The 55554-nt window shown below is 67.9% G+C and carries 56 protein-coding genes (2 of these 56 only partly in view); 15 read left to right on the forward strand and 41 right to left on the reverse strand.

Features of this window, described 5'->3' with window-relative positions; translation table 11 throughout:
• The 39 genes from BHU06_RS16065 to BHU06_RS16255 form a co-directional block, all read right to left on the reverse strand.
• Window positions 1–868: the 5' portion of a glycosyltransferase family 4 protein gene (locus BHU06_RS16065; RefSeq protein ID WP_070400216.1), read on the reverse strand. It extends 389 nt beyond the left edge of the window; only the first 868 of its 1257 coding nucleotides appear in the window; the start codon lies at window positions 866–868; its stop codon lies off the left edge, out of view.
• The gene (locus tag BHU06_RS16070) at window positions 865–3336 is read right to left on the reverse strand and encodes a hypothetical protein (RefSeq protein ID WP_175442872.1); all 2472 of its coding nucleotides are present in this window, start codon (window positions 3334–3336) and stop codon (window positions 865–867) included. Before BHU06_RS16070 ends, BHU06_RS16065 begins: the two co-directional genes overlap by 4 nt.
• A 12-nt stretch (window positions 3337–3348) precedes the next feature.
• A complete protein-coding gene (locus BHU06_RS16075) occupies window positions 3349–4803 on the reverse strand; it encodes a hypothetical protein (protein WP_070400218.1) in 1455 nt (484 codons plus the stop codon).
• Between the two features lie 88 nt (window positions 4804–4891).
• The gene (locus BHU06_RS16080) at window positions 4892–5941 is read right to left on the reverse strand and encodes a glycosyltransferase (RefSeq protein WP_070400219.1); all 1050 of its coding nucleotides are present in this window, start codon (window positions 5939–5941) and stop codon (window positions 4892–4894) included.
• The gene (locus BHU06_RS16085; protein ID WP_070400220.1) at window positions 5938–6660 is read right to left on the reverse strand and encodes a bifunctional 2-polyprenyl-6-hydroxyphenol methylase/3-demethylubiquinol 3-O-methyltransferase UbiG; all 723 of its coding nucleotides are present in this window, start codon (window positions 6658–6660) and stop codon (window positions 5938–5940) included. The genes BHU06_RS16080 and BHU06_RS16085 overlap by 4 nt, the downstream gene beginning before the upstream one ends.
• Window positions 6657–7601 (reverse strand): glycosyltransferase, encoded by a 945-nt coding sequence (locus BHU06_RS16090; RefSeq protein WP_175442873.1) that lies wholly within the window; start codon window positions 7599–7601, stop codon window positions 6657–6659. The genes BHU06_RS16085 and BHU06_RS16090 overlap by 4 nt, the downstream gene beginning before the upstream one ends.
• Entirely contained in the window at window positions 7598–9553 is a 1956-nt protein-coding gene (locus BHU06_RS22870) for a hypothetical protein (RefSeq protein WP_070400222.1), read from the reverse strand. Before BHU06_RS22870 ends, BHU06_RS16090 begins: the two co-directional genes overlap by 4 nt.
• Entirely contained in the window at window positions 9550–10548 is a 999-nt protein-coding gene (locus tag BHU06_RS16100; protein ID WP_070400223.1) for a lysylphosphatidylglycerol synthase transmembrane domain-containing protein, read from the reverse strand. The genes BHU06_RS22870 and BHU06_RS16100 overlap by 4 nt, the downstream gene beginning before the upstream one ends.
• A gap of 26 nt (window positions 10549–10574) precedes the next feature.
• Window positions 10575–11753, reverse strand: coding sequence for a glycosyltransferase family 4 protein (locus BHU06_RS16105; RefSeq protein ID WP_083293275.1), 1179 nt, complete (start codon window positions 11751–11753; stop codon window positions 10575–10577).
• Window positions 11750–12412: an acetyltransferase gene (locus BHU06_RS16110; protein ID WP_083293276.1), complete on the reverse strand. Its 663-nt coding sequence runs from the start codon at window positions 12410–12412 to the stop codon at window positions 11750–11752. Before BHU06_RS16110 ends, BHU06_RS16105 begins: the two co-directional genes overlap by 4 nt.
• A complete protein-coding gene (locus BHU06_RS16115) occupies window positions 12402–13361 on the reverse strand; it encodes an NAD(P)-dependent oxidoreductase (protein WP_070400225.1) in 960 nt (319 codons plus the stop codon). The genes BHU06_RS16110 and BHU06_RS16115 overlap by 11 nt, the downstream gene beginning before the upstream one ends.
• Before the next feature lie 10 nt (window positions 13362–13371).
• The gene (locus tag BHU06_RS16120) at window positions 13372–14832 is read right to left on the reverse strand and encodes an oligosaccharide flippase family protein (RefSeq protein WP_070400226.1); all 1461 of its coding nucleotides are present in this window, start codon (window positions 14830–14832) and stop codon (window positions 13372–13374) included.
• Between the two features lie 10 nt (window positions 14833–14842).
• Window positions 14843–16201 carry a glycosyltransferase family 4 protein gene (locus BHU06_RS16125; protein WP_139147090.1) on the reverse strand — a complete coding sequence of 453 codons (1359 nt, stop codon included), beginning with the start codon at window positions 16199–16201 and terminating at the stop codon, window positions 14843–14845.
• On the reverse strand, window positions 16198–16815 hold the full coding sequence (locus BHU06_RS23150) for a DapH/DapD/GlmU-related protein (RefSeq protein ID WP_070400228.1): 618 nt from the start codon (window positions 16813–16815) through the stop codon (window positions 16198–16200). The genes BHU06_RS16125 and BHU06_RS23150 overlap by 4 nt, the downstream gene beginning before the upstream one ends.
• A complete protein-coding gene (locus BHU06_RS16135; RefSeq protein ID WP_070400229.1) occupies window positions 16806–17864 on the reverse strand; it encodes a hypothetical protein in 1059 nt (352 codons plus the stop codon). The genes BHU06_RS23150 and BHU06_RS16135 overlap by 10 nt, the downstream gene beginning before the upstream one ends.
• 14 nt (window positions 17865–17878) lie before the next feature.
• Window positions 17879–18595 (reverse strand): hypothetical protein, encoded by a 717-nt coding sequence (locus BHU06_RS16140; RefSeq protein ID WP_070400230.1) that lies wholly within the window; start codon window positions 18593–18595, stop codon window positions 17879–17881.
• Window positions 18588–19499, reverse strand: a complete 912-nt coding sequence (locus BHU06_RS16145) for a hypothetical protein (protein ID WP_070400231.1) — start codon at window positions 19497–19499, stop codon at window positions 18588–18590. Before BHU06_RS16145 ends, BHU06_RS16140 begins: the two co-directional genes overlap by 8 nt.
• A gap of 22 nt (window positions 19500–19521) precedes the next feature.
• Window positions 19522–20571, reverse strand: a complete 1050-nt coding sequence (locus tag BHU06_RS16150) for an FkbM family methyltransferase (protein ID WP_070400232.1) — start codon at window positions 20569–20571, stop codon at window positions 19522–19524.
• The gene (locus BHU06_RS16155) at window positions 20568–21383 is read right to left on the reverse strand and encodes a phytanoyl-CoA dioxygenase family protein (protein WP_070400233.1); all 816 of its coding nucleotides are present in this window, start codon (window positions 21381–21383) and stop codon (window positions 20568–20570) included. The genes BHU06_RS16150 and BHU06_RS16155 overlap by 4 nt, the downstream gene beginning before the upstream one ends.
• 45 nt (window positions 21384–21428) lie before the next feature.
• Entirely contained in the window at window positions 21429–22055 is a 627-nt protein-coding gene (locus tag BHU06_RS16160) for a class I SAM-dependent methyltransferase (RefSeq protein WP_139147091.1), read from the reverse strand.
• Window positions 22056–22715 carry an acetyltransferase gene (locus tag BHU06_RS16165; protein WP_070400234.1) on the reverse strand — a complete coding sequence of 220 codons (660 nt, stop codon included), beginning with the start codon at window positions 22713–22715 and terminating at the stop codon, window positions 22056–22058.
• Window positions 22712–23779 carry a GNAT family N-acetyltransferase gene (locus tag BHU06_RS16170; protein WP_070400235.1) on the reverse strand — a complete coding sequence of 356 codons (1068 nt, stop codon included), beginning with the start codon at window positions 23777–23779 and terminating at the stop codon, window positions 22712–22714. The genes BHU06_RS16165 and BHU06_RS16170 overlap by 4 nt, the downstream gene beginning before the upstream one ends.
• A complete protein-coding gene (asnB, locus tag BHU06_RS16175) occupies window positions 23776–25656 on the reverse strand; it encodes an asparagine synthase (glutamine-hydrolyzing) (protein ID WP_070400236.1) in 1881 nt (626 codons plus the stop codon). Before asnB ends, BHU06_RS16170 begins: the two co-directional genes overlap by 4 nt.
• On the reverse strand, window positions 25656–26843 hold the full coding sequence (locus tag BHU06_RS16180) for a DegT/DnrJ/EryC1/StrS aminotransferase family protein (protein WP_070400237.1): 1188 nt from the start codon (window positions 26841–26843) through the stop codon (window positions 25656–25658). The genes asnB and BHU06_RS16180 overlap by 1 nt, the downstream gene beginning before the upstream one ends.
• 16 nt (window positions 26844–26859) lie before the next feature.
• Window positions 26860–27861, reverse strand: a complete 1002-nt coding sequence (locus tag BHU06_RS16185; RefSeq protein ID WP_070400238.1) for an NAD-dependent epimerase/dehydratase family protein — start codon at window positions 27859–27861, stop codon at window positions 26860–26862.
• Window positions 27862–27878: 17 nt separating this feature from the next.
• A complete protein-coding gene (locus tag BHU06_RS16190) occupies window positions 27879–28991 on the reverse strand; it encodes a DegT/DnrJ/EryC1/StrS aminotransferase family protein (protein ID WP_204744975.1) in 1113 nt (370 codons plus the stop codon).
• A gap of 2 nt (window positions 28992–28993) precedes the next feature.
• Window positions 28994–29572 carry an acyltransferase gene (locus tag BHU06_RS16195; protein WP_204744976.1) on the reverse strand — a complete coding sequence of 193 codons (579 nt, stop codon included), beginning with the start codon at window positions 29570–29572 and terminating at the stop codon, window positions 28994–28996.
• A 5-nt stretch (window positions 29573–29577) separates the two neighbouring features.
• A complete protein-coding gene (locus tag BHU06_RS16200) occupies window positions 29578–30528 on the reverse strand; it encodes a Gfo/Idh/MocA family protein (RefSeq protein WP_070400241.1) in 951 nt (316 codons plus the stop codon).
• A 28-nt stretch (window positions 30529–30556) separates the two neighbouring features.
• Entirely contained in the window at window positions 30557–31855 is a 1299-nt protein-coding gene (locus BHU06_RS16205; protein WP_070400242.1) for a nucleotide sugar dehydrogenase, read from the reverse strand.
• Window positions 31852–32424, reverse strand: a complete 573-nt coding sequence (gene rfbC / locus BHU06_RS16210; RefSeq protein ID WP_070400243.1) for a dTDP-4-dehydrorhamnose 3,5-epimerase — start codon at window positions 32422–32424, stop codon at window positions 31852–31854. The genes BHU06_RS16205 and rfbC overlap by 4 nt, the downstream gene beginning before the upstream one ends.
• Window positions 32421–33326: a glucose-1-phosphate thymidylyltransferase RfbA gene (gene rfbA / locus BHU06_RS16215; RefSeq protein ID WP_070400244.1), complete on the reverse strand. Its 906-nt coding sequence runs from the start codon at window positions 33324–33326 to the stop codon at window positions 32421–32423. The genes rfbC and rfbA overlap by 4 nt, the downstream gene beginning before the upstream one ends.
• Window positions 33323–34225, reverse strand: a complete 903-nt coding sequence (rfbD, locus tag BHU06_RS16220; protein ID WP_070400245.1) for a dTDP-4-dehydrorhamnose reductase — start codon at window positions 34223–34225, stop codon at window positions 33323–33325. Before rfbD ends, rfbA begins: the two co-directional genes overlap by 4 nt.
• Window positions 34222–35286, reverse strand: a complete 1065-nt coding sequence (gene rfbB, locus BHU06_RS16225) for a dTDP-glucose 4,6-dehydratase (protein WP_070400246.1) — start codon at window positions 35284–35286, stop codon at window positions 34222–34224. Before rfbB ends, rfbD begins: the two co-directional genes overlap by 4 nt.
• Before the next feature lie 54 nt (window positions 35287–35340).
• Window positions 35341–35547, reverse strand: a complete 207-nt coding sequence (locus BHU06_RS16230) for a zinc-finger domain-containing protein (protein WP_070400247.1) — start codon at window positions 35545–35547, stop codon at window positions 35341–35343.
• A 12-nt stretch (window positions 35548–35559) separates the two neighbouring features.
• On the reverse strand, window positions 35560–36498 hold the full coding sequence (locus tag BHU06_RS16235; RefSeq protein ID WP_070400248.1) for a branched-chain amino acid transaminase: 939 nt from the start codon (window positions 36496–36498) through the stop codon (window positions 35560–35562).
• A gap of 44 nt (window positions 36499–36542) precedes the next feature.
• Window positions 36543–36971 carry a glycerate kinase gene (locus BHU06_RS16240; RefSeq protein WP_070400249.1) on the reverse strand — a complete coding sequence of 143 codons (429 nt, stop codon included), beginning with the start codon at window positions 36969–36971 and terminating at the stop codon, window positions 36543–36545.
• Window positions 36972–37017: 46 nt separating this feature from the next.
• On the reverse strand, window positions 37018–38397 hold the full coding sequence (gene radA / locus BHU06_RS16245) for a DNA repair protein RadA (RefSeq protein ID WP_070400250.1): 1380 nt from the start codon (window positions 38395–38397) through the stop codon (window positions 37018–37020).
• A 10-nt stretch (window positions 38398–38407) separates the two neighbouring features.
• Window positions 38408–39454: a nitronate monooxygenase family protein gene (locus BHU06_RS16250; RefSeq protein ID WP_070400251.1), complete on the reverse strand. Its 1047-nt coding sequence runs from the start codon at window positions 39452–39454 to the stop codon at window positions 38408–38410.
• Between the two features lie 54 nt (window positions 39455–39508).
• Window positions 39509–40429, reverse strand: a complete 921-nt coding sequence (locus BHU06_RS16255; RefSeq protein ID WP_070400252.1) for a LysR family transcriptional regulator — start codon at window positions 40427–40429, stop codon at window positions 39509–39511.
• 72 nt (window positions 40430–40501) lie between these two features.
• On the opposite strand from BHU06_RS16255, the gene BHU06_RS16260 reads away from it, so the two are divergent.
• From BHU06_RS16260 to BHU06_RS16330, 15 genes are all read left to right on the forward strand, one after another.
• On the forward strand, window positions 40502–42157 hold the full coding sequence (locus tag BHU06_RS16260) for an FAD-dependent oxidoreductase (RefSeq protein ID WP_070400253.1): 1656 nt from the start codon (window positions 40502–40504) through the stop codon (window positions 42155–42157).
• Window positions 42158–42184: 27 nt separating this feature from the next.
• Window positions 42185–43168 (forward strand): tripartite tricarboxylate transporter substrate binding protein, encoded by a 984-nt coding sequence (locus BHU06_RS16265; RefSeq protein ID WP_070400254.1) that lies wholly within the window; start codon window positions 42185–42187, stop codon window positions 43166–43168.
• 81 nt (window positions 43169–43249) lie between these two features.
• Window positions 43250–43732 (forward strand): homoprotocatechuate degradation operon regulator HpaR, encoded by a 483-nt coding sequence (gene hpaR, locus BHU06_RS16270; protein WP_070400255.1) that lies wholly within the window; start codon window positions 43250–43252, stop codon window positions 43730–43732.
• Window positions 43729–44466, forward strand: a complete 738-nt coding sequence (locus BHU06_RS16275; RefSeq protein WP_254668188.1) for a fumarylacetoacetate hydrolase family protein — start codon at window positions 43729–43731, stop codon at window positions 44464–44466. The genes hpaR and BHU06_RS16275 overlap by 4 nt, the downstream gene beginning before the upstream one ends.
• Complete coding sequence (locus BHU06_RS16280) at window positions 44463–45236, forward strand: fumarylacetoacetate hydrolase family protein (RefSeq protein ID WP_070400256.1); 774 nt, start codon at window positions 44463–44465, stop codon at window positions 45234–45236. Before BHU06_RS16275 ends, BHU06_RS16280 begins: the two co-directional genes overlap by 4 nt.
• Before the next feature lie 10 nt (window positions 45237–45246).
• Window positions 45247–46716, forward strand: coding sequence for a 5-carboxymethyl-2-hydroxymuconate semialdehyde dehydrogenase (hpaE, locus tag BHU06_RS16285; RefSeq protein WP_070400257.1), 1470 nt, complete (start codon window positions 45247–45249; stop codon window positions 46714–46716).
• A gap of 48 nt (window positions 46717–46764) precedes the next feature.
• Window positions 46765–47691, forward strand: a complete 927-nt coding sequence (gene hpaD / locus BHU06_RS16290; protein ID WP_070400258.1) for a 3,4-dihydroxyphenylacetate 2,3-dioxygenase — start codon at window positions 46765–46767, stop codon at window positions 47689–47691.
• A gap of 11 nt (window positions 47692–47702) precedes the next feature.
• Entirely contained in the window at window positions 47703–48158 is a 456-nt protein-coding gene (locus BHU06_RS16295) for a 5-carboxymethyl-2-hydroxymuconate Delta-isomerase (protein ID WP_070400259.1), read from the forward strand.
• A 2-nt stretch (window positions 48159–48160) separates the two neighbouring features.
• Complete coding sequence (gene hpaH, locus BHU06_RS16300; protein ID WP_070400260.1) at window positions 48161–48985, forward strand: 2-oxo-hept-4-ene-1,7-dioate hydratase; 825 nt, start codon at window positions 48161–48163, stop codon at window positions 48983–48985.
• 10 nt (window positions 48986–48995) lie between these two features.
• Entirely contained in the window at window positions 48996–49823 is an 828-nt protein-coding gene (locus BHU06_RS16305) for an aldolase/citrate lyase family protein (protein ID WP_070400261.1), read from the forward strand.
• Window positions 49824–49860: 37 nt separating this feature from the next.
• Entirely contained in the window at window positions 49861–50655 is a 795-nt protein-coding gene (locus BHU06_RS16310; RefSeq protein ID WP_070400262.1) for a class II aldolase/adducin family protein, read from the forward strand.
• Window positions 50652–51671, forward strand: a complete 1020-nt coding sequence (locus BHU06_RS16315; RefSeq protein WP_254668189.1) for a 2-dehydropantoate 2-reductase — start codon at window positions 50652–50654, stop codon at window positions 51669–51671. The genes BHU06_RS16310 and BHU06_RS16315 overlap by 4 nt, the downstream gene beginning before the upstream one ends.
• 60 nt (window positions 51672–51731) lie before the next feature.
• Window positions 51732–52556 carry a LuxR family transcriptional regulator gene (locus tag BHU06_RS16320; protein ID WP_070400263.1) on the forward strand — a complete coding sequence of 275 codons (825 nt, stop codon included), beginning with the start codon at window positions 51732–51734 and terminating at the stop codon, window positions 52554–52556.
• A gap of 130 nt (window positions 52557–52686) precedes the next feature.
• Window positions 52687–53778, forward strand: a complete 1092-nt coding sequence (locus BHU06_RS16325) for an aromatic ring-hydroxylating dioxygenase subunit alpha (RefSeq protein WP_070400264.1) — start codon at window positions 52687–52689, stop codon at window positions 53776–53778.
• Between the two features lie 23 nt (window positions 53779–53801).
• Complete coding sequence (locus tag BHU06_RS16330) at window positions 53802–54821, forward strand: TRAP transporter substrate-binding protein (protein ID WP_070400265.1); 1020 nt, start codon at window positions 53802–53804, stop codon at window positions 54819–54821.
• Window positions 54822–54843: 22 nt separating this feature from the next.
• Here the strand turns inward: BHU06_RS16330 and BHU06_RS16335 are convergent, their stop codons facing one another.
• Both BHU06_RS16335 and BHU06_RS16340 read right to left on the reverse strand, forming a co-directional pair.
• Window positions 54844–55464 carry a MarC family protein gene (locus tag BHU06_RS16335; RefSeq protein ID WP_070400266.1) on the reverse strand — a complete coding sequence of 207 codons (621 nt, stop codon included), beginning with the start codon at window positions 55462–55464 and terminating at the stop codon, window positions 54844–54846.
• Window positions 55465–55501: 37 nt separating this feature from the next.
• Window positions 55502–55554 carry the final stretch of a MaoC family dehydratase gene (locus tag BHU06_RS16340; RefSeq protein WP_239478233.1) on the reverse strand. Its footprint extends 496 nt past the window's final position, so the window shows 53 of its 549 coding nt (coding positions 497–549); its start codon lies beyond the right edge, outside the window — the gene reads right to left on this strand; it ends in the stop codon at window positions 55502–55504.

Consider the following 55554-nt stretch of genomic DNA (forward strand, 5'->3'; position numbering starts at 1 on the left):
CTGGCGCGAAGCGCCCCGGCAGCACCAGGTTGCGCAGGCCGTGTTCATGCATCTGTTGCGCCAGCCAATCGGACAGGCTGCCGCTGCCGATCAGGTAGAGGCGCACCGGGGAGCCGGCGGCCTGCAGCCGGCGTGCCGCGTCCACGACGGTATCCAGCGCCTGCGCGGTGCCCAGGTTGCCGGCGAAGGCGATGGAGAAGCCCTGGGCCATTTCGCTGGCCAGCTGGCGCGCCGCTTCGCTGGCCTGGGCCTCGAGGCCTTCCCCGGTCCAGGCGTTCGGGTAGTAGTGGATGCGTGCAGGCTCTGGCGCGATGGCAGCGATCGGTTCGCGGAATGCTTCCGAGGGGATGAGGATGCTGTCGGTGTGCCGGTAAATGAAGCGCACGACCTGGCGTATGGCCGACAGCACGCGCTGATTGCGAATGAAGCCCGTGGCGGACAGGCTTTCGGGCCAGAGATCCTGCACCCACACCGCCAGTGGCGCCCGCTTCAGCCAGGCGATGGCTATGGCCGGCAGGGCCTGCAGCAGCGGCGAGGGCGCATACACCAGCACCGCGTCGAACGACCGGCCACGCAAGGCCCAGGGGCCCAACAGGCCGGCCGAGAGAATGAATGACAGGTAGTTCAGGGCCAGACGCGCGGCGCCTCTTCCGCGTGGCGCCAGCGGCACGCGCAGTATCTCGACATCACCCCACTTTTCGCGTGTCAGCCGGGTGGCCCGATAGCCCGCGAAGACGCGGCCCTCGGGGTAGTTGGGCTGGCCCGTCAAGACGGTCACCTTCACACCCCGTTGGGCCAGCGACTGCGCCAGCGCATTGATGCCAAACACCTCGGGCCAAGCGTACTGGCTGAAGATAAGCAACCTCATGCCTGTGTCGCCATTGGCTTCTTTGGGTCCACAACAGGGTGTTTCAGGCGCGAGATCAGCAAGCCCCAAATAAAGAACGTGATGATGCCGGGATACGGCTGGCGCATGCCAACCTTTAGCATGTTCTCGAAAAGCAAAAGGTAAAGAGCCGCCATCGCGGTGCCCAGCAGCACGGGGGAGTCCCACACCGCGCTCCGTTGTCGCCATAACCAGCCGAGTGTCCCGAGCAGCAGCACAATCAAGGGCAACATGGCGATGAAGCCGAAGTTGTACAGCGCGTCGAGCCAGTAGTTGTGCGCGCTCGGGTGTAGCACACGGTCGGGCGGCGTCGCATGCCCCAGCAGAAACGCCCTCGGTGTTTCAACGATGCCCGCCGCATAGAAACGCCAGTGCGTCATGCGGGTTGCGCCAGCCGCGGGCGATGTCGTCTCCGCTCTTTCAAGGTACGGCGCCAATTTGTTGTGCCATTGCAGGGTATCCCGAGGTCCGTTTTCGTCGCTCAACGACCGCGACAGCACGCCCGTTTCGGACAAAGCGATGTAAGCCACTGCGACCACTGCGGCAAGGCCCATGGCTACGCCAGCGCGGCGGCCGATGCGAACCCGCCGTAGGTGCGTTAACGCAAAACACAACAGGCAAACCGCGGTGCCTAGCACCGCGCCCCAGGAAAGCGAAGCCACGACATAGACCATCGCTACGGGCAGCAAGATCGCCAACCCGACGCGGTACTTGAGGCTGGCACCCCACAAAGACTGGCTTGTCATCATCAACAGCGCGATGATGACCATGGGGACGTACTGGAGGTGCTGGTAAATGCTGAAGAAAAACACCTTCGGGTGCAGCAGCGTGTAGCCCTGAAGCCAGGTGGCAAGCAGTTGGGCGGGGAGGATCAGCAGCAACACCCACAGCGCGGTGCGTTCAAACACGGTGGCCGGTGTACAGGCGCCAAACATCTGACCGAGGACCAGGCCAAACATCGGCAGGAGAAACTGGGCCAGCAGAATCAGCTTGGCCCCCTGTTGCGCGGGATTGCCTTGCGCGACCGTGAGTGAGGTGGTCACGAAAAGCAGTGCCGTAAAGAACAGCACGGCCATGCTGGTGCGTGCGGCGGTGTACTTGCCCAGCAGCGCGATACCCGAAAACAGGGCCAGGATCGACAAGGGCAGCGGCAGTTTGAGGATGCTTCCGCCGGCATCGAACACGAACGCCGGGTCCCGGAACAAGCCGCCTTTGATCTGAACGAAGACGGGGACGAGCAGCAGGAACGCAATACACCATGGGACGATGCGCGATTGCGTCAAGGAGGCGCTTCGCTGCCGCAAGCCCACGCCAGCAAGGAACGCCAGGCTGAGGCATCCGCTCAATCCATACAAGCCCGCGAGCGCACCGGGTCCCAGGACGTAGAAGAGGAACGGGACGCAAGTGGCGATCAGTACATTGGCCAGCAGGTCGGGGCCGAAGACGTCATCGCCGCCAGCTTGCTGGATGAGGCGGGTCCGAATGGCCGCTGCCACGCTCATGAGTGCCCCACCCGCGATCGATAGGCCCACGGTGATCCAGAACAGGGGCGCACGGCCCATGCCGTTCAACCACGCCGGTTGCATCCACGCGACTGCGCTCAAACCCAAGCCCGCCAGCAGCATGGTGGTCGGAACCAGCAGCAGCCACTTGGGCAGCTTGTTGCTGCCATAGCGATGGGCCAGGGTGGGTGCCAAGGCCTGCCCGTAGATGGTCGGAATCAGGCCACCGATGGCGAAGGCGGTGAAGAGGTCGCCCGCCGCCGCCTTGCCGGCGAGCAACACGATCGAGATACGAAAGACATAGACGCTGGTGCCGATGATGGCCGTGGAGCCAAAGTGGGGCAGCAGAGTCTTCAGCGAGAAGCGCTCCCCGTCTTTGCTGAGGGAGAGCTGCGCCTGGCGTGTCGCGAGGAGCGGAGCAAGGGCCCAAGGCAATGCGCAGAGCGCGAGGCTCCAGTCAAGAACGAGTGGCAGCAGGCACAGCATGAACGCGCCGGACTCCGCCATGATGGTTTGGCCGGGGATGGCGAACCGATGCTTCTGCTCGTGGCGTGCCAGGCCGATCTCGCCGAACCACTCCGATGCCCGCCGAAGGATGAGCACGACGGCCAGTGCAGCGCTTGCATCGCCGACCCCAACGCTGAGCACATAGGCTGTGGCGGACAGAGGCACAAGCAGCCACAGACGCGTTCTTAGCAAGCGCGTCGCTGCCGATCCGGAACCATCGGCAAGAATCAGGTTGCGCGCGTTGGCGGAAAACGCATAGAAGAGCGCAAGCGTGGCGCCTTGGACAAGGCCGATGTTGGCAGCGATCTCCGAGTGGCCGGCGACGCCGAACACCAGGAGCAGTGCCGTCATCGAAAACGAATTCAGCAAGGCGGCCATCGGAAAGATGAGCAGCGCACGTCGCGGTGCGTTGCCAGCGGTGGGTTTACCAGCAGACTCCATCGTGTTGATTGGTTAGCGAGAGACGTGAGGCGGTTGCATCCAACGCCGCGCCATCCAGTCCGCCACGGCAATAAGCAGCACGTTCAGCAATACCGTGCCAAAGAGCAGGTGGGATTGACTTGGAACATAGCCAAAACTCGCGTACCGAAAGGCCACGACCTGGGCCAGCAAGGAGCACAGCACCCAGTTTTGACCAGCCAACCGATACGACAGGAACTCGAACAGCGCAGCCACCAGTCCGAGCAGAAAAAGCCCGGCGAACAAGAAGGCCATCGAGCCGGGGTAGTAAAAGAACGCGATGACGCCGGGAAGGGATACGAAATGGTGCTTGGTCTTGTCGATCACCGGCTCGTTATAGGGTGAATCGATGAAGTAGCGGTCGAAGAGACTGAGCTGGCCCTCTTGAAATTTTTCTTGCCATGCTTCCTTCCATAGGGACCAGCCCAGTCGCTGGGAAGAGGACACGGCCATCACGCCCTCAATGCCAACCCACCGATCAATGAACAGAGGCCCTGTCATCTTCTTCGCGCTTTCGGCAAAGTCCTTGGTGTCGTAGGCGAGCGTGGGCGTTGAGGACTTCGCCGTGGGAAGCTCGTAAATTCCCCCCAACACGCTGCTGGCGCGCAGGTAGTTGACGCTGAGCACGGACGCCGCAAACAAGGCCGCGAATGTGATCGACGCCACGGCCACGGTGCGCAGCGGCAGGCGCAGGTTCATGCCCAGCACGGTGCGCAGGCCGCCGAGCCCTAGGGCGGCGGAATTGAGGACCATGCCGCGGCTGAGCAGAGAGACATTGGACGTAAAGCACTCCATCAAAGGCGGGAAGATCGCCACCATGGACACGTTTCGCTGAAGTTCAATCTCAAACCGGATGATCAGCGCCGCCATCGAGGACAAGCCGAATTGCAGCAACCACTTGTAGATGCCGTTTAAACCAAACGGCAGCACCGTTTGCGTCACCATACCCCTCTGGTAGATGCCCAGCACGATGTTGCTGACACCGACGCCGAGCACCAGTAGCACGAACAGCGCAATGCAAGTCTTTCGGTAGGCCCGGTAGAGTTCGAACAGCCCCTGACCAGTGCATGAAAGTGGTGTCGCGGGGTAATGAAAGAACCGCTGCCTGACGAAGCTGGCCAACAGCAGACCACCAAAACCCCACGAGGCCACCGTCAGGGCATGATCAAATGCGGCGCCCGAACCGTCAAAGGCGCCGACCGATTCATGAAACTGACCCGCGGTGAAAGCCACGCGCAGCGACAGCTTCAGCCAAAAGCCCAGCCACAGGAAAATGCCGATGAAGGTGTCGAAATAGATGGCCTGGCGACGAAACCCGATGAATAGCAGCGCGTTTGCTGTCAGCGTGAACACCGCGTAGACGATCCAGTGGCCCTCGTAGTGGGTACCTGCCACAAGAGCCAGCCCCAGGCAGGCCAGGGCGAACAACGAGGCAAAAATTCGGATCATGGGTATTCAGGCTCCCGACACGGTGCAGCGCAAATGCGCTCCCTGGCGCTGTCTTCGGCCGTGATGAGAACGGATTTTACGTGGGGGGTCACTTGCTGGCGGACTGCGGCGGCGTGGTTGCGCCTATGACCTCGCTCAAGAAGGCCGCGCCGGACAACACGGGCCGCGGCGCCTGGTTCTGCCGCAAAAAGCGGCTCACGGCGCGCGCGATGGACAAAGGTGAGTTGGGGTCGAACGACTCGGCGGGTGTGACTACGTCGCGCACGTAGTCTTTCTCGGATGCGAGGATGGGCAGACCCCGTTGCGCCGCTTCAATGAGCGGAAGCCCGAACGATTCCAGCGTCGATGGGTAGATCAATGCGCGCGATCGCTGGTAACAACGCGCCATGTCGGTGGGGGCCACTGTGCCGAGGTTGGTGATCCTCAGGCCATGGCGCTCTTGCGCTTGTTGCAGATGGTGGAGCAGCGCCGTGTGTTTTTTGGGGTCCAGCGTCAGGCACAGAGAGGGGAACGCGCCCTGTGTTCCAAGCAAGGTCCACGCATCAATTAACTGACGGTGGTTCTTGTGAGGCTCGCCAGAGGCCACATAGATGAAGTCAAATTCAGGCGGCTCGACCCGGCCGGGGTCGGGCGTCGATGGGGTTTCGGTCGGGATGAACGGGAACACGCGAGCCACAACGCCGGTTTCACGCTGGAGTTCATCCGCCATGGACGCGGTCTGCACGTAGACCTGCATCGCTGCTGTGTCCAGGCGCTGAGAAAACCAGTATCTCTCCAGCCTGATGCGCCAGCGATCCCGCCAAGCAAATGCGCGCAAGTCCCGTTGTCCAAAGAGGTAGCGGTTCTGCAGAAACACGACCACCCGCCCCTTATTGCGAAACAAGGGGGGCAGGTTGCCAAAACACAGCACCGTGTCGCCGGGCTGACTGAGCCGCCGGACGCGCCTTTCGGCGTTCCATCGCCCCAGCAAAGTGGGCCGAAAGCGCTCGAGGACTAGATTCGGCGGCAGGCTCGAGGTGTCTAGCCGCGCATCAAGCAACGCAATGCTGTCCTGCGCGGCGGCGGCGTTCAGCACGGACAGCAGCAAGGTGCGTCCGCCGCCATGATGAACGTTGGGCGCGTGAACGATCAGCGTCACGCGGTCTCCTTGGGCCTGGCAAGGACCAGCAGGGTTTCCCCCCCCATCAGGCGCGCGCCCAGGTCGTGATTGACGGCGTAGACCGCCCGACGCAGCAGGCCCGCGAGCCGGGTTTTGAACGATCGGCGGGGGGCATTGAGCGAAGCGCCGGTGTAGCGGGCCTCCACGACTTCGTAGCCGCATTCCTCGAGCATGGCCAGGGCCAGCCCGCGCGTGAAGTAGTGCAGGTGACCGACTTTGCGGCGCACGTGCAACAGGGGGCGCTCGCGCAGCACGCTGATGGCCGAGAGGTCAAGCGGGATGTGGAACACGGTCCACGCAGTTCGCTCGCGCAGGCCCGCGAGAAAGGCGAAGGGATCTCCCAGGTGCTCGAGCACGTCGAGCATCAACGTCAGTTCGGGCGTAGGGCCGTCGCTGGACAGGTAATCACCCAGGGTGAAGCGGATACCATCGGCTCGGCGCTGCTCCCACAGCGCGGGCAAACCGGGGGCGATGTCGAAACCCTGCAGATCGGCCTGCGGCAGTTGGGCACGCAGCGCAGACAGCACGCCGCCCGCGCCGCAGCCCACCTCGACCACGCTGGCCGGCGCCAGGCCGTGGCGCGCCAGCAAGGCGAGGACCTGCTGGGCCTTCCAGGGCGAATCGGCGCTGTCCCAGTCGGGGTTCTGCTGCGCGTAGTCGCCTTCGGTGTAGCGGCGGGTGACGGGGTCGTGGCTCATGGGTTTCGGGCGGAGAGGCCGGAGCGCAGGACCCACAACAATCGGTGACCTGCGCGATTGAACAAGGCATTGCTTAGCAGGCGCAGCGCCCGCACGGACAGCACGCGCGACCAGGACTGGGACCATGCCGCACGCACGGAGCGGGCCGCCGCGCCCCAGCGGCCCGCTCGCAAATGCAGTTGCGCGCTGATGAGGTGCGCATGGGCCAGCGCTTGCGCTCCCTGGGCCACGATGTCTGGCGCCACGCCCGGCGTGCGCAGCAGGCTCTCGATGATGGTGACGGGCTCGGCGGCGCGTTGTGGCGTGGTGGGCGCGAACGACTGGGAATGGTCATGCACCCGGAAGCCAGCCAGCGGCCGCTCGACGTGAACGAAGCGCCCCCGCAGCCCCAGGCGCAGCCAGAAATCGTAGTCGGGCATCTGCCGCAGGGCGGGATTCCACGGGCCGGTCGCCTCATAGGCATCCCGGCGGAAGAAGGCGCCCGGTCCGGGCGGGCATACCACGTCGACGAACATGGCACGGTAGTCGTAGGGAGGTGCCTTCACCTGCCGCACGGGGCGCGACTGCGGGTCGAGCAGGTGGTAGTCGCAGTAGGTCGCCACGGCCTGCGGGTCGGCCTGCAAGGCGGCCACCGCGGCGCTCACCGCGCCCGGGGCCAGCGTGTCGTCGGCGCTCAGGTAGCCGAGGATGGAGCCTTTGGCCATGGCCCAGCCCTTTTCCAGCGTGCGCGCCTGCCCCATGTTGGCGTGCCGTTCGCGCACGAAGTCGCCGTCCATGCGCGCCAGCACCTCTGGCGTATGGTCGGTCGATCCGTCATCCAGCACGATCAACTCCAGCGGCGCGTGATCCTGCGCCAGCACGCTGCGGATCGCCTCGGCCAGGTAGTCGCCGTGGTTGTAGGCAGGGATGACGATGGATACCAATGGGGCGGACTGACTCACTTCGGGGCTCCGTGTGGCAAGACCTTCCATTCGCCAGGACGGGTTTCGACGCATTGTGGCGGCTGTGCCGTCACGGCCGGCGGCACGCGATACACCACGACATTGCCGTATTCGACGACGTGGTGCACGGGGGCCTGCGCTTGCAGCAGGCGGCCGAGCAACTCGCCGTGGGAGTCGCGCTCCACCACGATGTATCGAAAGCCGCCCGCCTGCAGGGCCGCCAGCACGTCGTTGGCCTTGCGCACGCCCTCCTTTTCGGCCCGGCTGGCCTGGCATTGCAGCTGGTCTGGACGCAGCCAGTAGCCGTAGTAGGCGGCCAAGAACACACGCTCGCCGGGCTGGCCCTCGGTGGCCAGGGCGGATAAGGGTTTGCAGGACTCGCTGGCTTTGAGGCAGCGCTCGGCTCGGTGGGTCAGCAGCAGGTAAAGATTGTGCGGGCCCGAGCGGACCTTGCTGACGGTGAAATAGAGTGCCAACGCCAGCAGGCCCAAGGCGCCCAGGCGCAGCCACCAACGCCGATCGGCCAGCGCCGCCTCCGCAGTCAGCGACGCCAGGGGCGCGAACAACAGGAGCGTGGCGAGTATGTAGCGCGGCGCGAGCACCGAGGGCCGTATGAGCGCCCAGGCCAGGGTGGACAGCAGGGCGGCCAGGGTCACGGCGATCACGGGGCTGTCGAGCAATGGCTCATCGCTGGCGCGGTGCCGCCGTACGAACCAGGTCAGTGCGGGCAGGCCCAACAACAGCAGGGAGACGCCTCCGCCCTGCATGGGGTAGTCGCCGAACACCAGCGCGTAGGGATAGGTCAGCAGGATTTCTCGAGTGACCTCGGGGCTATGCCACACCTGATTCAACCAAGCGCCTGCTTCGCCCATGCCCAGGAAGGGCGCCAGGGGTGCACCGTACAACACCCCGTTCTTGAGGCATTGGGGCAGCCAGGCCAGCGCCGCCCAGGCGCCCAGCACGAGGCCGGTGCGCAGGAGGCCGCGGGTGTCATAGGCCCGTTCCTGCCCTCGGTGCTGCCACATCAGCAGCACCAGCATGGCCACACCCAAGCTCAGCACGTACGAGAACTTGGCGACGGTGGCGCTGCCGGCCATCAAGCCGGCCCAGGCCAGGGCGCCTGTGCGCCCATTCGCCGGTGTGTCGCTCAGCAGCCAGTACAGGGCAGCCAGGCCGAAGGCAGCACCGAACAGGTCCACCTTGCCGTCGAACACGTACAGCGTGAAGCTTGACGAGGAAATCAGGATGGTCCAGGCCATCCAGCGCGCCACCAGGCCACCGCCGCAGCGGCGCACGATGCCCGAGAGGAACACCCCGCAGGCCAGCGCCACCGGCCAGACGAAGAACTTGGCGGCGGCCGTGCCTTGCCAACGCATCAGCACGGCATAGTGCAACTCTGCTGGCAGGCCGATGCTGGAGAAGGGCTCGTAGGTACCGCGCATGGGCTCGAGCACGCCGCTGCTGGCCATGATCTGCGCGTAGGCGAGGTAGAAGGCCTCGGCGTCGCCCGTGGGCGGCATGGTGAGTGCCGCCAGTGCCAGGCACAAGAAGAACAGCACCACCACCGCGGCCAGGCCGCGCATCGGCCAGTTGAGGCGCCAGACGCTGTCCCAGGCCTCGCGCAGCATCGCTTGGGCTGGTGCGAGGCGCGGGCGGCTGAGGAACAAGGCCAGCCAGCCCAGGGCCAGCGCGACACCGACCGGCACGGGTCGCAACTGGCCCATGAGACCCAGCACGGTGAACACCGCATTGAAGGCCATCAAACCCGCCAGGAACTGCGTGGCCAGGTCCACCCACGCGTCCGAGGTTTGGGTCGCTGGCCGTGCGGGACCAAGCCGGCCCAAGGCCCATTGCACGGCCCGACCCGCCCCTACGCAGGCCAGGGCGTGCGCGGTGGTGACCGGCACCGCCAGCAGCAGCGTGGCCAGGGTGACGGTGGGGTGGGCGCTCATGGTTTGTCCTCGGGGAGGCGCTCGGACGCAAGGTCCGGCGCTTCGACGTCGCGCGGCGACGCCACGGCCGGTCGCGCCAGGAAGCACAGCGCGCCGATCAGCGAAGACCCGAGCAAGGTCACCAGGTGCAGCAGCACGACGAAAGCCAAAGCCTGGGGGCCGTGCACCTGCAGCATCCCCAAGGCCGCCACGCCAAAGAACTCGTAGGTGCCCACGAAGCCGGGGGACGCCGGCACCATGGTGCCAATGGCGATCAGCAGCAGCACGAACAAGGCGTTGCCGGGTGCCAGGTCGAGACCCAGCGCGCGCGCGGTGAGCCACACCAGGGAGACCTCCAGGGTCCAGATGGCCAGTGTGAGCAGCAGGAAGCCAACGAAGCGCCCTGGGCGAAAGCCGCCCGCGATGCCCGCCAGCGCGGATTGCAGGATCTCGCGGGCGCGCCCCGCGGCGCGGTCGGGCAGGCGCCGCAGCAGCCGCGCGTGCAACCAGGGCAGGAAGCGTTCGCCCATGGTGTGAGCGGCCGTGAGTGCGGCGATGGCCGTGGCGGTGATCGCGGCCACCACCACGCCGGCCTGCTTGAGCCAGGCCGGGATCGCGGGGTAGGACAGCAAAACCAGCGACAGCAGCGCCAGCATGAACGCCAGGTCGACGGTGCGTTCAACGACCAGGGTGGCAAACACCTTGGTTCGCGACATCCGCTCGGTGCGGCCGAGCTCCAGCGCGCGGGCCAGGTCGCCAGCGCGCGCCGGCAGCACGTTGTTGAGCAGGTAGCCGATCATCAAGGCGCGAAACCCTGGCCACCAGCGCACCGGCGGATCATGCTCGACCACCAGCCGCCAGCGCTGGGCGCGCAGCGCGAAAGACGCGATCAGCAGCAGTGGCAGGGGCGCGAGCACCCAGGCGTTCGCGTGCGCGAGCGTGCGGACCACCGCCCCCAGGTCGAAGTTGCGCATCAACCAGATGATCGCGACCAGGCTCACCGCCAGGCCGGCCATGGTCAGGGCGTGTTGTCTCCAGCCTCTCATGACCTGCCTTGCCGCTGGACCAGTCCCTTGAGCAAGGACGCCATGTCGCGGGCGACCTTGGGCCAGTTCATCTGCTCCTGCACGAAGCGGCGTCCGCCGGTGCCCACGCGGCGGCGCAGGGACTCGTCGCCCAGCAAGGCGCGCAGACGCTGCGCGATGGCGGATGGGGCGGGGTCGGTGCATTGCACCAGGTGCTCGCCGTCGACCAGGGTGGCGGTACCCAGCAGATCGAGCGGCGTATTGACCACCGTCGGCACGGCCAGCAGCATGGCCTCGATGGTGGCCGTGCCCATGCCCACGTAGCGCCCGGTGAGCGAGGAGAACAGCAGGTCGGCGGCCTGCATGTGCGTGAGCACCTCGTCGTGTGGTCGCTCGCCTAGGAACTCGACGCGCTCGCCCAATCCCAGGCTGTCCGCCAGGCGCGGCGCCTCGTCGTAGTAGACGTGACCCACGATGCGCAGCTTCAGCGTGGGGAACTCGGGCGCCAGTTCGGCGAAGGCCTTGACCAGGGGCACGAAGCTGCGCTGTTCGCTGACCGCGCCCACACCGAGTATGAGGCCCCGGTACGCGTGGTCATTGGAATGCTGCGCCAGCGCCGCGCTGTCGCCCGCCACGCCGTAGTTGACGATGTGCGTCTTGTGCAGCACGCGCTCGCCCTGCACGTCCGACAGGTACTGGCGGATCTGCGTGTCCCAGGCCACCACCGCGTCGCAGAACGGAAACACGCCCCGCCCGCAGATGAGCCGGTCGAGGCGGTTGAGCAGGCGGTCGCGGCGCGGGTTGAGCGACTGCAGCTGCGTGCCGACCGAGCAAACCAGTGGTGCGCGCACACGCCAGGCGGCGAATGCGGCGGGAAATGCGATGTCCAGGTAGTGGTTCACCAGCAGCACCGCATCGGCCTGGAAGCGGCGGGCGATGCGCGCCAGCCGCCACCAGTTGAGCGGGTTGGGGGCACACAGCTGGTAGTGCTTGAAGAAGCCGGCCAGCGGCAGGCGCCAGGCCGGCAGGCGATGCACGGACAGCCCGTCCTCGACGGCGTGCGACGGCGAGGCGCCCAGCGTGACGATCTCCACCGCATGTCCCTGGCGCTGCAGTTCGGTGGCCAGGTTCTGCGTGTAGAAAGCGGTGCCGGTGCGCATCGGCGGATACATGCCGCCCACCACGAGGATCCTCATGCCACGGGTCTTTCCCGCGCGGGCACGCCGGCGACCACGGCCCCGGCTGGCACGTCGCGCACCACTGCGCTGCCCAATCCCACGAGCGCAGCTTCGCCGATGCGGATGTCTTCGCGCACATTGCAGCCGCAGCCCAGGTAGGCGGCCCGTCCCACGTGCACACGGCCGGAGAGGTTGACGCCGCTGGCCAGGATGCCGAAGTCTTCGACGCACACGCCGTGGTTGAGCACGCAGTTGGCCAACACCGTCACGTGGCGGCCAAGTCGTACGTGAGCCAGGAGCACCACGTTCGGGTAGACGATGCAAGCTTCTCCGATCTCGGCGCTGCCGGCCACGACAGCGCGCGGGTGCACCAGGCTGGCAAAGGGCAGGTCCGCCAGTCCCTTGGCTTGCAGCAGTGCCTCGCGACGCGTGTTGCTGCGCGGGCTACCCAGGCAATCGACCAGGCGACCGTTGCCCAGCAACTGCGGTGCGTCGCCCAAGCCGCCGAGCACTGGTACGCCGAAGCGCGACGAGCCGCGCGCCAGGGCGTCGTCGAGCAGGCCGCGCACGCGGTAGCGCGGGGCTTCGCGGTTGATGTCGTCGACGATGGCGAGCACGTCGGCACTGGTGCCGCCGCCGCCCACCAGCACGAGGTCGATCAGGTCATCAGATGGCATTGCTGCGGTACCAGTCGGCCGTCCGGCGAATGCCTTCCTCCAGGTCGACCTTGGCCTTGAAGCCCAGCAGCTCCGCGGCCTTGCGGGTCTCGGGGATGCGCAGTTCGATGTCGGCCGACAGCGGGGGCTTGAACACGATCTCGGACCGCGAGCCGAGCACGCGGCAGACGGCCTCCGCGAGGCCGAAGATGGTGGTCACGGCGCGCGCATTGCCGACGTTGAAGGATTCACCGATGGCCTCGGGCCGCTCCAGCGCGAGCATCAGGGCATCGACCATGTCGTCGACGAAACACCAGGCGCGGATCTGAGAGCCGTCACCGTAGATGGAGATAGGCTCGTTGCGCAGCGCCTTGCGAATGAAGATCTGGATCGCGCCCTCCCCGGTCTGGCCCGGGCCATAGATGTTGAAGGGCCGCAGCGTGACCACGGGCATGCCGTGCTCGCGGAAGTAGGCGTGCGCCAGGTGCTCGCCGGCGAGCTTGCTGACCGCATACACCCAGCGCGCCTCGCCGGCCGAGCCGGCGACGGCGTGGTTCTCTTCCGTCACGCGGTAGGCCATGCTGCCGAAGACCTCGGAGGTCGAAAACTCGATCACACGGTCCTTCACGCCCGCTTCCTGCGCCGCGCGCAGCACGTTGGCGGTGCCGATCATGTTCACTTCCATGGTCTTCACGGGCGACTTGATCACGGTGTCGATGCCGGCGATGGCGGCCGCGTGCACCACGATGTCGGCACCCGTGACCACCCGTTTCACCGACGCGGGGTCGAGGATGTCGCCCTGCACCAGCGACACGTTGGGGTGCTGTGCGCCACCGGTGTGCTGGATCGTGTTGCGCGCCAGGTTGTCGAACAGCGTCACGCGGTTGCGGTCGGCCAGGCGGCCGGCCAGGGTGGAGCCGATGAAGCCGGCGCCGCCGGTGATGACGATGTGTTTTCCCTCGATGGCCATGCTGGTCTTTCTAAAGCGAGCGTTGGCGGGCCAGGGCCCGCATGATTTGTGAAACTTGGTGGCGATCGGCAGCGTCCGTGCCCAGCGCCACGGCCAGGCCCAGACACAGGCACCACAGGGCGCCCTTGCTGGCCAGTGCGACCGGGTCCCACAGCGTGGGGGTGGCCGGCCAGGCCATGCCCATGAGCACCAGCGCCACAACCAGTGCCAGCGAGAAGGCGATTCTGGGCGCCCGGTAAGGCACGGTGAACCAGGGACGACCCAAGACCAGGTAACCTGCAAAAACGAAAGCGGGCGCGATCGTAGCAGCGAGGGCTGCGCCGAGCAGCCCGAACCAGTGCGTGAGCAGCAGCGCGGCGGCCAGGTTGACCAGCGCGCCTGCCACGTTCAAGAAGGCCACGCGGCCGGTGCGCTCTCCCAGGAACAGGCCGGGTGCGAAGACGTAGAGCGTCGAGAACATGGCGCCCAGCGTCAACAGAGGCAGCACCGCGCTGCCTCCATGAAAGGCTGGACCGGTCAGCGTGCCCATGATCGGCCCTGACAGCAGGGCGATGCCGCCCACAAGTGCCACCATGGCCACCAGATACCAGCGGCAGATGCGTCCGAGCGTGACCGCCGTGCCGGGTTCGCGCCAGTGGCGAAACACCAATGGCGACAGAGCGGCCTGCAGGCCCACGGCCAGGATCGACACGACCGAGGCGAAGCGCGCCGTGACCCCGTAGACGCCCAGGGCCTCCAGCCCCAGCAGTTCGCGCACCACGATGCGGTCGATGAACAGATTGCCGAACACCGCCGCGCCCGACAGCACCAGGGGCAGCGAGTAGCGCAGCATGGTGCGCAGCCGATGCACGTCGAACACGCGTGACAGCAGGCCGCCTGCGCGCGATAGCGACACCCCCGCCCCCAGCAGTGCGCCGGCCAGCTGTCCCCAGAACACGCCGGCAACGCCCAGGTCCTGCACCGTCACCAGCCAGATGCCCACCAGCGCGCTGCCCAGCGCATAGGCCATGGCGGCGGCGACATAGGAGCCGGGCCGAAACTGCCAACGCAACAGGTCCTGCACGATCACGAACACGCCGTTGACGGCGATCGCGCAGGCGGCCAGTACAAGGGTCTGAGGCGGAGCCTGCCCCGCGAGCAGCCACTGGGCCAGTCCGTCGGCGAAGGCGGTGACAGCCAGCGCGAAAACGGCATAGGCCAACGCGGCAAAAGCGACCGCCGTGCTGGCCAGTGCGCGCCGGGCGGACTCATCGGGCGCGTCGGCGATGTAGCGCGCCATGCCTTGCGATATCTCGAGCGCGATCGTCAGGTTCACCAGCGCGCCCGCGATGGCGACGGTTTCCACGACCCCGTACTCGCCCGAGCCCAGCGCCCGCGAGTACACAGGGATCAGAAAGATCTGGAGCCCCCGGACAAGCAGGGTCGAGAGGCCGTAGAGGAGGGTGTCCCGGCCGAGTCGCTGCAGGCCCATCGTGGTCCGTTCAGTTCCGCGTCTCGCGCACGAACGTCATCAGCATGTCGCGCAGCGCTGGGTTGTGCTCAAGCAACAGGGCTTGTTCACCGTGTCGGGCGACGATTGCCTGCACGATGGCGCGGATGCGGTCGCCGGACAGGCCGCCACCCAAGTGATATAGGTTGCGATGTGGGTCGTTCCACCACGACTCGGGAGCACGGCATTCGAGCAATTGCAGGTACTTCGCCGCCACGCTTCTCGGGGTCCAGGCCTCTAGCACGAATCGGCGCATCTCCTCACCTACCTGGCGCCGGTACTCCGCATCCACCACCAGCCTTTCGATCGTGGCCTGCATCTGGTCGGGCGTGGTGAAGCAGGTCGGCGGAATGGTTTCTGGGGGCATGTCACGGCGCACATTGGCCGCGTAGTAGCCCCCCATGACCACCGGCTTGCCGAAGCGGGCCGATTCCGTCGCAAAGCCCGCCATGGGGGTGTCCGCCCACTGGCCATCCACCACGAAGTCGCAGGCCTGAAGTTCCTCCAGTACGCGCAGGTGCGGTTGCCCAGTCATGACGATGAAGTCGATGGGCAGGCCCCGTTCGATCAGCTCTTCGATAAGGCGGCGCGTGATGCGGGTGCCGCGGCCGACCATGTCGGAGGTCGCGTGCAGGATGCGCACACGGCCGTCGGGCGTGCGTGGCTCGGGCAAGTGTGTGTCCGGGGGCGAGAACGGAATGCCCACAGCCGCAAAGTTGACGAATGGCTTGTCCAGCAGTTGAGCGAACCCGGGGCCACAAACCACGGTGTGCGCATGGCGTTCGATCCATCGCACGTCGCGGTGGCGAACCGCGGTCGCGGACACATAGGCATCGATGAGCTCGTCGTCGAGCGGCGGCGGGTCGAGGTCGTTCTGCCGCGTGGCGGCGTGTCGCTCCTGGTAGAACGATCCGTCGAGGTAGGCGGGGCGCGCGTCGGTGCCATGCAGCACATAGATGACCCGGCGTCCCAGCCAGCGCAGCACAGGCAGGTCCCAGAACCTGAAAAAACTGGAGCCGCCGCCCATGATGAAGACATCAAAACGCCGCACCGCCCACACGAACAGGATCACCCGTGTGAGCGTCACTGGCACCAGCCAGGCCCGGCGCCGCCAGTGCGCCGCTTCGGGCACCGCTACGCGCCGCTTGACGAAGAAACGCGCCAGGCGTGCCGGCCAACCCATGTCCTGCGCTTCGTCGTAGGCGAACCGGTGGGCCTGGATGGGGATGTGCACGCACTCGATACCCAGTTCTGTAAATCCTTTGCGCAATTGGGCGTAGTAGCCGGATACCTCGGTCAACCCCAGGAAGATGCGCGGAGCGCGCTGGTGCGTGGACGGAGAACGGCTCATCGCTGTGTGCTCTCCGATCGTGCGTCGTCTCGCGGGGGGACGTCGTCGTCCATGACCAACTGCACGCGCTCACCTTCGCGGGTGATCGTGCGCCCGATGCGGCGTGCTGGCACCCCAGCCACGATGGTGTTGCTGGGCACGTCGGAAGTCACGACCGCTCCGGCCCCAACCACGCAGGCATTGCCGATCGTCACGCCTTTCAGAATCACGGCGTGCGAGCCGATGAAGCAGTGATCGCCGATCGACACGGGGGCGTAGTCATAGGGCTCCACGCCGCCCGACAGGCACCAGCGCACCGAGTCGTGCGTGAGGATCTGCGTGCCGACCGAGATGGAACAGTGCCGGCCGATGCGGATGCCCGCCGTGCCATCGATGGAGCAGAAGGGTCCGATCCAGGTGTGGGCTCCGATGTCGACTTTGCCCGCCAGCGTCGTGGAGTTGTAGATGGTCACACCGTCTTCGCCGCTCCAATACTTGCCGCGCTCCTTCCACTCGAAGAGGTCTTCGTAGAAGGGGTTGATGCGCTGGTAGGTGGCGTGTGTGTGATCGCGCAGTTTGCCGTGCAGCGAGCGCAGCGTGTCGAGCAGCCGCTTTTCCTCGTCGCTCAGGTCCATGCCATGTCTCCTTCCAGATCCATTGCCGGGCTGTGCTTCAGCGCATGTTGGGCCGCTTCGGCGAGGCTCATGCCTCCCAAACGGGCCCGCGCCATCACCTGGCCCACCTTCACGCCGGCGGCGAACAAGTCCATTACCGAATAGGGCCCCAACTCGGATGGCATGTACGACATGAAACCGGGGGGAGCCATGCGTTCCGGGTAGACCGAGATGCCGTGGGCCTCCAGGTGGTCGCGGTCCACGCGGCCGGACACCACGCCAACGCCCGTGGTGTTGGCGGCAACGAGTTGCTGCGTATCGATCAGGCCTGAGGGTCCCACCAGAAGCCGGTGGTCCGCGTGTTCGGCAACGATGATGTAGGTGGCCCACTGCGCGGCTTGCGCGGCCTCGGCCGGTGAGCAAGTGGGCGCGATGCGCCGGCACGCGATCCCGAGGCGCTGGAAGCCGTCTTCCATGGGTTGTGCCAGCGTGTACTGATCGCCTATGACGAGGATGCGGTCATCCGCTACCGAGGCCTTGTGGCTCATGGCGAGGTGCATGGCGGTGAGAAAGCTGTAAGGCCGCAGATCACAGGGTGCCTCGTGTTCGTTGGTGCCCATGATGAGGATGCCGCGCTGCCGCGCGACATCGAGGTCGATCTCGCCGGGACGTAGCTCCCATGGCTCCCACATCAGGGGCAGCACGGCGGTGGGCTTCATGCGGTTCAGGAACGCCGCGTCGAAGGGGCGCAGGTGCCCGCTGTTGGTGACGATGTCGGCGGCGGCGATGTCGTGGTCCGATAGGCTGGTGCGGAACTCCCAGCGTTCATCGAGCCCTGCCGCGGCATAGACCGCCCGCATGGAGGCTTCGACTTCCTGCGTGCTGGCGTACCGGCTGTTGCGGCAATAGGCGATCACGCGTTCGGCGCCGCCGAGCAACGCCATCATGGGGTTGAACAGGTACGTGCCTGAGGCCGCTTCGGTCAGGATGGTGAGGCCACGGCAGTCGATGTCGTATTTCTGTACGAGCTGCTGCGCATACTTTTTCGCGCGCGCGGGTGGAATGGGCATGGGCGGGGCAGGGATCAACGAAGCAGGGAGGACAGCCAGGTGCGCGCGCCATCGCCGTCGAACCGCAGTCGCCGCAAGGCATTCGGGTCGCCGGCGTGCGGGCGGGACGCGCCGTAGCGATCAAGGCTCTCAGCGTTCAGGAACAGATGAATGGGGTGGAAGTTGTAGACACGCAGTCCACCACCGCTTGCGAGAAGCTCGGTGTCCAGATGGAAGCTCACCGCTGACATGGCGCGCTGGAACAGAAGGCCATCGTCCGCGAAATGCACCGGCGCTTCCACCAGGCCATTGAGCTGGCGAAAGGGGTGGATGTTCGCATCGCCGAACATGAGGTAGTTGCTCAGGTGCGTGACGCCAGCTTCTCGGTAGAGCTCCAGCCAGCGCCCGGAGGTGGTCATGGCGTGGCTGCGCAGCACCTTGGCCTCGGGCACTACGCGTGCCAGGTCCATCACGATGTCGCGGGCCGAGCGCAGTGCCTCGCCACTGAGCAAGGGGTCGAAGTTGGGATGCAGCCCCAACTCGAACAGGGGATTGGCCCGCAGACGCGCCAGCAAGGGTGTGTCGTGCGTGACGAAAAAGCACGCCTTGATGGCCGCCCGCTCTATCAGGTCGATGGTGTCTTCGAGCACGGCGTCGTGCGCCCAGTCGATGTCGATAGACAGCACGCGCTTGCCAGTCCAACTGCTCGCTCGCGCGGGATCAATGTCGCGGAAGTGGATGAACTCAGCCATCGGAATACGCCAGGCCGATACCGTCGCGGCCGAATCGGTTGCCGTTGTAGAGCATGTAGAGCCGATCGCCGTGACGGATCACCTCCATCTTGTCGATCGCTTCGCTGTCCCATCCGCTCTCGCTCACTGGCAGGCAGTGGTCCGCTTGGCGCGTCCAGGTCACCCCGTCCAGGCTTTCCGCGTAGCCGCATCGGTAGCCGACATCGCGTCGTTTGACGGGGAACCACGCACGGTAGCGGCCGTGGTGCTCGTCGATGGTCATGCGCGAGATGTTCGTCTCGTCGTCTTGCAGCGGCAACGCCACTTCACCCGAGCGTGTCCACTCGATGCCGTCTCGCGAGCGGGCGATCTTGATGTCGTACCAGGAGATAGCCCCGCCCGCGGTGAACTCGAACTTGAAGCCGGAGAGGTAGTACATCAACCACTCGGGGCCTTGGCGGATGACGGTGCCACCAGACACCATCCAGGGGTCGAAACGGCTGCGTTGCAGGATGGGCGCGGGGGAGTGTTTGCTGAACGTCTGTCCACCATCCCGGCTGATGGCCAGGCCGATGGCAGCATAAAACAACGGATCTTTCTTGCCTGTGTTCCAGCCCAGGTAGTAAAGGTAGAGGTCGCCGTTGTCGGCGCGCGCGATACTGCAGGCCTGTACACCGTGGTCGTCGAAGTGCCCCCAATCGCCAGGCACCAGCACCGGTTCGCGCGCGGGGTTCGACGTCACTCCGGTCGCCAGGTCGATGTCGAAGTGGCCCACATGGGCGCGGTTGTTCTCATCGCGCGAACTGAAAAAGATGCGATACCGGCTACCGCCGAGCGGTAAACGCGTGGGCAGCGCCGCATGGCTGGCCTGCCAGGGCAGTGTGGAATCGGGCCGGTAGATCAGCCCTTGCTTGGTCCATTGCATGGCGCTTGCGCCTTCCTTCCTGTCAGGAGCGGCCGTACAGGTAATTCGACACCCCCTGAACCTGCCCACCCACCATTTCGTGAATGCGGTGAACGGCCAGTTGGCGATAGCCGAAGCGACGCATGTGGGCGCTCAAGCGTGGCTCGAGCGCGTCCTCGGTTTCGATCAGCACTTGGCGCAGTCCGCCCGATTGCAGGAGTCCCTGGGCACCCTCGAGCACAGCAAACTCGGCGCCGTCCACGTCCACCTTGAGGTAGTCAGGGTGGGGCAGGCCATAGCGCTCGATTAGCGAGTCGAGGGCGTCGGCCAGGCAGGGCTGCGCGTACATCACACCGCGTTCCACCAGGCCAGCGCGTTGATCGGCACCACTGAACTTTCCATGTGCGCCCTCGTAGGGCAGATCCGGCGAGACCAGTTCGATCAGTGCGGGCCGGTCGGACAGAGCCAACTGCAAAGCGGTGAAGGGGCGTTGAATCCGATCCTGGTTCAGCACGCGGTTCTTGCTCATAAGGCCAAAGTTGAGCGCGTCCGGCTCGAAGGCCACCACCGTGCTGGCGCGCGCGATGGCTGCATACAGGGCGAACAGGCCGTTTGATGCGCCCACGTCGTAGAAGCAGGCGCCTGCGGGAAAGGCATCCATCCAGGCAATGGTGTCTGGCTCGATGTCGAAGAAGCGCTCGGCGACGATGGCCGACAGCCTGTTCGGCGTGGCCAGGCGCATCGACCCGGTCGGCAGGGAAACTTCCATGTCCTGCGTCAAGGCGGGGCCGCGCAGGAGGTCGACGGGGTCATGGGCTCGCAGGCCCAGGGCGTCAAGCCGTTGGGACATCGCTCGCCAGGCCAGCCCGGCCACGAGGATGCGGCTGAAGCTGTGCTGCCGCTCGAGCGCTTGCTCGGCCGAGCAGATGGTGATGCCCTCGTGCATGCCGCCGGCCTTTCCGTCATCGATGATGCAGATGACGGGGAGGTCGGGCCGCTCGCGCTTCAGGGTGTCGAACACGAACCGGCCGACAGCACCAAAGCCGTAGAGCGCGATCGGCCCGGGAGGAATGGCGCGCAGGTCGGTGATCATGCGAAGGCGGCCTTGAGCTGCTCCGGCGTCGGAAAGTCCGGCGTGACCAGTTCCTGCTCGGGGCGGTAGACGGCGTAGGGGTGAGGCATGCCGCGATCGATGAAAGTCGACTCAGCGGCGTCGTTGTATCGCACGTGGATCGACCATCGGATGGCCTGCGTCACGTTGTTGCCCGAGCGGTGCACGGCGAAAGCCGAGAACACCACGAGATCGCCGGCCTTGACTTCGACCGGAACGAAGGCCTCGGCTGGCGCGACCGAGTTGGGAATGTGCCGATACCAGGTGTCTTTCTCGGTGGGGGCCAGGCCCTGCAGGTGGCTGCCGGGGATGAATTCGATGGCGCCCAGGCTCACGTCGATGTCGACGAGTGGTACCCAGATCACCACCGAATTGAGGCTGCCCTGCATGCTGCGCCAGTCCTGATGAGACGGCGTTTTGTAGTGTCCTTCGATCTTGGCCAAGTGGCGCGAGTTGAAGTAGATGATGGGCTTCACGCACACGATGGGCATGGCCAGACCCAGGCGCTGCAGCAGCTGGGTGATCCGCTCGGATACAACGAAGCGGTGCATGCCAAGGATGTGCTGCGCCGCGCGAGCGGCGCCAATGAAGTCCTGGTAGTTGGCGTTGAACAGCGCATAGAGTGCGTCTGCGAATCCCTGCTCGCCGTGGCCCTGTTCCACGATGCGGTTCTTGCCAAACATTTGCCGAAACACGGCCTGGGCTTCCTGGCGGATCGCGTTGACCTCCGCCGGGTCGACGGCATTGGGAAGGCAAACGAACCCGTCGCGCTTGTAGGTATCGATGATGTCCATGGGGCGTGTGAGGACCGGGGTCCGTGGAGCAAAGGGGGAGCGTGCTTACTTGCGGACAAGGATTGTCCACTCATACAGCGGATAGTCGTGCAGCAGCGCCACCTGGCGCGAGTAGTTGCGCTTGCAGTGGTCGAACCAGAACAAGGGGTCGCCGTAGAACAGGTGGGGCTCTTGCCAGTCCACGTAGGTCGACAGCAGATTGAAGGCGAAGCCCTTGCGCGAATGGCGGTGCATTTCGTCGAGCTTGCCCAGGACGAACCGCTTCCACTCGTCTTCGCTGGCTTCGAAGCGCACGTTGAAGGTGCCCGAGACAAATGTGTAGTCGGCCTCGGTCTCGAGGGTGGTGCTCTGGCGCAGGTCCAGTTCGCCTTGGAATCCACCGAGGCGGGCGCGAGCGGTGTCGAGCATCTTTTCGCTGAGGTCGTAGCCGTGATAAGCGCTGACCTTCATTCCCCGCTCCAACAAATGGTCGAGGTGCGCGCCATAGCCACAGCCATAGTCGTTCACGCTGAAAGGCTGGGCGCCGGCGTCGACGACCGAAGTCAGCTTTTCAAACCGCAGGCGCTGCGACTCGGGCGTGTTCCAGCCCACGGCCGTGGAGACGGGGCCATTGCGCTCGAGGTTGTAGCTGTAGAGCTCGCTGATGCGAGACAGAGGCTTGGACAGGTCCACTCAGAACTCCAGTTGGTCGCTCGTCTTGGGGAAGGCCTTGGTGGCACTGGGCACGAACACCTCGCGTTCGCGGGTATCGCGAGCAATAACGGCGCCCGCGCCGATGAGGTTTTCGGCGCCGATGCTCAGGCTGTCATGCAGCGTCGAGTTGACGCCGAGAAAACTGTTGTCACCGATCTTGCAGGAGCCGGACACCACCACATGTGACGAGATAAAGCAATGGTTGCCGATGCTCGAGTGGTGACCGATGTGGTTGCCGCTCCAGAGAATGGTGTTGTTGCCGATCTGCACGTGGGGCTGAATGACGTTGTTCTCGAAGATGAACACGTTCTCGCCGAAGCGGTTGCTGCTCCAGGTTTTGACGTTGGGGGCGATGAAGGAGGCGAAGGAATAACCCCGGGCCTTCAGTTCCTCATAGGTCGCCTGCCTGAGTTTGTTCATCTTGCGGTAGCCGATGGCCACGAAGACGTCGACCGCACCCGGTGGGTGGTGACGATCGAGCTCCTCGACCGTCACGATGGGCAGTCCGCCGAACGTGTCTTGGTTCTTGTATTGCGCGTGGCAGGCGAAAGCGCGCACGCGGTAGTCGGTGTACTCGTGGAAATAGTCGCGCACCACCTCGGCGAACAGCGCGGTGCCCACGACGACCATGTCTTTCATGTTGTCTCCTGGTTCGCCCCGGCAGACGCGAGGGCGGAAAACGGCAAAACGTAGAAGCCGGGGTACTCGCGCAACAAGGTCTCGCGCGTGGCGTTTCGTAGCCCGGCCGAGCGCAGCCGGGTGAAGTAGTGGTAGCGGATGTCCTGGGTGCCCCACTTCTTCTTGAAGGCATACACGCCGTCCTGCGTCAACCAGGTGCCGCCCCAGTTCCACTGGCGATAGCCTGCCGCCATGGCGTCCACCATGGCGTCGTGGATCAGAAGGGGCAGGGCTTGGGAGGACCGGTGTTGCTCAACCACGCAGGGCGTGAAGTACTCCACCGTCTGATTGCCGTAGAGCAGCAGCAACGCGGCCACGCGCTCGCCATCGAGTTCGGCCAGGTAAATGGTCCACGCGTCGCGTGGCAGCCACTGGGGAATCTGCTGGAAGAAGCCGAGTCGCTTGGGCAGTCCGCCGATCGAGCGGATGTTCTGGTCATGGGTGGCGTGCAGGAACGCAATGGCTTCGTCCGACTGGGACTTCGAGACCGTCAAACCGCTGCGCTGGGCCTTGCGGATGTTGCGCGGGCGCGGGTCGTCGAACATGGCCATCAGGCTTGCCGGCTGCCGGTCCTCGGGGAAGACCGTGAACTGCCCGATGCGTTCGTCTCGCAGGTCGTGCGGCAGATGGGCCTCATAGAGCGCATGGTCGGCGACCAGTGGGTTGGTGATCAAGGTGGAAGCCACGGCGCCCATGTTCTCGCCGAAGGCGTCGAAGGCGCGCACCACGGCCAGCCAGGCCTGCTGATCGCCATCGGGGACGATGGCACCGCCGTTGCTGCCGTAAAAGGCAAGCGAGTTGACCACAGGGCCCAAGGCGCCGTGCTTGACCAGCAAAGGCAAAGCCGCGCGCAGGCCCGAGGCATCCTGCGCGGTCAGCCAGTAGGGGATGGATTGTGTTTCTGCCGCTACCAGGCCGATGTAGCCTGGGCTGGCGTAGATCAGCGTGCGCGGATCGCGGTAGACGAAGGACTCGATGGCGTCGTTGCCCGGGCCTTCGATCAGCTGGGTGTGAAGGGCGCTCATGGCAGGGTCGTGGCGAGCCACTGCTCGACGTTGAGCAGCGACCAGATCAGCAGGCGCCGATTCTGGCGTCCTTCGAGGTGCTCGTTCACGAGACTCGCCACCGTCTCGCGATCGAGCAGGTCGTACAGGCGGGAGTGCCCTCCCAGCAGCTTGCGGCGCACGAAGTCGATGCTTTCGCCTTTGAACCAGCTGGCATCGGGAGAAGAAAACCCCTGCTTCTCGGCTTGTGTGACGCTGGGGGGGATGTGGCGCGCCATCACGTCGCGCAGGATCTGCTTGCCGTCGCGGGTCTTCTCGAAGTACTTGACCGCCTTGCCGCCCGGCTCGTTCTCATTGATGCGCACCACCTCTGCCAGGTTGTTGAGCTTGAGGTTGACCGGGCATTGCATGGCGAAGTCGACCAGGTCGTTGTCCATGAAGGGCACGCGCGCCTCGAGCCCATGCGCCATGCTCAACTTGTCTTCCACAACGAAAAGACCGTGCAGGAAGGTCTTGGCCTCGAAGTACAGCGAGTGGTTGATGTAGTCCTCAGGCCGGTCGAGTTCGTTGTCGTGTGTGAGGAAGACGTCGCGGAAGATGTCGCGCGTCCAGACGTGCTTCACGTCGCTCCAGATCGGCGCGAACACCTTGGAGAGGACCGTATTGGGAATGAGCCGGTGCCAGAACACGTAGTACTGGTCGATGTAGTGCTCGAAGTCCTGGTTGACCACCGCGCGGTAGTAGCGCCATGGATAGCCGCCGAAGAGCTCGTCGCCACCGCCACCAGACAGCACCACCTTCACGAATTTGCTGGCCAGTTGGGCGGCATAGAAGTTGGGGTAGCTCTGCCCCACGCGGGGCTCTTCCAGGTGCCAGGCCAGCCGTGGCAGGCACCGCTCCATGTCGCCAGCCTTGAGCACCATCTCGTAGTGCTCGGTCTTGAAGCGCGCCGACATGGCCTCGGCCTTGACGCGCTCGTCGAAGGCCAGCTCGATGCCCGAGGCCGAACTGAGGTCGAAGCCGCAGGTGAAGGTCTTGAGGTTGGCGAAGGACTGGGCGGCGACCGCGGTGATCGAGCCGCTGTCCATGCCGCCCGACAGGTAGGCGCCCAGTTCGACGTCGCTCACGAGCTGGCGGTTGACGGCCTGGCGGAACAGGCGATCGAGTTCTTCCAGGTATTCCTCGCGCCGGCCCGGACGGTCGGGTTCGCGAAAGCGGTAGTCCCAGTAGCGCGTGCGCTCCAGCGGCGCGTTCGGCTGGCGCAGGTCCAGCGTGGCATAGTGGCCCGCGGGCAGCAGCTGTACGTCCTGCAGCAGGGTGCGGTCGGTGAAGATGTTCTGGAAGGTCAGGTATTCCAACAGCGCTGGCTTGTCCAGTTGGCGCTGGAAGGCGGGATGGGCCAGGATCGCCTTCTGCTCCGAGGCAAACAACAGCCGTCCATTCTGCTGCGCCACATACAGCGGCTTGATGCCGTAGCGATCGCGCGCCAGCAGCAGCCGGCGTTCCTTGCGGTCCCACAGGGCGAGCGCGAACATGCCGTTGAGCCGGACCAGGCCCTCGGGCCCCCAATGGGCCAGGGCGTGCAGCAGTACCTCGGTGTCGGACTGCGAGCGAAACCAGTAGCCCGCCGCCTGAAGCTCGGCGCGCAGCTCGCGGAAGTTGTAGATCTCGCCGTTGTAGGTGATGACGTAGCGGTGGTCGGCGCTGATCATCGGCTGGTGCCCGCCAGGCGACAGGTCGATGATGGCCAGGCGCCGATGCCCGAAGCCTACCGGTCCTTCTATCCAATGGCCTTCACCATCAGGTCCGCGATGGGCAATGGCATCCGTCATCCGTTGCAGGATGACCGGAGACACCGCGTCACCGGAAAGTTCGATGAGACCCGCAATGCCACACATCAGGGATTCGAGCTCCGGACCTGGTCGATCACGTAAGCCTGCTCGGCTTCGCTCATGCCGTGGAACAGGGGCAAGGAGATGCTGCAGTCGTTGGCGGCCCAGGCCTGGGGAAAGTCCGCCGGCGAGAGCTGGTACTTCTCGCGGTAGAACTGCAGCATGTGCACCGCATGGGTGGCCGGGCGGGTGGAGATGCCCGCCTTGAGCAACCGGTCCATCCAGTCGTTGCGGCGTGCGTTGACCCGGGGGATGGACTCGCGCGTGACCGGCTCCGGCTGAAACAGGCAGGGGTAGCTTTGGTAGCCGTGCGTCATGTTCTGCACATGGGCCGGCGTGCGCAGCCAGGGCAGGCCCGCAAAGGCCTCGTCGTAGACCCGCGCCAGCCGTTGGCGCTCGGCCACGATGGCCGCGGCGCGGTCCATCTGGGCCGAGCCAAGAGCGGCCTGGATATCGGTCATGCGCTGGTTGTAGCCGGCGTCCGGGTGATCGGCCAGCAGGTAGGGGCGTGGGCCCAGGTGGCGCTGCAGGTCGCTCATGGCCGCACCATGGTCGCGCAGACGGCGCAGTGTCACGGCCAGCTCGTCGTTGTCGGTGGTGACCATGCCGCCTTCACCGGTGGTGATGGCCTTGCGAGGGTGGAAGCTGAAGGCTGCGGCGTGGCCGAAAGTGCCGACGTGGCGCTCGCCGATGCGGCTGCCGAAGCCGCAGGCCGCGTCTTCCACCACCCACAGCTGGTGCGCGCGCGCCAGGCGGTTCACCCCGTCCATGTCGGCCGGCAGCCCGAACAGGTGCACTGGCAGGATGGCCCGGGTGCGTGGCGTGATCTTGGCCTCGAGGTCGGCCAGGTCCAGGTTGAAGGTCTCCAGGTCGATGTCGCAGAACACCACTTTGCCGCCCAGGTGCTCGACCACGTTGGCCGTGGCGATCCAGGTGAACGCCGGGACAATGGCCTCGTCACCCGGGCCGAAGCCCAGGGCCGCCAGCGCCAGGTGCAAGCCTGTGGTGCAGGAGGTCACGGCGATGGAGTGCTTGGCGCCAGTAAAGGCGCTCCATTTCTCCTCGAATTCCCGCACCTTGGGACCCTGCACGAGCCAGCCGCTGCGCAGCGGCCCGAGCACGCTCTGGATTTCTTCCTCGGTGAGTTGGGTGCGCGCGATGGGCACCTGCATGGCGGCGGTGGTGGTGTTCATGGGGTCCTCTTGTGGGTCAGGCGGGCAGTCCGACGGCGGCGCGCCGGGCGGCGACTTCTGCCTTGTGGGCGGCGCGCCATTCGATGAGTTTGCGCAGGCCTTCGCGCAGCTCGATGCGCGCAGTGAAGCCGATTTCGCGCGTGGCCTTCACGGGCGAGCCGATGCGGTTGCGCACCAGCGTGGCCTGACTGCGGGGCGCATAGCGGATGGGCTGCTTGCAGCCGGTGAGCTCGATCAGCATCTCGGCGAGCTCTTTGAGCGAGGTGCGCTGCCCCGTGCCAACGTTGTAGAAGCTGTCGACCGCCTCGGCCTTCATCGCGCAAAGGTTGGCCAGACCACAGTCCTCGACCGCCACGAAATCGAAGGCCTCGGAGCCGTCGCCCATGATGGTGGGGCTTTCGCCTTTGTCGATGGCGTCCAGCATCTTCATGATCACGGCGATGTAGGCGCCGTGGTAATCCTGGCGCGGACCATAGACGTTCATGTAGCGCAGGCCCACGAAGTTCAGGCCGTAGCGGTGGTGGAACGAGCGCATCATGGCCTCGCCCGCGATTTTGGTGGCGCCGTAGAAGTTCTGGTTGTTGAACGGATGGTCTTCGGTCATGGGCTCTTCGATGGCGTCGCCGTAGACCGATGCCGACGAGGACCACACCAGGCGCTTGATGCCCTTGGCCACGCAGGCTTCCATCACATTGAAGGTGCCGCGCACGTTCACGTCGAAGGCGGTGCGCGGGTACTCGTGGCACTGCAGCAGCCACAGCGCGGCCAAGTGGAACACGCCGTCGGCGCCGTCGAACGCCGACTGCAGGATGTCCGTTTGCATGATGTCGCCACCGGCCTCGTAGATGCGCACGCGCGGGTCCTTGAGTGCCTCTGCCAGGTTCTCGGCGCGACCACGCACGAAGTTGTCGTAGATCACGATTTCCTTGACGTCTTCGCGCAGTAGGTGGTCGACCGTGTGGGAGCCGATCAGGCCGGCACCGCCGACCACCACGAGTTTCTTGCCTTGGATGTCCATGATGGGTTTCTTGAAGTTCAGGGTTGGGTGGACGCGCAGGCGTCCTGAAGGGCTTCGATCACGCGGTCCTGCACGGCTTCGCTCAGATCGGCGGACATGGGCAGGCTCATGACGCGATCCGCCGCGAAGTCGCTGGCCGGTGTGGGGTGGGGCGGGCACAGGCCGGCATAGGCCGGCTGGCGGTTCAATGGCATCGGGTAGTGCACCGCCGTGGGCACGCCACGCTGTTCCAGTTCTTTTTGAAGCGCAGCGCGCTGCTCCACGAACACGGTGTACTGCGCCCAGACGCAGCTTCGGTCGGCGGGGCGGCCGAGCAGACCGATGGGCAGGCCGCTGGCGCGCAGCACCTGGCCCCAGCGCTCGCCAAGGGCGAGGCGCCGTTCGATCTCCCAGTCGAATCGCTCGAGCTTGGCCAGCACGATGGCGCACTGCAGCGTGTCCATGCGCCCGCCCACGCCGATGCGCGTGTGCACGTAGCGGCGCGATTGGCCGTGCACGCGGATCTCGCGCAGGGCCTGGGCCAGGCCGTCGTCGTTGGTGAAGATCGCCCCGCCATCGCCGTAGCAGCCGAGGGGTTTGCTGGGGAAAAAACTGGTGCAGCCCAGAGTGGAGAGGTTGCCGCTGGGGCGGCCACGGTAGGTGGCGCCAAAGCTTTGCGCGGCGTCCTCGATCACCGCGATGTTGCCGTGGCGGGCCGCCACGGCATTGATGGCGTCCATGTCCGAGGTCTGTCCATACAGGCTCACGGGCATGATGGCTTTGGTGCGGCTGGTGATGCGGGCCTCGATCTGGGTGGCGTCGAGGTTGCAGGTATCCGGCTCGATGTCCACGAACACGGGGGTGGCGCCCGCCAGGACGATCATCTCTGCCGTGGCGGCGAAAGTGAAAGGCGTGGTGATCACCTCGTCGCCGCGCCCGATGCCCAGGGCCATCAGGCCCATCAGCAAGGCCTCGGTGCCGCTGGAGACGGTGATGCAGTGCCGCGCGCCCGTGCGCTCGGCCAGTTTTTCCTCCAGCTCGCGAACCTCCGGCCCCATGATGTACTGGCCGTGTTCCAGCACGGCGTTGATGCGCGCCTGGATCTGCGGCTGCAGCGCGCGGTACTGGGTCTTGAGGTCAATGAAAGGAATGCTCATGGCGAGGGTTCCCGGCTGAGTTGCCGCCCGCTGAGGCGGTATTGCGTGCCCGTGTGCGGGCAGGTGTGGTGGCCGCTGCCCTGCAGGGGCAGCGGAATCGGTTCGCCGTGCTCGCTCATCCAGCCCACCTGGCGGGCCGGCACGCCTACCATGAGGGCGTAGGCGGGAACGTCGCGCGTGACGACCGCGCCCGCACCCACGAAGGCGAACTCGCCGATCGTGGTTCCGCACACCACGGTGCAGTTGGCGCCGAGCGTGGCGCCGCGGCGCACAAGGGTGGGACGGTACTCGTGCTTGCGCTCGACCAGCGCGCGCGGGTTGTGCACGTTGGTGAACACCATGCTGGGTCCGCAGAACACCCCTTCTTCCAGGGTGACGTTGTCGTACACGCTCACGTTGTTCTGGATCTTGCAGCGGTCGCCGATCTCGACCCGGTTGCCCACGAAGACGTTCTGGCCGAGCGAGACGCCGCGGCCGATGCGCGCGCCCGCGCACACGTGCACGAAGTGCCACACACGCGAGCCGTCGCCTATCGTCGCGCCTTCGTCGACGACCGCGCTCGGGTGGACGCTCACGCCGTTCAAGCGGACCGCCTTTTCAGGAAGGGGTGGCCTTCACCGGCGCGCGCCGCCGTGGGGGGGCTGTTGCGGATGGTGTCCACCACTTCGATGCAGGGACGGGCGTCGGCCAGGCCGTAGCCCCGGCCCGCCAGCACCTCGCGGTAGCTGGTGGTGTGCAGGTCGGTGAAGCCCTCGGAAAACTCGAGCTGCTCACCGCTGATGTCGATGTTGCGGAAGGTGGTCTTCTTGCCTTTCACCTCGGCCGGGAGGTCATCGGCGTCGATGGACAGGAACCAGCGCACCCGAGCGCGCTCGTACTCCAGGTAGCCCGCGGCCTTGGCCTCGGCGTTGAGATGCACCTCGTTGCGCAGCGCAGGACCGAAGACGAACTGCAGCATGTCGTAGAAATGCACACCAATGTTGGTGGCCACGCCGAAGGATTTGCGCGGGTCGCCTTTCCAACTTTCCATGTACCACTTGCCGCGCGAGGTGATGTAGGTCAGCTCGACGTCGAACTTGTTGTCGCGGGGCGCAGCCGCCACTTTTTCGCGCAGCTTCAGGATGGCGTCGTGGTGGCGCAACTGCAGGATGTTGTAGACACGACGGCCGGTCTCGCGCTCAACCTCGGCCAGCTCGTCGATCAGGGCCGGCGTCGGCACCAAGGGCTTCTCGCAGATCACGTCACAACCCAGCCGCAGTCCAGCCGCGATGTGGGCGTGGTGCAGGTGATTGGGCGAACAGACGCTTACATAGTGCAGGGCGGTGGCCGGGTCGCGCCGCAGGCGGTAGGCGTGCTCCAGGAAGCGCTCGAAGTCGGTGAAGAACTCGCTCTGGGGCGAAATGCTGTCGATGATGCCGACCGAATCGTTGATGTCGTACGCGACAGACAGGCGGTGACCAAGGTCCTTGATGGCGCGCATGTGCCGCGGGGCGATGTAGCCGGCGGCACCGATGAGGGCAAAGTTTTTCATGGAGTGGGGGCTGTGGTTGGCGCGGGGCTCACAGTCGGAAGACACTGAAGCCGGCTCGCGCCGCTTCGTGCCGGTCGTACAGACTCTTGAGGTCGCCCAGCACGGGCTGCGCGTCCGGGCGACACAGGTGGGCCAACTGCGTCGGGGTCATCTCACGGAACTCGCGATGACCCACGGCCACGATAAGGCTGTCCACGGGTTCCTGCGCCCGCAGTTCGCCGAGCTCGATGCCGTACTCGTCGCGCACCTCCCGCGCGTCGGCCCACGGGTCGGTGACGACCACCTTGACGTTCCAGCCCTGCAGTTCGCGCACCAGGTCGGCGACCTTGCTGTTGCGGATGTCGGGACAGTTTTCCTTGAAAGTGATACCCATCACGCCCACGGTGCTGCGCGGCACGTCGATGCCGTTGCGAAGCATGCGCTTGATGACGTTGCGCGCGGCGTAGCGCGCCATGTTGTCGTTGATGCGACGCCCGGCCAGGATGACCTGCGGGTTGTAGCCCACCTCTTCGGCCTTGTGCGTCAGGTAGTAGGGATCGACACCGATGCAGTGGCCGCCGACCATGCCCGGTCGAAAAGGCAGGAAGTTCCACTTGCTGCCGGCAGCCTCGAGCACCTCCAGCGTGTCGATGCCCAAGCGCTCGAAGATGACGGAGAGTTCGTTGACCAGGGCGATGTTGAGGTCGCGCTGGGTGTTCTCAATTACCTTGGCCGCCTCGGCAACCTTGAGGCTGGTGGCGGGGAAGGTGCCGGCCGTGATGATGGAGCGGTAGAGCGCATCGACCGCGGCGGCGGCGGCAGGCGTGGAGCCGCTGGTGATCTTGCGGATCCTGGTCAAGGTGTTGACCTTGTCGCCCGGGTTGATGCGCTCCGGGCTGTAGCCGCAATAGAAATCCTGGTTGAAGCGCAGGCCCGACAGGCGCTCGAGCACGGGCACGCAGACCTCTTCGGTGCAACCCGGGTAGACCGTGGATTCGTAGATAACCAGGGCACCAGGCCGCAAGACCTTGCCCACGGTTTCGCTGGCCTTGATCAGCGGCGTCATGTCGGGACGGTTGGCTTTGTCCACCGGCGTGGGCACGGTGACGATGAACACGCCGGCCTGTTCCAGTTCCGCAGGGTCACAGCTGTAGCGCAGCTGGTGGGCGTCGCGCAGCTGTTCCTCGCTGCACTCGCGTGTGTGGTCGCGACCGGCTCGCAACTCGGCGACGCGGTGCTCGTTGATGTCGAAGCCGAGCACCGGACGCGAGCGACCGAATTCCACCGCGAGGGGCAGGCCGACGTATCCCAGTCCGATGACGGCGATGAGCTTGTTGTCCAGATTCATGCTGATGGGGCGAGAGGGTGTTCTGCCTGATCCAGGCCGGGGGCTGCGGCGTCCTTGGCCGACAGGATCGGCGGGCCATCCAGTGGCCACGCGATGCCCAGGGTCGGGTCATTCCAACGGATGCTGCGCTCCGCCTCGGGTGTGTAGTAGTCGCTGGTCTTGTAGAGGAAGTCCGCGCTCTCGCTGGTCACGAGAAAGCCGTGCGCGAGTCCCGGGGGGATCCACAGCTGGCGGTGATTGTCCTCGCTGAGCTCGAGTCCCACCCACTGACCATAGGTCGGTGATTCCCGCCGGGTATCCACCGCCACATCGAACACGCTGCCGCGCACCACGCGCACCAGCTTGCCTTGCGCATGCGGGGCCACCTGGTAGTGCAGGCCGCGCAGCACGCCCTGGGCCGAGCGCGAATGGTTGTCCTGAACGAAGCGCACGTCCAGGCCCGTGGCCTCGTTGAAGGCCTCCTGGTTGAAGCTCTCCAGAAAGAAGCCGCGCGAATCGCCGAACACCCGGGGCTCCAGAATGAGCACGCCGGGGATGGCGGTGGGGGTGACCTTGAGTGAGGCGCTCATGCCGGCGAACCTCCGTACACGCGATCCTCCAGCAACCGCATCAGGTACTGCCCATAGCCGCTCTTGCTCAAAGGCTCCGCCAGCCGCCGCAGCTGCGCCGCATCGATCCACCCGTGGCGCCAGGCGATTTCTTCCGGGCAGGCGATCTTCAAGCCCTGACGGTGCTCCAGCGTGGCGATGAACTGCCCCGCGTCGAGCAGGCTGTCGTGCGTGCCGGTGTCCAGCCAGGCGTAGCCGCGCTGCAGGATGCGCACGTTGAGTTGGCCGCGCTCCAGGTAGGCCTGGTTCACGGCGGTGATTTCCAGCTCGCCGCGCGCGCTGGGCTTCACCGAGCGTGCGATGTCGACCACCTGGGCGTCGTAGAAGTACAGCCCGGTGACGGCATAGCTGCTCTTGGGTTTGGCGGGCTTTTCTTCGATGCTCAGGGCCTTGCCCTGTTCGTCGAAGGCCACCACCCCGTAGCGCTCGGGGTCGGTCACGTGGTACGCGAACACGGTGGCGCCGCTGGCCTGGGCGTCCGCGCCGCGCAGCAGGTTCGCCAGGTCGTGTCCGTAGTAGATGTTGTCGCCCAGCACCAGCGCGCTCGGGCCATCGCCCACGAAGTCGGCGCCGATGATGAAGGCCTGGGCCAGGCCGTCGGGGCTGGGTTGCACCGCGTACTGCAGGCGCATGCCCCAGGCGCTGCCGTCGCCCAGCAGCTGCTGGAAGCGCGGCGTGTCCTGCGGCGTGCTGATGATCAGCACCTCGCGAATGCCGGCCAGCATGAGCGTGCTCAGCGGGTAATAGACCATGGGCTTGTCGTACACCGGCAGCAGTTGCTTGCTGATGGCCAACGTGGCCGGGTGCAGGCGGGTGCCCGAGCCGCCGGCGAGGATGATGCCCTTGCGTCGCGTGTGGTTCATGCCGTCCCCAGGTGCTCCACGAGCATACGCCGCACGCCCGCCTCCCAGGCGGGCAGGCTCAGCCCGAAGGCCTCGCGCAGGCGGCGCGTGTCCAGGCGCGAGTTGAGCGGGCGTCGGGCGGGCGTCGGGTAGTCAGCGGTGGCGATGGCCTCGATGTCGCGGACCTTCCACGGCAGCTCGGGCCGCAGCGCACGGCCTTGTTCGATGGCGTAGCGCGCCAGCCCGTGCCAGCTCGTCTCGCCGGCCGCGGCCACGTGGTAGGTGCCCGCCAGGGTAGGCTTCGCGAGCAGCGAGCGCAGGGCGTGCGCGCTCACGTCGGCCAGCAGTTCGGCGCCGGTGGGCGCGCCCACCTGGTCGGCCACCACACGCAGTTGCTCGCGCTCCTGCGCGAGCCGCAGCATGGTGCGCGGGAAGTTGGCGCCGCGCGCCGCGTAGACCCAGCTGGTGCGCAGGATCAGGTGGCGCGCGCCGCTCGCGCGCACGGCTTCTTCGCCCGCGAGCTTGGTGCGGCCATAGACGCTCAGCGGCCCAGTGGCGGCGCCCTCGTCGCGCGGCGCATCGCCGCTGCCGTCGAAAACGTAGTCGGTGGAGTAGTGCAGCAGCCAGGCGCCGCGCGCGGCGGCGGCGCGCGCCAGGGCGGCGGGCGCCTCGGCGTTGATGGTGTGCGCCAGCGCGGGCTCGGCCTCGGCCTTGTCCACCGCCGTGTGGGCGGCCGCGTTCACGATCGCGTCGGGCGCCACGCGTTCGACCAGGGCGCCCAGGCTGTCGGGGCGGGCCAGGTCCACCGCGCCGGCATCGCTCGGGTCGCGGTCGAAAGCGAACACCTCGCCCAGCGGCGCGAGGCTGCGGCGCAGCTCCCAGCCCACCTGGCCGTTGGCGCCCAGCAGCAGGATCCTCACGCGGCCCCCTGGTACTGCGCCTGCACCCAGTCGCGGTAGGCGCCGCTCTGCACCTCGGCCACCCATTCGGGGTGGTCCAGGAACCAGCGCACGGTCTTGCGGATGCCGCTGTCGAAGGTTTCGGCCGGGCGCCAGCTCAGTTCGGATTCGATCTTGCGCGCGTCGATGGCGTAGCGCCGGTCGTGGCCGGGGCGGTCTTTCACGTGGGTGATCTGCGTGGCGTAGGACTGCCCGTCGGCCCGTGGGCGCAGCTGGTCGAGCAGGGCGCAGATGGTCTTCACGATGGCGATGTTGGGCTGCTCGTTCCAACCGCCCACGTTGTAGGTCTCGCCCACGCGGCCGGCCTCGAGCACGCGGCGGATGGCGCTGCAGTGGTCGCCGACGTAGAGCCAGTCGCGCACCTGCAGGCCGTCGCCGTACACGGGCAGCGGCTTGCCTGCCAAGGCATTGACGATCATCAGCGGGATCAGCTTCTCGGGGAAGTGGAACGGGCCGTAGTTGTTGCTGCAGTTGGTGGTGAGCACCGGCAGGCCGTGCGTGTGGTGCCAGGCGCGCACCAGGTGGTCGCTGGCGGCCTTGCTGGCGCTGTAGGGGCTGTTGGGTTCGTAGGGGTGCCGCTCGGTGAAGGCGGGCGCGTCGGGCGCCAGGCTGCCGTAGACCTCGTCGGTGCTCACGTGCAGGAAGCGGAAGGCCCCGCGTTCGGCCTCGGGCCGCGCGAGCCAGTGCGCGCGCACGGCCTCCAGCAGCCGGAAGGTGCCCACCACGTTGGTCTGGACGAAGTCCTCGGCGCCGTGGATGGAGCGGTCCACATGGCTTTCGGCCGCGAAGTTGATGACCGCGCGCGGCCGGTGCTCGTCCAGCAGGCGCGTCACCAAGGCCGCATCGCCGATGTCGCCGCGCACGAACACGTGGCGCGCATCGCCATCGAGGCTGGCGAGGTTGTGCCGGTTGCCGGCGTAGGTGAGCTTGTCGAGGTTGAGCACCGGCTCGTCGCTGCGTGCGAGCCAGTCCAGGACGAAGTTGCTGCCGATGAAACCGGCGCCGCCGGTGACCAGGATCATTCGAATCGCCTCCCTGTGCGGTGCCGGGTCATCACCGCCCGCCCTGCCGCGTGTTCAGTGGCCGTGCGCCACATGCTCGCCCGCGGCGAGCTTGTAGACCGTGCCGCAGTAAGGGCACATGGCCTCGCCGGTGGTGGCCACGTCCAGGTAGACCTTGGGGTGGCTGTTCCACAGCTTCATGTCGGCCAGCGGGCTGGGGCAGAACACCCCACCGTGCGCGTTGAGGTCCTTGGCCTTGAGTTCGATCACCGCCTTGCTCATGCTGCGCTCCGCTCAGACCTTGGTCAGCCAGTGGGCGTACTTGGGGTTGCGGCCGTTCACGATGTCGAAGAAGGCGCTCTGGATCTTCTCGGTGATGGGGCCGCGCGAGCCGCTGCCCAGCTCGATGCGGTCGAGTTCGCGGATCGGCGTGACCTCGGCGGCGGTGCCGGTGAAGAAGGCCTCGTCGGCGATGTAGACCTCGTCGCGCGTGATGCGCTTCTGGACGATCTCCAGCCCCAGGTCCTTGGCGATGTGGAACACCGTGTTGCGCGTGATGCCGTTGAGCGCGCCAGCGGAGAGGTCGGGCGTGTAGATCACGCCGCCCTTGACGACGAAGATGTTCTCGCCCGCGCCTTCGCTGACGAAGCCGGAGGAGTCGAGCAGCAGGGCCTCGTCGTAGCCTTCGTCGGTGGCCTCGGTGTTGGCCAGGATGCTGTTGGTGTAGTTGCTCACCGCCTTGGCCTGCGTCATGGTGATGTTGACGTGGTGGCGGGTGTAGCTGCTGGTTTTGACGCGGATGCCGCGCTTCATGCCTTCGTCGCCCAGGTAGGCGCCCCAGGCCCAGGCGGCCACGCTCAGGTGGATGGTGTTGCCCTTGGGGCTCACGCCCAGCTTCTTGTCGCCGATCCAGGTGAGCGGGCGGATGTAGCCGCTCTTGAGGCCGTTGGCGCGGATCACGTCCTTCTGCGCCTCGTTCACCTGCTCCACGGTGAAGGGGATCTTCATGCGCAGAATCTTGGCGCTGTTGAACAGGCGCTCAGTGTGTTCCTGCAGGCGGAAGATGGCCGTGCCGTTGACCGTGTCGTAGGCCCGCACGCCCTCGAAGGCCCCGCAGCCGTAGTGCAGGGTATGGGTGAGCACGTGGATCTTGGCGTCGCGCCAGTCCACCAGCTGGCCATCCATCCAGATCTTGCCGTCGCGGTCGGACATCGAGGGAACGGGTGCGCTCATGGGTTTCCTTGGGGTATGGGGGGTATTCGGGTCAACCGGCGATTTTACGGCGCCGCCCGGGGCGCTGGGCCGGCGGGGGCGTCCGTCTCGGGGCGCTTCAGGCCCCAGTCCTGCAGCTTGCCGTGGGCGAATCGGGCCTGCACGGAGGCGCCGCCCGGGTCCGTCCAGCGGTAGACCTCGGGCTGCTCGCCTTCAGGGGAGGCCAGCTCACCCAGGGCCCGGGCCAGGCCGATCACGCCGATCAGGGGCATGCCCGCGTGCAGGCGCGAGTTCAGCATCACGGCGCTGTCCACGTGGCCGATCGGGCGCTGGGCGGCGCGGCGCATCACCGCCATCAGGCGCGTGAAATGCAGCAGCAGCCACAGGACCAGGCCGCCGCCGACGGCCGCCACGCCGGCCCAGCCGAACTGCCAGTGGCCCCAGAACAGGAGGGCGGCGCCGATCAGGGCCATGGCGATGCGTCGAAGGTTCATGTCGTTCCAATGTCCGTTGCAGGGCGCGCGATCCGCCGCGCGCGCGTCATTCCAGCCGGCGCACCAGATCCAGCGCCTCTTCGATGCGCTCGACCCCATGCACGGTGAGGCCGTCGAAGGCCTTGTCGTTCTTCTTGGGCAGGTTGGCCTTGGGGACCACCGCCACGGAAAAGCCCAGCTTGGCCGCCTCCTTCAGGCGCTCCTGCCCGCGCGGCGCGGGCCGCACCTCGCCGGCCAGGCCCACCTCGCCGAAGGCCAGGAAGCCCTTGGGCAGCGGCTTGCCGCGCAGGCTGCTGGTGATGGCCAGCATCACGCCCAGGTCGGCCGCGGGCTCGCTGATGCGCACGCCCCCCACGGCGTTGACGAACACGTCCTGGTCCAGGCAGGCCACGCCCGCGTGGCGGTGCAGCACGGCCAGCAGCATGGCCAGGCGGTCGCGCTCCAGGCCCACGCTCAGGCGGCGCGGGCTGGGGCCGCCGCTGTCCACCAGGGCCTGCAGCTCCACCAGCAGCGGCCGCGTGCCCTCCAGCGTGACCATCACGCAGCTGCCCGGCACCGGCTGGGCGTGCTGCGAGAGAAAGATCGCGCTCGGGTTGCTCACGCCCTTGAGGCCTTTTTCGGTCATGGCGAACACGCCGATCTCGTTGACCGCGCCGAAGCGGTTCTTGATCGCGCGGATCAGCCGGAAGCTGCTGTGCGTATCGCCTTCGAAATAGAGCACGGTGTCCACCATGTGCTCCAGCACGCGCGGGCCGGCCAGCGCGCCTTCCTTGGTCACGTGGCCCACCAGCACGATGGCCGTGCCCGAGGCCTTGGCCGCGCGCGTGAGGTGGGCCGCGCACTCGCGCACCTGGGCCACCGAGCCCGGGGCGCTGGTGAGCTGGTCGGAATAGACGGTCTGGATCGAGTCGATCACCGCGATGGCGGGCTTCTCGGCGTCCAGCGTGGCCAGGATTTTTTCCAGCTGGATCTCGGCCAGCACCTGCACCTGCGAACCCTCGATGCCGAGCCGGCGCGCGCGCAGCGCCACCTGGGCGCCGCTTTCCTCGCCGGTCACGTAGAGCGTGGGCAGGCCGGCGCGCTGCAGGCTGTCCAGGGCCTGCAGCAGCAGGGTGGACTTGCCGATGCCGGGGTCGCCGCCGATCAGCACCACGCCGCCCTCGACGATGCCACCGCCCAGCACGCGGTCCAGCTCCTCGTGGCCGGTGGGCGTGCGCTGCACGTCCCGGGCCTCGATGCGCGACAGCGGCATCACCTCGCTGGTCTTGGCCAGCGCCGCGAAGCGGTTCTTCGGCGGCGCGCCGCCGCCCTCGGCCACGCCTTCCACCAGCGTGTTCCAGGCGCCGCAGTGCGGGCATTTGCCCAGCCAGCGCGGGCTGGTGCCGCCGCACTCGCCGCAGGTGTAGATCGTCTTGTCCTTGGCCATGAGGCCGGGACTATATCGGCCCGAAGCCCTCGACCAAGGCGCGCGTGATCTCGGCCGCGCCGGCGGTGCGGCAGCCGCTGGCGTTCTGGCCCGACCACAGCGGCGTGAAATCGCTCTTGCCCTGTTTCTCCCAGTGCGCGCGCAGCGGGGCGATGGCCGCGGTGGCCAGCGGGAAGGCGGGCGCGGCCGGGTTCAGCGGGCCGAGCTCGCGCATCACCCGGTTGGGCACGCCGCGCGCGGGCCGGCCGGTGAACAGGGTGGTGAGCTGGGTGTGGCGCGCGGCCTCGCTCTGCAGCACGGCGCGGTGCAGGGCGCTGGTGGTGGCCTCGGGGCTGCACAGGTAGGCCGTGCCCACCTGCACGCCGTCGGCGCCCAAGGCCATGGCCGCGCGCACGCCGGCCGCGTCGGCGATGCCGCCGGCCGCGATCACCGGCACGCGCACGGCGGCCTTCACCTGCGGCAGCAGCGCGAAGGTGCCGGTCTGGCGCGTGAGATCGTGGCTGAGGAAGTGGCCTCGGTGCCCGCCGGCTTCCAGGCCCTGGGCGATCACCGCGTCCGCGCCGTGGGCTTCCAGCCAGACCGCCTCGTCCACCGTGGTGGCCGAGCTCAGCACCACCGAACCCCAGGACTTCACGCGCGCCAGCAGCTCGGGCGCGGGCAGCCCGAAGTGGAAGCTCAGCACGCGCGGCCGGAAGGGTTCCAGCGCGTCGGCGGCGGCCGCGCTGAAGGGCAGCCGGCCCGGGCCGGCCGCCAGCGTCGCCGGGTCCAGGCCGATCTCGGCGAAGTAGGGCGCCAGCGCCGCGCGCCAGGCCGCCTCGCGCGCGGCGTCGGGCTCGGGCGGCGTGTGGCAGAAGAAGTTGACGTTGTAGGGCCGCCCGCTGGCGGCCAGCAGGTCCAGCTCGCGCCGCATGGCCTCGGGCGCCAGCATGGCGCAGGGCAGGGAGCCCAGGGCACCGGCCTCGCCCGCCGCCAGCGCCAGGGTCGCACCCTGCGCGCCCGCCATCGGCGCCTGGATCAAGGGCCAGCGCGTGCCCAGCAGCTCGGTGAGTCGGTTCATGGTGCGAGTGTAGGCAGGCGGCAATGTCCCCAGGGCCCGTGCGCGGTCCGGGGCTCAGGCGCCGCCGCGCTCCAGCAGCTCGGCGAACGCCTGCGCGGCGGGCGAGAGCGAGCGGTCGCTCTTGAACACCACGGCGGTGTCGCGCTCCACCAGCGGGCGCACCAGGCGCCGCGCCACCAGTTCGGGGTGCAGCGCGGGCGCGAATACGCTGCCCGGCACCACGGCCACGCCCAGGCCTGCGGCGGCCAGGGCCACCGCGGTGGTGAGCAGGGAGACCTCGTGCGCGATGCGCAATTCCACCCCGGCCGCGCGCGCCGCCGCGTCGATGCGCCGCCGCACGCCGTAGCCCGGGCGCACCGCGATCACCGGCCAGGCCGCCAGCTGCTTCCAGGTGAGTGGCCGGTCCGCGGCAAAGCGCGGGCCGGCGGGCGCGATCGCGGCCAGGTGATCGCGCAGCACCACGCGCTGCGACAGGCCGGGCGTGGGCCCTTCGAGCGTGCCCAGGCCCAGGTCCACATGGCCCGCGAGCACGCGCTCGGCGAACTCGCCGGGCGCGCAATCGTCGATCTGCAGTTCGATGCCGGGGTAGCGGTCCAGGTAGCGGCGCACGGCCGCCGGCAGCAGGGTCTGCGCCACCGTGGACGTGGCCGCGATGCGCAGGCGCCCGCGCTCGCCGCGCGCCAGCGCCGCCATGCCGCCGCTCAGGGCCTGCATCTCGGCCAGCGCGCGCCGCGCGTAGCCGATGGCCTCGACCGCGGCCTCGGTGCGGCGCAGGCTGCGCGTGCTGCGGTCGAACAGGCGCACACCCAGGCGCGCCTCCAGCTCGCGCAGCAGAACGGTCACGGCCGGCTGCGTCAGCGACAGGGCCTCGGCCGCGGCCGAGAGCTGGCCGCTGTCGTACACCGCCACGAAGGCGCGCAACTGGCGCACCGAGGGCAGGCTGCCGAGGTGTGCGGGTTTTTTATGAATCGCCATTGAAGTTTCATTTTTCACGCGGCGCGCGAAGGCCTGTAATTGTCGGCTTTCGTCTGTTGAATGGAGACCAGCATGACCCAGACCCTGCGTGCGCAGGTGCTGATCGTGGGGGCCGGGCCGGTGGGCCTGACGCTCGCCATGGACCTCGCCCAGCGCGGCATCGCCGTGTTGGTGGCCGAGACCCGCCACCGCGGCGAGCCGCCCAATGTGAAGTGCAACCACGTGTCGGCGCGCTCGATGGAGATCTTTCGCCGCCTCGGTGTGGCCGGCGCGCTGCGCGAGGCCGGTCTGCCGGCGGACTACCCCAACGACGTGTCCTATCGCACCAGCTTCACGGGCGATGAGCTTTCGCGCATCCCCATCCCCGCGCGCCAGAGCCGCTACACGGCCACCGGCGGCCCCGACACCTGGTGGCCGACGCCCGAGCCGCCGCACCGCATCAACCAGATCTACCTGGAGCCCGTGCTGTTCGCGCACGCCGAGCGCCAGAGCGGCCTGCGCATCCTCAACCGCACGCGCATCGACGCCGTCGCGCAGGACGAGGCCGGCGTGCGCGCCACCGGCGTGAACCTGGACAGCGGTGAGGCCATCGAGCTGCGGGCCGACTACCTGATCGGCTGCGACGGTGGCCGCTCCCTGGTGCGCAAGAGCATCGGCGCCAAGCTCTCGGGCACCGACGAGGTGGGCCGCGTGCAGTCCACCTACTTCCGCGCGCCCGCGCTGCTGGGCCTGGCCAAGCACGGCCCGGCCTGGGCCACCTTCTCGCTCAACCCGCGCCGCTGTGGCAACGTCTACGCCATCGACGGGCGCGAGACCTGGCTGCTGCACAACTACCTCAAGGCCGACGAGGCCGACTTCGAGTCCGTTGACCGCGACTGGGCGATCCGCGAGATCCTGGGCGTGGGTCCGGACTTCCAGTACGAGATCATCAGCAAGGAAGACTGGATCGGCCGCCGCCTCGTGGCCGACCGCTTCCGCGACCGCCGCGTCTTCATCTGCGGCGACGCCGCGCACCTGTGGATCCCCATGGCGGGCTATGGCATGAACGCCGGCATCGCGGACGCGATGAACCTGTCGTGGCTGCTGGCCGCGCACCTGAACGGCTGGGCCGGCGAGGCCATCCTCGGCGCCTACGAGCGCGAGCGCCAGCCCATCACCGAGCAGGTTTCGCGCTTCGCCATGAACCACGCGCTGGCCCTGCAGGCCCAACGTGAGGGCGTGCCCGCGGGCATCGAGGACGCGGGCGAGGCCGGTGTGGCCGCGCGCGCCCGGGCCGGTGCCGCGCTGTACGAACTCAACGTGCGCCAGTACTGCTGCGGCGGCCTGAACTTCGGCTACTTCTACGACGACTCTCCGCTGATCGCCTACGACGGCGAAGCCGCGCCCGGCTACACCATGGACGGCTTCACGCCCTCCACCGTGCCGGGCTGCCGCACGCCGCACGTCTGGCTCGACGACGGCCGCTCGCTCTACGACGCGCTCGGCCCCGACTACACCCTGCTGCGCCGCGACCCCGGCGTCGACGTGCGCCCGCTCGAGGACGCGGCGCGCGCGCGCGGCGTGCCGCTGCGCGTGCTGGACCTGAGCCCGCGCGAGGCCGGCGCGCTCTACACGACCGCGTTGCTGCTTTCGCGCCCCGACCAGCACGTGGCCTGGCGCGGCGACGCGCCGCCCGCCGATCCGCTCGCGCTGATCGACCGCCTGCGCGGCGCCGCCGTGCCCGCCTGACACCATTCACCCCCAAGGAGACAAGCCATGAACCGCCGCCACGCCCTGACCCAGCTCGCCGCCCTGTGCGCCGCCAGCGCCGCGCCCGCCGCCTTCGCGCAGGCCGACAAGCCCATCACCATCGTCGTGCCCTACGCGCCCGGCGGCACCACCGACCTGCTGGGGCGCATGCTCGCGCAGCAGATGTCGCCCCTGCTGGGCCGCACCATGATCGTGGAGAACAAGCCCGGTGCCGGCAGCGGCGTGGGCGCGGCCCAGGTGGCGCGCGCCGCGGCCGACGGCAACACCCTGCTGGTGGCCACCAGCACCACGCTGGCCATCAACCCCTGGCTCTACAAGCAGCTCGCCTACGACCCGGCCAAGGACTTCGCGCCCATCGGCATGATCGGTGCCGTGCCGCTGCTGGTGGTGGTGAACCCCTCGCTGCCGGTCAAAAGCATCGCCGAGCTGGTGGCGCTGGCCAAGTCGCGCCCCGGTGGCCTGGTCTACGGCTCGGCCGGCAACGGCAGCCCGCACCACCTGGGCGCCGAGATGTTCAAGGCCGCCACCGGCGCCAACCTCAAGCACGTGCCCTACCGCGGCAGCGGCCCGGCCATCACCGACCTGCTCGGCGGCCAGATCGACCTGATGTTCAGCGACATCCCGCCCGCGCTGGGCCACGTCAAGGCGGGCAAGCTGCGCGCCATCGCCGTCACCTCGGCCAAGCGCCAGCCCGCCGTGGCCGAGGTCCCCACCATCGCCGAATCGGGCCAGGCCGGCACCAAGGACTTCGAGGCCGTGGCCTGGCAGAGCCTGGTGGCGCCGGCCGGCACGCCGCCCGAGTTCATCAACCGCTGCGCGCAAGCCCTGGGCAAGGTGATGCAGGACCCGGCGCTGCGCGCGCGCCTGGAAGGCGACGGCTTCGAGCCCGTGAGCGCCGCCATGAGCCCGGCGCAGCTGGCCGCCTACGTGCGCAGCGAGACCGAGCGCTGGGGCAAGGTGGTGCGCGCCTCGGGCACCACCATCGACTGACGGCCCCGGCTCGGGAAAACCCCAGAACGGGCTGGGGTAGGCGGATCGGGCGATTTCATTTAACATGTTAAATAAATCGCCATGGACCCGATCGACAAGACCTTCACCCACCGCAACCTCCCGCGCCTGCTGCTGCAGGCGCGGGAGGCGGTGATGCAGCACACGCGGCCCAGCCTGCGCGAGCACGGCCTGAGCGACCAGCAGTGGCGCGTGCTGCGCGTGCTGGGTGAACACGCGCGCGATCCCGCCGGCATCGAAACCGGGCGCATCGCGCGCGAGGCCTTTCTGCTGGGCCCCAGCCTCACCGGCGTACTCACGCGCATGGAGCGCGACGGCCTGATCGCGCGCGAGCGCTGCAGCCAGGACGCGCGGCGCACCGTGGTGCGCGCCACGCCGGCGGGCCTGAAGCTGGTGCGCAAGCTGTCCGCCACCATCGAGGCGCACTACGCCTGGCTGGAGGAGCGATTGAGCAAGGCGCGGCTCGCGCAGCTCTATGTGTTGCTGGACGAGGTGATCGCCCTCGAAGGCGACGTGGACGACAACCTGGATGAGGAGGCGGCATGACTGCCCATGGATGGGTGCCCACGGGCACCGTGTACGGCACGCTGCTGAACTTTCGCGGCGAATACGCGCACTGGCAGCCGCGCATGGGCGACAAGCCCTATGGCGGCGCGCCCAAGGCGCCCGTGCTGTACGTGAAGACGGCCAACACCTTCGCGCCGCACGGCGCCAGCGTGGCCCTGCCGGCGGGCGAGGTGGTCGAGGCATCGGCCAGCCTGGGCCTGCTGATCGGCGAACACGGCGCGCCCACGCACGCCCTGCTGGTCAACGACCTGAGCCTGGCGCACGAGAGTTACTACCGCCCGCCCATGAAGTTCCGCAACCGCGACGGCTTCCTGGGCCTGCCGCTGGAGCCCACGCCGCTGGCGGCGCTGGGCGGCATCGGGGGCCTGGCCGCGCTCGAGCTGGAGCTGCGCCTGCACGGCGTGCACCAGCAGACCACCGCGCTCAAGGACCTGGTGCGCGACATCCCCACGCTGCTGAAAGACGTCGGCGAATTCATGACCCTGCGCCCCGGTGACGTGCTGCTGATCGGCAGCGAGGTGCTGGCCGACGGCACGCGCCCGCGCGTGGCCGCCGGCGACGCGGTGGAAATCAGCGCACCGGGCCTCAAGCCGGTCCTGCAGCGCTTCGTGGCGGAGGAGGCGAGCGACGCCGGGCCGCCCCCCGTCGCGAGGGCCCCCTCGGGGGGCAGCGGCAGCGCCTTGGCGCAGAGCGTGGGGGCACGATTCTCATGAAAAGAGCCCGCATCGCCTGGGCCGGCGCGGTTCACGACGCCATCGAGCGCGACGGCCAGCTGGAGCTGCTCACGCCCGCCTTCAAGGGCCGCCGGGTTGCCGCCGACGAGGTGGTCTGGCTGCCGCCGCTGGCGCCCGTGCCGCGCCCGCGCACCGTGTTGGCCCTGGGCCTGAACTACGCCGACCACGCCAAGGAACTCGCCTTCAAGCCGCCCACCGAACCGCTGGCCTTCGCCAAGGGAGAAGCCTCGCTCATCGGCCACCGGGCGTTCACCGTGCGCCCGGCCGGCGTGGCGTTCATGCACTACGAGTGCGAGCTCGCGGTGGTCATCGGCCGCACCGCGAAACACGTCAAGCGCGGCGACGCGATGGACTTCATCGCCGGCTACACCGTGGCCAACGACTACGCGATCCGCGACTACCTGGAGAACTGGTACCGCCCCAACCTGCGCGTGAAGAACCGCGACACCTGCACGCCCATCGGCCCCTGGCTGGTGGACGCGGCGGACCTGCCCGACCCCATGAACCTCGCGCTGCGGACCACGGTGAACGGCACCGTCACCCAAAGCGGCAACACCCGCGACATGGTGTTCGACGTGCCCACGCTGATCGAGTACTTCACGTCCTTCATGACCCTGCAGCCCGGGGACCTGATCCTCACCGGCACGCCCGACGGCGTGGTCGACTGCCAGCCCGGCGACGTGGTGATCACGTCCATCGAGGGCGTTGGCGAACTGCACAACACCATCACCGCCCCCACGCTTCCCTAGGCCAGCCCCCATGACCATTCAGCATCTCATCAACGGCAAGGCCGTCACCAGCGCCGCCACCTTCGAGACCATCAACCCCGCCACGCAGGAAGCCCTGGCCGAGGTCGCCGCCGGCGGCGAGGCCGAGGTCAACGCCGCCGTGCAGGCCGCCAAGGACGCCTTCCCCGCCTGGGCGGGCCGTCCCGCCACCGAGCGCGCGGCCATCATGCGCAAGCTGGGCGAGCTCATCGCCAGGCACGTGCCCGAGCTCTCGCGCACCGAAACCGACGACACCGGCCAGGTGATCTCGCAGACGGGCAAGCAGCTGGTGCCGCGCGCGGCCGACAACTTCAGCTACTTCGCCGAGATGTGCACGCGCGTGGATGGCCACACCTACCCCACGCCCACGCACCTGAACTACACCCTGTTCCACCCGGTGGGCGTGTGCGCGCTCATCAGCCCCTGGAACGTGCCCTTCATGACGGCCACCTGGAAGACCGCGCCTTGCCTGGCCTTCGGCAACACGGCCGTGCTGAAGATGAGCGAACTGAGCCCGCTCACCGCTGCCCGCCTGGGCGAACTCGCCCTGGAGGCGGGTGTGCCGGCGGGCGTGCTCAACATCGTGCACGGCTACGGCAAGGACGCCGGCGAGCCGCTGTGCTCGCACCCCGACGTGCGCGCCATCAGCTTCACCGGCTCCACGGCCACGGGCAACCGCATCGTGCAGAGCGCGGGCCTGAAGAAATTCAGCATGGAGCTGGGCGGCAAGAGCCCCTTCGTGGTCTTCGAGGACGCCGACCTGGACCGCGCCCTGGACGCCGCCGTGTTCATGATCTTCAGCAACAACGGCGAGCGCTGCACCGCGGGCAGCCGCATCCTGGTGCAGCAGAGCATCTACGCCGACTTCGCGCAGAAGTTCGCCGAGCGCGCGAAGAAGATCGTGGTGGGCGACCCGCAGGACGACAAGACCATCATCGGCCCCATGATCAGCAAGGCCCACCTGGCCAAGGTCAAGAGCTACATCGAGCTGGGCCCGAAGGAGGGCGCCACGCTGCTGTGCGGCGGCCTGGACCGCCCAAGCTACGCGCCCGAACTGCCGGGCCGCGTGAAGGCCGGCAACTATGTTTGGCCCACGGTGTTCGCCGACGTGGACAACCGCATGAAGATCGCGCAGGACGAGATCTTCGGCCCGGTGGCCTGCCTGATCCCGTTCAAGGACGAGGCGCACGCCATCGAGCTGGCCAACGACATCCAGTACGGCCTGTCCAGCTACGTCTGGACCGAGAACCTCGGCAAGGCGCACCGCGTGGCGGCGGCCATCGAGGCCGGCATGTGCTTCGTCAACTCGCAGAACGTGCGCGACCTGCGCCAGCCCTTCGGCGGCACCAAGGCCTCGGGCACCGGCCGCGAGGGCGGCACCTGGAGCTACGAGGTGTTCCTGGAGCCCAAGAACGTCGCGGTGTCGCTGGGTTCGCACCACATTCCCCACTGGGGCATCTGAGATGGCGCGCGCGGTTGCCGCGCGCGCACACGGCACAAGGAGACAGCCATGGGCAAGTTAGCACTGGTCGCCAAGATCACCCACGTTCCCTCCATCGTCCTCAGCGAGATCGATGAAGGCCCGCGCAAGGGCACGCGCCAGGACGCGATCGACGGCCTGAAGGCGATCGGCCAGCGCTGCCGCGACATGGGCGTCGACACCTTCATCGTGTTCGACACCCACTGGCTGGTGAACGCCAGTTACCACATCAACTGCGCCAAACACTGGCAAGGCAACTACACCAGCAACGAGCTGCCGCACTTCATCAGCAACATGCCCTACGCCATCCCCGGCAACCCGGCGCTGGGCAAGCTGCTGGCCAAGGTGGCCAACGAGTGGAAGGTGGACACGCTCGCGCACGACGGCACCACGCTGGCGCCCGAGTACGGCACCCTGGTGCCCATGCGCTACATGAACCCCGACCAGCACTTCAAGGCGGTGTCGGTGTCGGCCCTGTGCATGGCCCACTACCTCAACGACAGCGCGCGCCTGGGCTGGGCCCTGCGCCGCGCCATCGAGGACGAGTACGACGGCACCGTCGCCATCCTCGCCAGCGGCTCGCTCAGCCACCGCTTCGCGCAGAACGGCCTGGCGCCGGAGTACGCCTTCAAGCTCTGGAGCCCCTTCCTGGAAACCATGGACCACGAGGTGGTGCGCATGTGGCAGAGCGGCGAATGGAAGGCCTTCTGCGAGATGCTGCCGGAGTACGCGGTCAAGGGCCACGGCGAGGGCTTCATGCACGACACCGCCATGATGCTGGGCGCGCTGGGCTGGAGCGAGTACGACGGGCATGGCGAGGTCATCACGCCGTACTTCGGCGCCTCGGGCACGGGCCAGATCAACATCGTCTTCCCGGTCACGCCGGTCACGGGCAAGGCCATTCCGCAGCCCCAGGCCTCCTCGGCCCAGGGCTTCCAGGCCGTCTCGCGGCTCTGAGGGGCGACGCCATGCCCCACCTCGTCATCCTCTACAGCGGCAACCTCGACCGACCCGAGGCCGAGGGCGGCACCGACATGCGCGCGCTGTGCCGCGCCCTGGCCGACGCCATGCTCACCATCCACGACGAAGGCGGCCGCCAGGTCTTTCCCACGGGCGGCACGCGCGTGCTGGCCTTCCCGGCCGCGCACTGGGCCATCGCCGACGGCGGCGACGCGGGCGAGGCCGCCGGCATGGGCCGCGACTACGCCTTCGTCTACCTCAACCTGCGCATGGGCCGCGGGCGCAGCGCCGCCGTGCAGAAGCGCTCGGGCGGCGCGCTCGAGGCCGTGGCGCGCCAGCACTTCGCCGAGCAGCTGAGCCGCCGGCCCATCGGCATCACCGTGCAGGTCGACGAAGGCCCCGAGGTCTTCGACGCCAAGATCAGCTCCCTGCATCCCCTCTTCACGCCCCTGCGATCGACCTGACCATGCTCGACGACGTCACCCTCCAGCAACTCGCCGCCGAACTCGACGAGTCCGCGCGCACGCGCACGCCGCTGCGCCACTTCTCGCAGCGCTTTCCCAGCATGACCATCGACGACGGCTACCGCGTGGGCCGTGCCTGGGTGGCGCTGCAGCGCGGGCGCGGCGACCCGGTCATCGGCCACAAGATCGGCCTGACCAGCCGCGCCATGCAGATCTCCAGCCAGATCGACGAGCCCGACTTCGGCACCCTGCTGGGCTCCATGAAGCTGGTGGCGCGGGCGGGCGAGGAGCTGGAGATCCCGGTGAACCGCTTCCTGTCGCCGCGCGTGGAGGTGGAGCTGGCCTTCGTGCTCAAGCGCGCGCTCTCGGGCCCGGTGACGGTGGAGCAGGTGCTGGCCGCCACCGAGTACGTGACGCCCGCCATCGAGATCATCGACGCGCGCATCGAGCAGTTCGACCGCGACACCAAGAAGCCGCGCAAGGTCTTCGACACCATCAGCGACAACGCGGCCAACGCCGCCATCGTCATCGGCGAGGGCGATGCCCGCTACCGCGCGGACCCGCTGAGCACCGACCTGCCCTGGTGCGGCGCCGCGCTCAAGCTCAATGGCGCGGTGGAAGAGACCGGCCTGGCCGCCGGCGTGCAGGGCCACCCGGCCATCGGCATCGCCTGGCTGTCGGAAAAGCTCGCGCCCTGGGGCGAGACCCTGCAGCCCGGGCAGATCGTGCTCGCTGGCTCCTTCACGCGCCCCGTGCCGGCCAAGGCCGGCGACCGCTTCGAGGCCGACTACGGCCCGCTGGGCGTGTTGCGCTTCCGCTTCGTCTGATTTTTTTGCCATGCAAACCCCCACCAACGTTTTCAAGCAGGCCCTGGCCGAGGGCCGCGCGCAGATCGGCCTGTGGGCCGCGCTGGCCAGCGCCTACAGCACCGAACTCATCGCCGGCACGGGGTACGACTGGCTGCTGCTCGACGGCGAACACGCGCCCAACGACGTGCGCAGCACGCTGGCCCAGCTGCAGGCCGTGGCCAGCGCCCAGCACGGCTTCGGTGACCAGCGCTCGCACCCGGTGGTGCGGGTGCCCGTGGGCACCGGCGATGTGGGCACCGCGCTCATCAAGCAGTACCTGGACATCGGCGCGCAGACCCTGCTGGTGCCCATGATCGACACGCCCGAGCAGGCCGCCCAGGTGGTGGCCGCCACGCGCTACGCGCCCCAGGGCGTGCGCGGCATGGGCAGCGCCCTGGCGCGCGCCTCGCGCTGGCAGGCGCACGCGCGCTACGTGCACGAGGCCGATGAACAGGTCTGCGTGCTGGTGCAGGCCGAGACCGTGACGGCCATGAAGCACCTCGACGCCATCGCCGCCACGCCGGGCGTGGACGGCGTCTTCATCGGCCCCGCCGACCTGAGCGCGAGCATGGGCCACCGCGGCAACGCCGGCCACCCCGAGGTGCAGGCCGCCATCGCCGACGGCATCCGCCGCATCCGCGCCGCGGGCAAGGCCCCGGGCATCCTGGCCACCACCGAGGCCGGCGCGCGCCAGTGGCTGGACGCCGGCGCGCTGTTCGTGGCCGTGGGCGCCGACAGCATGCTGCTGGCGTCCGCCGCCGCGCAGCTGCTCGCCCGGTTCAAGGGCCCGGTGGAGCAGGGCCCGAACACCTACTGATCCCCACCCCGAACCACACAGCAGAAGGAGACAAGACATGAACGCCGCCCTGCAAACCAGCACCGTGCTGCCACCCGGCATGCACGCCGACGAGTGGGCCGCGCGCCTGGAGCTCGCCGCCTGCTACCGCGTCTTTGCCATGCTGGGCTGGACGGAGATGATCTACAACCACATCACGCTGCGCCTGCCCGACAGCGTGACCGGGGGCGAGAAGCACTTCCTCATCAATCCCTTCGGTCTGCACTACAGCGAGGTCACGGCGAGCAACCTGGTGAAGATCGACCTGCAGGGCAAGGTGCTCGACGGGTCCACCCACCGCATCAACCCGGCCGGCTTCGTGGTGCACGCGGCCATTCACGACGGCCTGGAAGGCGCGCACTGCGTGATGCACACGCACACCACGGCCGGCGTGTCCGTGGCCTGCCTGAAGGACGGCCTGCAGCAGACCAACTTCTACACCGCGCAGCTGCACGGCCTGGTGGCGTACCACGACTTCGAAGGCATCACCATCCACGCCGACGAGGGCCCGCGCCTGCTCCGGAGCATCGGCGACAAGCCCGCGGTGATCCTGCGCAACCACGGCCTGCTGGCCTGGGGCGGCACGCTGCCGCAGACCTTCGCCATCCTCTGGACGCTGCAGCGCGCCTGCGAGATCCAACTCGCCACCTTCAGCATGGGCGGGCCGCAGGCCGCGATCCCGGTGTCCGAGGCCATCGCCGCCAAGTGCACGCGCGACTCCTTCCAGTTCGACCCCAAACACGGCGCCGGCCGCGACGTGTTCGACGCCCTGGTGCGCCAGGTCGACCGCATCGATTCGAGCTACCGGGCATGAGCGACACGATGAACCTGCGCACCGAGATCCGCAGCGTGGCCATTGTCGGTGCCGGCGCCATCGGCGGCTGGCTGGGCACGCGCCTGGCGCGTTCGGGCCGCCCGGTCAGCGCGCTGGCGCGCGGCGACACGCTCGCCGCGCTGCGCGCGCACGGCCTGCGTCTGCAACAGGGCGGCGAGCTGCTGCAGGCGCCGGTGCGCGCGTCCGAGCGGGCCGACGAACTCGGCGCGCACGACCTCGTCATCCTCGCGGTGAAAGCGCCGGCGCTGCCCGGCATCGCGCCCGCCATCGGGCCCTTGATCGGTCCCGGCACGGTGGTGCTCACGGCCATGAACGGCGTGCCCTGGTGGTTCTTCGAAGGCTTCGGCGGCGCCTTGCAAGGCACGCCGCTGCCCGTGGTGGACCCGGGCGGCGCCATGGCGCGCGCCGTGCCCGGCCGCCATGTGCTGGGCGGGGTGGTGCACGCCAGTTGCTCGCTCGACGCGCCCGGCCTGGTGCGCCACCACTTCGGCAACGGCCTGCTGGTGGGCGAGCCTTCCGGCGAGCCGAGCGCGCGCGCCCAGGCCGTGGTGGCCGCGCTGGGCGAGGCCGGCGTCGAGGCCAAGCTGTCGCCGCAGATCCAGAAAGACATCTGGTACAAGCTCTGGGGCAACATGACGGTCAACCCGGTGAGCGCCATCACCGGCGCCACCACCGACCGCATCCTCGAAGACCCGCAGGTGCGCGGCTTCATCAGCGCGGTGATGCTGGAGGCCAAGGCCATCGGCGCAAGGCTGGGTATCCCCATCGACCAGCAGCCCGAGGACCGCCACGCCGTCACGCTCAAGCTCGGCGCCTTCAAGACCTCCATGCTGCAGGACGTGGAGGCCGGGCGCCCGGTGGAGCTCGACGCCCTGGTGGCCGTGGTGGCCGAACTGGGCCGCCTGACCGAGGTGCCCACCCCCTTCACCGAGGCGCTGCTCGGCTTGGCGCGGCTGCGCGCGCGCACCCTTGGCCTGTACCCGGAACCGGCGTAACGCGCGCCGGCAGGGTTAGCCCGCTGGCGCGGCGGGCGGGCGTGTTTCCAGAATGGGCGCATGCCCGCCATCTGGTCCTTCGATGCCCCCGCGCCCGGCCAGGCCCTGAGCCCGGCCGCGGTCTCGGCCCTGCTCGACTGCGCGAGCGCGCCGCCCAGCGCCGCGCGGCTGCTGCGCGCCATCGACACGGTGGTGCCGGTGGAATACCTCTCGCTCGTCAACTTCCGGCGCGACACGCCCGAGCTGATCGAAGGCAGTTCGCGCCATCCCCCCGAAGGGCAGGGCCGTGACGTGGTGGCCGAGTGCTTCGCCATCTACCGCCGCAGCTACTGGCGCGCCGACGCGGTGATGCGCCTGGCCGACCGCGTGTCGCAGCGCCCGGCGCGCGAGGTGGCGGTGCTGCACTGCCGCGCCGACGAGTTGCCGGTGGCGGGCTGGCGCAACGAGATCTACAAGCGCGAGCGCCTGACCGAGCGCTTCACGCTGCTGCACGCGCCGGCGCGCGGGGCCGTGCAGGCCATCCACCTGTACCGCGACGAGCGCCAGGGCCTGTTCCGGCCCGATGAGATCCAGCGCCTGCTGGGCCTGGCACCGCTGCTGCGGCAGGCGCACCAGGCGGCCCTGAACGCCGACGGCGTGGCGGCGGACCGCGAGGCGCAGCTGGCCTTGTCACAACAGCGCCTGGCGCGGTTGGTGCCGGCGCTGTCGCCGCGCGAAGCCGAGGTGGTGGCGCGCATCGCCCGCGGGCTCAGCGCGGACGGCATCGCGGCCGAGCTGGACGTGGCGCCGTCGACCGTGGTGACGCTGAGAAAGCGGGCCTACGCCAAGCTCGCCGAGGCGGGGCTGCCGGCGGACCGGCTGCGGCTGGCGCGCTGGCTGGGCTGAAAAGGCGCCGCCTGCCAGCGGCGCGGGGTGGGCATCTGCAATCCCCCGTCCATCCCCTTCGAAGGGGACAGGCCGCCCCCCGGCGCCACCTAGCATGGCTTTCCCATCCCCACGAGGAGGAGACAAGGCCATGTGGCTGCGCAACTGCTGGTACGTCATCGCCTGGGACCACGAGATCCCGCCGGCCGATTCCCCCACCCTGTTCACGCGCACCGTGCTCGGCGAGCCGGTGCTGGTCTACCGCACGCAGGCCGGCGAACTGGTCGCCCTGGAGGACCGCTGCTGCCACCGGCACGCGCCGCTGTCGGTGGGCCGGCGTGAAGGCGATTGCGTGCGCTGCGGCTACCACGGCCTCAAGTTCGATCGGATGGGCCAGTGCGTGGAAGCCCCGGGCATCGAGATCATCCCGGCCAAGGCGAAGGTCAAGCGCTACCCGCTGGTGCTGCGCAACAAGTGGGTCTTCGTGTGGATGGGCGACCCCGCGCTGGCCGAGGACGCGCTGCTGCCCGACAACTTCAGCTGCGACTCGCCCGACTGGCAGAACCAACCCGGCTACCTGCACTACGGCACGCCTTACCTGCTGATCTGCGACAACCTGCTCGACTTCTCGCACCTGAGCTACGTGCATGAGAAGTCGCTCGGCGGCTCCACGCGCATCGCCCAGGCGCGCCCCAGCATCGAGCCCGTGCCCGGCCCGAACGCCGATTGGCCGCAGCTGGGCATCAAGGTCTCGCGCCTGGTGAACGACGTGCCGGCACCGCCCTTCTACCAGCGCTTTCGCCGCTTCGACACGAACCTGGACCGCTGGTTCGTCTACGAATTCCTGCTGCCCGGCACCTTGCTGATGCACTCGGGCGGGCGCCCCACGGGCAGCGCGCCCGATGCGACCGGCCCCTCGGTGCGCCTGCATTCCTGCCAGACGCTCACGCCCGAGACGGCGACCACCACGCACTACTTCTTCCAGCAGTCCCACCCCACGGGCGAAGGCGATCAGGCCGTCACGCAGAGCATCTACGACAGCCTGATCGGCGCCTTCAACGAGGACCGCGACATGATCACCGCGCAGCACCGCAACATCCAGCACAACCCCACGCTGTCCATGCTGCCCTTGGCCATGGACGCCGCGCTGATCCAGTTCCGCCGCCTGCTCGAGGCGCGCGTGCGCGCCGAGCAGCAGGCGCAGCAGACCCCTTCCCCCACCCAACCGGCCGCCCTGGCCTGAGCCGACACCACGGAGACAGACACATGACCCGCCAGACCTTCCGCCTCGCCCCGTTCGCCGCCGCCGCCCTGTTCGCCGCCAGCGGCGGCGCGCTCGCGCAGACCGTGCTCAACGTCTCCACCTGGCTGCCGCCCGCGCACGGCGCCACCATGGCGCAGAACCAGTGGTGCGAGGCGGTGGAGAAGGAGACCAAGGGCAGCGTGAAGTGCCACCTGCTGCCCAAGGCCGTGTCCGCGCCGCCCGGCACCTTCGACGCGGTGCGCGACGGCCTGGCCGACGTGTCGTACACGGTGGACGGCTACACGCCCGGCCGCTTCATCTTCACGCAGGTGGCCGAGTTCCCCTTCCTCGGCGACACCTCCACCGCCACCAGCGTGGCCTACCAGCGCATCTACGACAAGTACTTCGCCCCGCTGGGCGAGCACCGCGGCGTGAAGACCCTGGCGGTGTTCACGCACGGCCCGGGCATCATCTTCACGGTCAAGCAGCCCGTGACCAGCGCGGCCGAGGCCGCCAAGCTCAAGTTCCGCATTGGCGGCGGCAACATCAACGAGCTGTCCAAGCTCATGGGCTGGAACACCACGCTCAAGCCCGCCACCGATTCCTTCGAGCTGCTGTCCACCGGCGTGATGGACGGCACCTTCTTCCCCGACGAGTCGCTGCAGTCCATGCGCCTGGGCATGGTGAGGTACGCCACCACCTTCCCGGGCGGGCTCTACAACACCAGCTTCGTGTTCATGATGAACCAGGCCAAGTTCGATTCGCTCAAGCCGGAAGAGAAGGCGGCGATCACCAAAGTCTCGGGGGAATACGCCGCGCGCCTGTTCGCCGCCGGCTGGGACCGCACCGACGCCGCCTCCCGCGACATCCAGAAGACCACCGGCGTGCAGCGCCAGATGGCCAACGAGGCCTTCGTCAACGACGTGAAGGCCAAGCAGGCCCAGCTGGAAGACAAGTGGGTGGCGGCGGCCGAGGCGCGTGGCCTCAAGAACGCGCGCGCGGTGCTGGCGGAGTTCCGCGCGGAGACGCAGAAGCTGAAGTGAGCCGCCAATCCCTCGCGCTGGGCTAGCCCCCCAGCGCGGGAAACAGCTTCACCAGCCCCGCCGCCATCACCTCCACCGACAGGGCCGCGAGGATCAGGCCCATCAGGCGCGTCATCACGTTGATGCCGGTCTGGCCCAGGCCGCGCGCGATGGGCTCGGCCAGCGCGAAGCAGACCGCCGTGGCCAGGGCGATGACCACGCCGTAGCCCACCAGCATGGCGTGCTGGAAGAAGGTCTTGGCCTGGTCGGCGTAGATCACCACGGTGGACATGGTGGCCGGACCGGTGAGCAGCGGAATGGTCAGCGGCACCACGGCGACGCTGGTGCGCGGGGAGTCGGCGCTGAGGTCCTGATCGGTGGTCTTGGCCTCGGCCGGGCGCGCGTTCAGCATGGACAGCGCCGAGGTCAGCAGCAGCATGCCGCCGCCGACCTGGAAGCTGGCCAGCGAGATCGAGAAGAACTCCAGGATCTGCAGGCCCACCAGCGCGCAGGTGGCGATCACGGCGAAGGCGCTGAAGGCCGAGATCATCACCGTGCGCTGGCGCTGCTGGCGGCTGAAGCCCTGCGTGTAGTGGATGAAGAACGGCACGATGGCCAGCGGGTTGACGATGGCCAGCAGGGTGATGAGGGGTTTGAAGTCCATGGCGGCGGCGGATGAGCGCGCCGCATTGTGGCCGCCTTCAGGCCGTTTGGGCAGGGTGCCTCAGCCGGAACATGCCGTAGCCTTCCATGC

It is taken from the genome of Hydrogenophaga sp. PML113 (assembly GCF_001777155.1).
Lineage (GTDB): Bacteria > Pseudomonadota > Gammaproteobacteria > Burkholderiales > Burkholderiaceae_C > Hydrogenophaga > Hydrogenophaga borbori.

Excerpts from the sequence above, each read along its gene's own strand:
- hpaE (WP_070400257.1), top strand. The coding sequence starts at position 45,247 with ATGACCATTCAGCATCTCATCAACGGCAAGGCCGTCACCAGCGCCGCC.
- BHU06_RS16070 (WP_175442872.1), bottom strand. The coding sequence starts at position 3,336 with ATGGAGTCTGCTGGTAAACCCACCGCTGGCAACGCACCGCGACGTGCG.
- BHU06_RS16335 (WP_070400266.1), bottom strand. The coding sequence starts at position 55,464 with ATGGACTTCAAACCCCTCATCACCCTGCTGGCCATCGTCAACCCGCTG.
- BHU06_RS16320 (WP_070400263.1), top strand. The coding sequence starts at position 51,732 with ATGCCCGCCATCTGGTCCTTCGATGCCCCCGCGCCCGGCCAGGCCCTG.
- BHU06_RS16230 (WP_070400247.1), bottom strand. The coding sequence starts at position 35,547 with ATGAGCAAGGCGGTGATCGAACTCAAGGCCAAGGACCTCAACGCGCAC.
- BHU06_RS16280 (WP_070400256.1), top strand. The coding sequence starts at position 44,463 with ATGAAAAGAGCCCGCATCGCCTGGGCCGGCGCGGTTCACGACGCCATC.
- BHU06_RS16310 (WP_070400262.1), top strand. The coding sequence starts at position 49,861 with ATGAACGCCGCCCTGCAAACCAGCACCGTGCTGCCACCCGGCATGCAC.
- BHU06_RS16085 (WP_070400220.1), bottom strand. The coding sequence starts at position 6,660 with ATGAGCCACGACCCCGTCACCCGCCGCTACACCGAAGGCGACTACGCG.
- BHU06_RS16075 (WP_070400218.1), bottom strand. The coding sequence starts at position 4,803 with ATGATCCGAATTTTTGCCTCGTTGTTCGCCCTGGCCTGCCTGGGGCTG.
- BHU06_RS16125 (WP_139147090.1), bottom strand. The coding sequence starts at position 16,201 with ATGAGCCGTTCTCCGTCCACGCACCAGCGCGCTCCGCGCATCTTCCTG.
- BHU06_RS16155 (WP_070400233.1), bottom strand. The coding sequence starts at position 21,383 with ATGGACATCATCGATACCTACAAGCGCGACGGGTTCGTTTGCCTTCCC.
- BHU06_RS16255 (WP_070400252.1), bottom strand. The coding sequence starts at position 40,429 with ATGGCGATTCATAAAAAACCCGCACACCTCGGCAGCCTGCCCTCGGTG.
- hpaR (WP_070400255.1), top strand. The coding sequence starts at position 43,250 with ATGGACCCGATCGACAAGACCTTCACCCACCGCAACCTCCCGCGCCTG.
- BHU06_RS16170 (WP_070400235.1), bottom strand. The coding sequence starts at position 23,779 with ATGAGCGCCCTTCACACCCAGCTGATCGAAGGCCCGGGCAACGACGCC.
- BHU06_RS16265 (WP_070400254.1), top strand. The coding sequence starts at position 42,185 with ATGAACCGCCGCCACGCCCTGACCCAGCTCGCCGCCCTGTGCGCCGCC.
- BHU06_RS16140 (WP_070400230.1), bottom strand. The coding sequence starts at position 18,595 with ATGGCTGAGTTCATCCACTTCCGCGACATTGATCCCGCGCGAGCGAGC.
- BHU06_RS16260 (WP_070400253.1), top strand. The coding sequence starts at position 40,502 with ATGACCCAGACCCTGCGTGCGCAGGTGCTGATCGTGGGGGCCGGGCCG.
- BHU06_RS16115 (WP_070400225.1), bottom strand. The coding sequence starts at position 13,361 with ATGGCCATCGAGGGAAAACACATCGTCATCACCGGCGGCGCCGGCTTC.
- asnB (WP_070400236.1), bottom strand. The coding sequence starts at position 25,656 with ATGTGTGGCATTGCGGGTCTCATCGAACTTTCCGGTGACGCGGTGTCT.
- BHU06_RS16120 (WP_070400226.1), bottom strand. The coding sequence starts at position 14,832 with ATGGGCCTGCAGCGACTCGGCCGGGACACCCTCCTCTACGGCCTCTCG.
- BHU06_RS16180 (WP_070400237.1), bottom strand. The coding sequence starts at position 26,843 with ATGAACACCACCACCGCCGCCATGCAGGTGCCCATCGCGCGCACCCAA.
- BHU06_RS16105 (WP_083293275.1), bottom strand. The coding sequence starts at position 11,753 with ATGAGGATCCTCGTGGTGGGCGGCATGTATCCGCCGATGCGCACCGGC.
- BHU06_RS22870 (WP_070400222.1), bottom strand. The coding sequence starts at position 9,553 with ATGAGCGCCCACCCCACCGTCACCCTGGCCACGCTGCTGCTGGCGGTG.
- BHU06_RS16135 (WP_070400229.1), bottom strand. The coding sequence starts at position 17,864 with ATGCCCATTCCACCCGCGCGCGCGAAAAAGTATGCGCAGCAGCTCGTA.
- BHU06_RS16330 (WP_070400265.1), top strand. The coding sequence starts at position 53,802 with ATGACCCGCCAGACCTTCCGCCTCGCCCCGTTCGCCGCCGCCGCCCTG.
- BHU06_RS16235 (WP_070400248.1), bottom strand. The coding sequence starts at position 36,498 with ATGAGCGCACCCGTTCCCTCGATGTCCGACCGCGACGGCAAGATCTGG.
- BHU06_RS23150 (WP_070400228.1), bottom strand. The coding sequence starts at position 16,815 with ATGGACCTGAGCGACGAGGAAAAGCGGCTGCTCGACACGCTGCGCTCG.
- BHU06_RS16240 (WP_070400249.1), bottom strand. The coding sequence starts at position 36,971 with ATGAACCTTCGACGCATCGCCATGGCCCTGATCGGCGCCGCCCTCCTG.
- BHU06_RS16110 (WP_083293276.1), bottom strand. The coding sequence starts at position 12,412 with ATGCCATCTGATGACCTGATCGACCTCGTGCTGGTGGGCGGCGGCGGC.
- BHU06_RS16250 (WP_070400251.1), bottom strand. The coding sequence starts at position 39,454 with ATGAACCGACTCACCGAGCTGCTGGGCACGCGCTGGCCCTTGATCCAG.
- BHU06_RS16205 (WP_070400242.1), bottom strand. The coding sequence starts at position 31,855 with ATGAATCTGGACAACAAGCTCATCGCCGTCATCGGACTGGGATACGTC.
- rfbC (WP_070400243.1), bottom strand. The coding sequence starts at position 32,424 with ATGAGCGCCTCACTCAAGGTCACCCCCACCGCCATCCCCGGCGTGCTC.
- radA (WP_070400250.1), bottom strand. The coding sequence starts at position 38,397 with ATGGCCAAGGACAAGACGATCTACACCTGCGGCGAGTGCGGCGGCACC.
- BHU06_RS16305 (WP_070400261.1), top strand. The coding sequence starts at position 48,996 with ATGCAAACCCCCACCAACGTTTTCAAGCAGGCCCTGGCCGAGGGCCGC.
- BHU06_RS16185 (WP_070400238.1), bottom strand. The coding sequence starts at position 27,861 with ATGGACATCCAAGGCAAGAAACTCGTGGTGGTCGGCGGTGCCGGCCTG.
- BHU06_RS16145 (WP_070400231.1), bottom strand. The coding sequence starts at position 19,499 with ATGCAATGGACCAAGCAAGGGCTGATCTACCGGCCCGATTCCACACTG.
- hpaD (WP_070400258.1), top strand. The coding sequence starts at position 46,765 with ATGGGCAAGTTAGCACTGGTCGCCAAGATCACCCACGTTCCCTCCATC.
- BHU06_RS16200 (WP_070400241.1), bottom strand. The coding sequence starts at position 30,528 with ATGAAAAACTTTGCCCTCATCGGTGCCGCCGGCTACATCGCCCCGCGG.
- rfbA (WP_070400244.1), bottom strand. The coding sequence starts at position 33,326 with ATGAACCACACGCGACGCAAGGGCATCATCCTCGCCGGCGGCTCGGGC.
- BHU06_RS16150 (WP_070400232.1), bottom strand. The coding sequence starts at position 20,571 with ATGATCACCGACCTGCGCGCCATTCCTCCCGGGCCGATCGCGCTCTAC.
- BHU06_RS16100 (WP_070400223.1), bottom strand. The coding sequence starts at position 10,548 with ATGGCCGGCCTGGCGGTGAGCCTGGTCGCGATCATCTGGTTGATGCGC.
- BHU06_RS16275 (WP_254668188.1), top strand. The coding sequence starts at position 43,729 with ATGACTGCCCATGGATGGGTGCCCACGGGCACCGTGTACGGCACGCTG.
- BHU06_RS16295 (WP_070400259.1), top strand. The coding sequence starts at position 47,703 with ATGCCCCACCTCGTCATCCTCTACAGCGGCAACCTCGACCGACCCGAG.
- hpaH (WP_070400260.1), top strand. The coding sequence starts at position 48,161 with ATGCTCGACGACGTCACCCTCCAGCAACTCGCCGCCGAACTCGACGAG.
- BHU06_RS16315 (WP_254668189.1), top strand. The coding sequence starts at position 50,652 with ATGAGCGACACGATGAACCTGCGCACCGAGATCCGCAGCGTGGCCATT.
- rfbB (WP_070400246.1), bottom strand. The coding sequence starts at position 35,286 with ATGATCCTGGTCACCGGCGGCGCCGGTTTCATCGGCAGCAACTTCGTC.
- BHU06_RS16165 (WP_070400234.1), bottom strand. The coding sequence starts at position 22,715 with ATGAAAGACATGGTCGTCGTGGGCACCGCGCTGTTCGCCGAGGTGGTG.
- BHU06_RS16325 (WP_070400264.1), top strand. The coding sequence starts at position 52,687 with ATGTGGCTGCGCAACTGCTGGTACGTCATCGCCTGGGACCACGAGATC.